Source organism: Komagataeibacter swingsii (assembly GCF_003207895.1).
Taxonomy (GTDB): Bacteria; Pseudomonadota; Alphaproteobacteria; order Acetobacterales; family Acetobacteraceae; genus Komagataeibacter; species Komagataeibacter swingsii.
In genome coordinates this window covers 1-56363 of sequence record NZ_NKUB01000013.1, presented here as the reverse complement: position 1 = coordinate 56363, position 56363 = coordinate 1, and the positions used below count along the sequence as shown (strand labels likewise).

Below are 56363 nucleotides of genomic sequence, written 5' to 3'. Positions count from 1 at the left end.
ACCAGGCGACAAACCCGATCAGACAGTGCCACAGCAGATTGCCTACCGATGACGACATGTACCATGCTACGATCAGGGCGACAGAGAGTACAACGGTCCATACCGCCGCGAATACACCAAAGGACAGCAGCGTCAGGGATTCCATGACAGGATTCTTGAACAGGCGAACGGGCGCCTCTTCCTTTATCCTACACTTTTGCTGCATAATAGGTACCTTTGAAAAATCATATTCGGCATGAATTCAGCTTCCCTGCCTGAACAGCCCTTTACAGACAACATATTTCGGCACATCGTATTGCCATTTTGCCAGATATGATATCTTTTTTATTCTTGCTCACCGCCGTTGATATCCCGCGAACATCTGACTTCTGGCATTTTATCATAATGATTGGGTCTGTCCGATTTACGCTGAATCCTATTCACTACGCAATAGAGAGAAATTTTTTCCAAACCGGCAAAAAACCCTTAATCCAGATGTTTAACAACGCAATATGACATCATGACGGCAAAGGCAGATCAGGAAACCGGAAGCGGAGCTGCGCATAGAACGCCGCCAGACGGGCCTTCTGGGCGGCAGGCGAAAATTTTTCCGCCTGCCGCAGACCGGCAGCCCGCAACGTTTCCCATGCCGGCATGCCCGCGCACAGGCCATCAAGCACCCGGATGCCGCGTGTGATATCCTGTATATCATGGGCATCAACCAGCACGGCCGCCTGTCCCGCGATTTCTTCCGTGGCCCCACCCCGTGACGTCAGTACCGGCACGCCCAGGGCCATTGCCTCGATTATAGGCAGGCCAAAACCTTCCGCCATGGATGGAAACAGCAGGGCATGGGCATCCGCAAGGGTGCGCAGCAGGGACAGGCGGCTGCACCACGGCACGCGAATGATCCGCTGTTGCGGGGTGCGTGGTGTAAAATCAGGCATGTCATCCCCATCCGGCCCCAACAGGACCAACGGGCGCCGTGTTGCGCTGCGGGCATGGGCATCCACCAGACGCTCTATGTTCTTGCGCTTTTCCACACGGCCGATACAGACAAAACAGCCCTGGGGTGCAACCTGCGGCGCATCCACCATCTGCTCACGCTCGTGCCGGGACACGCCCGCAAGCTGGTAGAGATTGAAGACCCTGTCCGCCGGTACACCCAACCTGTCCATGATCTGCTGCCGCACCGTTTCCGAAACTGTGACAACAACATCCGCACGCCTGACTAGTTCCGTAAGAAGCCGACGCAAAAAATCCGGACGGATGCCGGTCAGGTCCGGGTGGGTCAGGGGAATCAGGTCATGGATCGTCACCACATTAACCGTATTTTCAACAATGGCCGCCAGTGGATATGTCCAGAACATGATGGCAGGCGGCATCGGCGCACGCAGCCGCAACAGGTGCCTGCATATCCGGAAATGTACATGGGCAATCCTGTACAGATCAGGAACAAGGGGATATGCTTCCCCTGACTGCCGATAACCGCTACCGATCCGCCGCACGGGCACCAGTGCCCTGAGGAATCTCAGGATACGTTGTGCAGCGCCCCCTGCGCGCATTTCCGCCTGGTCAGGATTATGATCCCACAGGAACCGGGTCTGGAACCCCATGGCAACCAGGCATTCCTGCAACCCACGCGCATAGGTTGCAACCCCCGTTCCCCCGGCCCTGCCAACATTCCTGCTATCCAGCCAGACCATCGGAGCGGACGCGGCCCCGGCGGAGGAACCATTTTCCTGTCCGAACTTGAAAAACCTCATGAAGAAACAGACCGGCCATGACCCGACATGAACATCGTCATGCACGGCTGAAACCGCAAAAAATCCTCACAGGCCATGGGAAGATCGGGAATGAAAAAAGGCTGCGGTCTGGTCTGCTGCCTGCACCCCCAGCGCCACCTGGCGCGGCCAGTTGAACAGGTTCAGATGCAGGCCACGTTTCGCAGACGTGTCGCCGCCGCGTTCCTGTTTCAACAGCCGTTCAATAGCCGCGCGCCATGCCGGACCATCGGTCGGGTCGAGATAGATGGCGTTCTCGCCTGCCACTTCGTGGAAAACGGGAATATCGCTGCATGCCACCGGCACACCAAGCACGAGTGCTTCGGCAAGCGGCAGGCCAAATCCTTCCGCAAAGGACGGGAACAGCAGCCCTGCCGATCCCTGCAACAGGGTGACAACCTCGGGGTCGGACAGGTCGTTATATTCAAGGACATTGTCCCGAAGCGCCGGACAGCGTTCCAGCATGTCCAGAACATTCTCGTTTTCCCAGCCGCGCCGCCCGACCAGAATCAGGCGCGGCGTGTTGCTGCGCGAACCTGTTTCCTTCACCATCTGTCGCCATAAATTCAATAACAGCAGGTGGTTCTTACGTGGCTCGATCGTTCCAAGGCATACAAGATAGGGCCGACCGTCAGCGGGAAAACGCATGGTGCCCGCCCCCTGACCGGAAAGCCTTACATGCAATCCATGGGGTACGACGTGTACATGTTTCTGTGCCGGACGCCCCTGCATATAAGGCGCCAACGATTGCGCCACGGCCCGGGCGGGAACGATAACGCCCGCGGCAAGCCGGGCAACAGTCGCCATGCGTCGTTCATGCCGCTCCGGTTCACCGGGACGGGCATATTCCGGAAATTCAATGGGAATGAGGTCATGCACCATCGGCATGAACAGGCTGCCGTGACGGGACAGAAACTGTGCAATGGCACGCGGTCGGGTCAGGTGATGGTGGGATACGAGCAGGTAGATACTGTCCCCCCTGTACGCCGGCATGGTCCAGCATGACAGCAGGACGGTCTGCACCAGGCGCTGCGCCATGTGGGGCAGACGCGCGCGCAGTCCCGTGTCGCCATCCCACACGGGTCCCATGACATCCAGAAAATCACGGACGGCCGACGTACCGACCTGCGCGATAAGACCGGCAGGATGAAAGGCCACGAATGTCAGGCGATGCCCTTCATGCGCCAGAAGATACCGGGCATATTCATATTCCACCCGGTCAATCCCCGTCGGGATCGGATTCCGCGCCCGTGACAGCAGGCGTGAAATGTCCATGAAAATATGGGGCTGACCTGACATTGCGTGCATATCGGCTTAATGGGAGGACGGTAGCGGGACATCAAGATGCGATATCGTAAATACTTTCCCATCCTGCGCGGGCGAGGTGCGCCGGATACGCCGGAGCGTCCCCTGCACCAGAAGCGCCAGTCCCTGACGGGAAAAGAAACCACCCTCGATCAGACAACGATCAATCAGGACACGACGGAAAGCTTCAAATGTCGCGGGATCAGGAGGGGTCGGCGCGTCCCAGAAATGATCCAGTGATCCCTGATCCGTGATATCAGGAATGTCGTAAATCGCCTGTCCCAACGTGATGACCGGAACATTGTGGATCAACGCCAGCGTTCCCGTGGTACTGTTGATGGTCACGACACCCTTTGCCACACGCACCAGTTGCGCGATGTCACCCGTTTCCAGATAACGCACCCGATTGCCGATACCAAGTTGCCGGGCCATGGTCGAGACCAGCTTCCGCCAGTCCTTGACCCCGTTATCCAGGGGATGTTCCTTGACCAGCAGGAAAAGGTCTTTCGGCGCATGCCGGGCAAAGGAACCGAGCACAACCCGGATTGCCCCTTCCATGCCGTCAAAACCCGAATGCAGGCGAATCTGGGCATCCGCGTCCAGTTGCAGGGGAAACAGCATGTAGGAAATGCCGTCATCCTCGATTTCCTTCAGGATGCGTTCGGTCCGCACCTGTGCCGCATCGCGCCGGTACAGACGCTTGAGCCAGCCGACACCTTCCTTCCATGGATGCCAGGGACGATAATCGTGCCAGTTCCTGAAATACCATCGCGTCAGCAGATCAGCGGCATTATAGGCCACCGCTTCCAGCGCGCGCCGCCGGAAAGACGACGGCACCTGACCATGCGGGGGCAACGGGGGCAGCAGGCACGCCTGCTGCCGGTACCATTCGGGATTGCGGGGCAGGGAAGAATGCCCGTTGACCCCATCCAGTTCCAGCGTGACCCAGTCGGGACGGATATATCCTTCCTCGAACACGTAGACGCGAATGTTGCGTTCGATACACAGTTCCGTCGCCTTGCGATGCAATGGGCGACAGTCACCAAACAGCATCACATCGGTAATGCCATACCGGGTCAGGACATCGACCAGGAATTTCGGCCATTCATCCATGCCGCCGGTAAAGTCAATGCCGTTTGGCAGACGCCAGAACAGCTGGTCCCCGCCATTGAAATTTATTTTATAAACTGCATAGCCCGTCTTGCGGAACGCTTTTCCAATTTCATGGAAAAAAGGACCCATCAACCCCTGAAGCAGCAGAAAGCGGCGGGAAGAAGAAACATCGCTTTGCGTGAACGTATCAGGCATCACACATCAGTCTGTTCGGGCTTGACATACATGCCAATTCCTCTTGGAGCAACGAAGTCATCAGGAACATCCTGCGTACGTGGGCTGGGAGTTTACAGAAGCGTATAATCATAGAGAGAATGACGGACAAATCATATGGCAATGTCCCCATCCATCAGCAGAACAGTACCTCATTTCCAGCATGATGCCTTTTATGGCTTGTTTTTGTTCATTTTGTATAAATCACCATGAATGAAAATAAAATATATGCACATAAAGTGTAAAGGCCGGGCCTGGTTGTTTCGACAACCACCATCCGACCATTCATTACCAGACAACCACATGCAGAATTAAATCAATTACAGACTATAGTATAAATCAATCCCCTCTTGCACGTTATTGCATTCGATCAATTTCCTATCATGAATGATGGCGCTTCTATCACATATTTCCTTAATGAAGTTCATGTCATGGGAAACAATTATCAACGCGCGATCCGCCCGCTTCACAAAAAGTTCCTCCCGGCAACGTTGATAAAAACGGGCATCACCGACCATGATGACTTCGTCGATAAGATAACAGTCAAACTCGATCACAACGGACAGGGCAAAAGCCAGGCGCGCGCGCATACCGGATGAATATGTCTTGACCGGATCCAGAAGCTGTTTTCCCAGTTCCGAAAAATCATCCACGTACTTACGCGTTTTCTTGTAGTCCAGGTTATAGATCCGGCAGATAAACCGTAAGTTGTCCAACCCACTCAGGCTGCCCTGGAACGCGCCGCCAAACGCCAGGGGCCACGACACCGACATATCCATTTCAATACGACCGGAGGTTGCAAGCTCCACCCCCCCGATAATCTTGATAAGCGTTGATTTGCCGGCACCGTTGCGCCCCAGAATGCCCAGCTTTTCCCCCCGTTCTATCTGGAAACTGACACGGTCCAGGATACGACGCGTTCCCTTGTCAATATGGTAGTCCTTAACGATATCTATACAACGCAGCATGACGGATCTTTTTTCCCACGCTTCATGTCACCGGACCGACAGAATTAACGAAGATTACGTTCACGCGCACTGGCGATAAGCAGCCTGCCCATGACATAAAGGCCCAGGCACGACAGGAACACGACTGCAAGAACAACGGTATCACGTGGATATTCCGGCCAGTCGGCGATGTTGGGCTGCGCCACTTCATCCACGTAGATCATCTGCTGGTTCGCCTGCTGCTTCGCGGATTCAAGCGATGCGACATCACTTGCCAGCACGCGCTGCTCAATATCACGCTGCAGCATCAGGTCCTCGTATCCTGTAATCTTTGGCACAAGGGATTCATCGGAACCGGTAATCTGACCTGATGACTTCTTGATCTGCTCAGACAGGATCGCGGCCTGCCGCTGATAGGCGGCGATCAGCGGGCTATTCGGCGCAGAAATCTGCAACTGACTGAGCTGCATGTTGGTCGACGTCAGCATGTTCTCCAAACTGGTCACATACCCGACCATCGGAACAGACTGGCGCATGGGGTCAATCAGCGCCACAGCATTCCGGTAGTCGGCCAGCTTCTGGTTGATGTCACGCAGCTTGGTTTCGGCTGACTGCACTTCCTGATAGGTCGCATGGATCAGGTTTTCACGCTGGCGTCGATTGATTTCATTGACCAGATTCTCGCCCGCATCCAGAAGCGCACGGGCAATCTGCTGGGAATCCTGTGCACGAAATGTGCGGACGGTCAGAATGGAAATACTGGTCTCGGAATCCTGTTCGACAATAATGTGCCGTTTATAATATTTGTAAAAATGTTCGAATTTTTCCCCCATCCCGAACAGTGTATAACGGGCAAGGAAATCTGCCTCCGGTCGCGAATAGACATCCAGCAGATGATTCTGCTTGATCAGCAGTTCCGCCGCGTCGCGTGACTGCATGTAATCCTGCACCACGTACGTATTTTCGGACGTCGCACCACCTCCTCCGCCGCTTGACTGCAGGATGTTGCTTAGCGAAATGCCGGACTGCGCGGATCGTCCACGTACGACAAAATGTGCTTCGGACACATATTGTGGCGTCGCGATGAAAATCAGATACAGTACCGTCAGGAAAGTTGGCACCGCGACACAGATCATAAAGGGAAAATGGTCACGCCCCCAGTTGAACAGGCGCGTCAACACCGATACGTCTTCAGGACGGTACTGGCCATCGTCAAGGGCATGCACATCGGTGCTCATGAAGTGTGCTTCCAGAAAAAAATGAAAGGAACGGCGGCAGGACAGAAGGCAACAGACATATCACCAGATACCATTCTACGTCTCAGTCTGACCATTATTTGGCCATCCATGCCGCGGTAATCCCGGGCGCAATAATGGTACTAATCAGCCCGAAGAATTTGTAGAACTTGTTACTGGACGAATTGGCGATATAGATCAGATCTCTGTCACGCATCATAAATTTCTGTGCAAGAAAGTAATTGGCGGGATTCATCATGTCGAGTTGATAGACAATCGGCGCCGTTGGCGCGTTCCCCTCGACCGGCAGGCCCATACGGCGCAGGACATCCGTATTTTCAAAACGGAAAAGGTAGACGGCATTGGGGTCCGAACGCGAATCAACCGGCCCGCCCACACGGGAAATTGCCTCCGCCATTGTCAGCGTAGGCGTCTTGAAATGCGTTTGGGTCACGTGGTCACTGGCGCCGAAGACCGTGTAGGTACGGGGCTGGAACGTCAGTTGCACCCGGTCCCCCGCCTGCATGAGGATATTCTGGGTCGGTTCGTTTTCAATGACCTTGAGTGGCATTTCCGCAATCCGGCCATTACGGGTCAACCGGACGACGTAATCCTCATCCGTCTGGGGCTGGCGTTCATCCCCGCTGGGACGTTCCTCCCCACCCGCAAGGGCGATCACATCAAGAATACGCTCACGGTTCGGGGTAAGGGGTATGCGGCTGGGGCGCTGTACTCCCCCGTACACCATGACGGAATTGGCAATGTCGGAAGATATGCGGACCAGAACCTGAGGCGACTGGGATTTGGTCTTGAGACGGGCCTGGATCGTCTCGGCCACCTGATCCGTGGTCATGCCGGTCACGTGAATCAGTCCGGCAAAAGGAACATCAAGGTCGCCGTTGCCGTCAATGGGCAAGGGTGGAAGATTGGATGCGGTCGATGGGCTGGGCAGTGTATTGGTCCCACTGACGCTGGACGCCGTCATGGCGGCGCTGCTGGGACTGAAAAGCGCGCTGCCGATTTCATATATCGAAACCTGCAGGACGTCGCCCGGTCCGACCGTATCGTTATTGGTTTGGATCGTAGGTACGTTGCCCGTATCCAGGCTGTCTAGCGCAGGTGGCACTTCCTGCGCCAGTTGGGAAACCAGTTCCGGCGTAACCTGAACAATTCCATACCCAACGGTATTTTTTTTTGGATCGCGCTGGGCATGATTGACCTGTGCTTCCGTAGGACCGCTATCCGGCAGGGTATTGCACCCGGCCAGCAGCAGCAGCGCCCCACCAATCGCAGCAAAACGCTGCCCTGTGCGAACGCGGCGTCGAAGCCGGCCCGAATCTTTCAGAAAACAGGAAATGGTCAATGTAACACCGTGACTAGAGGTTATGGCGAATAAAGGTAATCAAAGTGTCATGAAACCCGCACATTTTCAGCATGCCATTAAAATTATGAAGAAGATGGATTGATCCGGGCACCTTTTATCAGATCACATTTCGTCTGGCCATACATAGCCTCCGCAGATATGCACGACCATGTCCGGCGCGGACCGCCATCTCTTTTCCCACAGCCCAGCAAGCCATATTGCCCTGAATAATGGCAAAAAAAATGCACCATCGTTGCAATCCGAAATAAATCATAATGTTTTCATATAGATATATTTCAGATACGAAAAATTAATCGCTGTCATGCAAGAAAATTTATAGACCTTGTCGCCTATATGTAGACCATACCACGGGATAAATATAGACCGTACGTCACTGCATTGACGAAAAAACATAAAGATATTTTAGAAACAGAAAATCCATACCCGGGTCCAGATATGCAGGACACTTACGATATGATCCATCTGCGCTTCCAAGTTCCCCTGACGAATAAACAGAATAGGGTTGCCCCCCAGCCGCCAGAGATCGCGCGCACTACGGCAGATGGGCAGCGTGAGGCATGGACGGGCAACCCCGCTGCCGTGCGCAATCCCGCTCCGCCATTGCCCGGATCAGGGTTTCCCACCGCAAACCGGACATCACGTTTTTTTGCCAGCAGAACCCAAGAGCGCGCTCTTAATCCTTGATAAGGATACTATTATATAGGTCGCACTCATTGACTAATTTTTCATATCCATGAGGGTGCTTTTTTCGCCACTGAAGCGCCGTTTCCACAATGACATCAATGGACGAATAACGGGGAGACCAACCCGTTTCCCAACGTATAAGGGTAGAATCAGCCACGAGCATACTGGGATCACCCTTCCGCCGCGGTGCCCAATCCCATGGTAACTTCCTGCCGCTTACACGTTCAACAGCCTGAACGACTTCCATATTGGTAAAACCAAGACCGTTACCAAGATTGTAAGTAACGGACCGATGATCGAGCAGTTCGATGACGCGTATATGGGCCTCTGCCAGATCCGTGACATGGATATAGTCGCGAATGCACGTACCGTCCCGTGTCGGATAATCATTCCCGAAAATCTTCAGATTCCGACGAAGACCCAGAACAGTATCAACCGCCAACGGGATAAGGTGCGTTTCAGGTGTATGTTCTTCCCCCAGGCGCCCAAGTGGGTCGGCGCCAGCGGCGTTGAAATAACGCAAGGATGCACTTCGCATGCCGTATATCTGGTCAGCCCAGACCAGCGCACGTTCAATCAGGAATTTACTTTCTCCATAAGGGGAACTGGCTTCAACCCTTGCATCATCCGGAATCAGTGAAAATCGCTCCTTGCCACCGAACAAGGCCGCGGTAGACGAAAAAACAAATCGCTTTACGCCATTTATGGCACATGCTTCTATAAGGTTAAGGGCTGTAATATAATTTTGACGAAGATAATAAAACGGCTTACACATTGATTCGTTAACAAGGGATAAGGCGGCAAAGTGAAGGACGACATCCCATTTCTCGTTTGCGAGAATCTGATTTATGGCTTCAGCATCCAGAAGATCGAATTGGAAAAAACGTATGTCATTCGGTATGGCCGCACGATAGCCCGTGCTGAGATTATCAATGACAGCAACCTCATGCCCTGCGTCCAATAAACCAGCTACAACGTGACTTCCCACATAACCGGCCCCTCCTGTGACAAGACATTTCATTTCCAACCCACCTAAAACATAAAGATACGGGGAACATATTATTTTTACTAATTAAAATCAATATTAATGTAGAGAGTGCCATGCACTGTGAGCGAGTATAGCAGCGTTTCTGGGCATGAAACATGCGAAAGACCGTTCCACACCCCGTCGGCACGGCCGCAGGACAAAACTGCGCCTGATGGAAATAGTGTCTTTTCCGCTCACGACAAGGCAATGAGAGATTTGAAAAAATGCTCTCATTGTCTAAGAGACTGTTTGAAAACAACCAATTGATAAAAAACAATAAAAGTTTTTGGGTGCTGCCTTTTTTTCAAAAAGGGGCGTTCTTTCGAAGCTTTTGCAAAAAGCTTCACCAAAAACTTCCTTTAATTTTAAAGCGCTATCATGAGCTGACTTTTCAAACAGTCTCTAATAGAAAAAACAACACCATCAACGAATTTAACTATAAAATAGCAATAAATATACGAACCCAAGTCGTAAATATAAATATAGCATAATCCGCCTCATTATTTTCTATTCAAATTGCGGTCACTCAAAACTTCAGAAGATGGCGCGATGAATTTCTGTTTGCTTGCGCATGTTCGTCCATCGATAAAATATAGGCAGGGCATGGAAAGTGGGGGACGATGAGATAGTGTCGCCTTCACTGAAAGAACACCTCGGAGCGCTTGTTCGGCAACTCGATCGTATCGAGGCGCAAGTCACCTATTGGCGCGGGCAAGATCACCGGGTCGGACACAATGGGTCGCCGGATGCATTCCGCCTTGAACCGAGTGACGCTGATCTTGTCGCGGTCGAGAGAAGCGTGGCGAAGGTTCGTGCTGAGTTGGCCAAACCGGATCGCGCGGTAACCGCTGACCCGGCAATCATCGAAAGAGCCGCAGGGGCCTTCCGCAGGCTCGCTGCAAAGATCCCCCGTTGGACCAAGGACCCCGCGCATCGGTTTGTGAAGGGGCTTTTCTACAGCGCGGGCACGGTCGCTGGTGCAAAAATTGTCTCTGATCCACACGGCCTCTACGAAGTGTTGGACCACGCGGCTTCGACGCTCTCGGTTTGGGCAGCCCATCTAAGTGCGGCATACCCTCCAATTTCCTGCTTCCCAATTGGATGGTAGCCACAGCCAAAAACGACGAAAGCCGCCTTGCGGCAGCTTTCTCGTATCCGATTGATTTTCCTTAAAAAACCTGGAGCGGGCGATGGGATTCGAACCCACGACCCCAACCTTGGCAAGGTTGTGCTCTACCCCTGAGCTACGCCCGCGCTCCGTGTCGGTGAAGCGGTGTTTACGGCAAACCCGATGGGCGCGCAAGGGGCTAAAATGCTTTTGTCGAAGTTTTTTTTCATCCCCCCATAATGCGGTTGCGGGGATTGCCGGGAATGCCAATCTATCCTCACAGCATATGAACCGACCGGCATGGGCATAAGGGCAGGCAGTGCCCCCGTCCCCCTGCCGGCCGCCAGACCAAACAGGAACACGACCAGATGGACTACATTATCGGCCAGACACCCCGCCCCGCCGGTTCCGCCCCCGCGGGCAGCCCGCCAATCGCAAGCGGCAGGCCCGATCCGGTGATGGAAGGCACGCAGAACACATTCATGCATGACGTGGTGGAAGCCAGTCGCGACATGCCGGTGCTGGTCGATTTCTGGGCGACATGGTGCAAGCCCTGCACGCAGTTGACCCCGGTGCTGGAAAAAGTTGTGCGCGCCGCCGGTGGCCGCGTGCGCCTGGTCAAGGTGGATGTGGACGCCAACCGCGCGCTGGCCCAGCAACTGACCCAGATTGGCCTGCCGCTGCAGTCCATCCCGCTGGTCGCGGCCTTCTGGCAGGGGCAGATCCTTGATCTGTTCCAGGGTGCCAAGCCGGAAAGCGAAGTCCGCCGCTTCGTGGAAAACGTGCTGAAATCCGCAGGCGGCGCCCTGCCGGCCGCCGACCTTGTGGAAACGGCCCGCAAGGAAATGGAGGAAGGCCGCGCCGAAACCGCTGCCGGTCTTTTTTCACAGGTGCTGGAAATCGAACCTGAAAATCCCGCCGCATGGGGCGGCCTTGCCCGTGCCCTGATTGAAATGGGGGACGAGGAAGGCGCCGAAACCGCCCTGAACGATGCGCCTGCGTCCCTTGCCGGCAATGCCGAGATCACGGGGGCGAAGGCCGCGCTTGAACTCAAGCGCGAAGGGCGCAAGGCGGCCGAGGAAGCCGAGGAAATCCGCGCCCGCATCGCCGCCAACCCGAAAGACTACGCCGCCCGCTTCGAACTGTCCGCGGCCCTGAACGCCGCGGGCAAGCGGGCGGAGGCCGCCGATGAACTGCTGACCATCATGAAGGCGGACCGGACGTGGAATGACGACGCCGCGCGCAAGCAGCTGATCCGCCTGTTCGAAGCCTGGGGCCAGACCGACCCTGACACGGTCGCGGCGCGTCGGCGCATGTCATCGTTGCTGTTTTCGTGACGCGGCATGACCCACGGGGGACCATCATCATCCATGATGACATCCCCCGCCGCATCCCGCAGATCGGGGACATGACGCTGGCGGACTTACCGGCGGAGCTGGGGCTGTTTCCGCTGGACGAGGCCCTGCTGCTGCCACAGGGCCGGCTGCCACTGAACGTGTTCGAGCCGCGCTATATCGCGCTGGTGGAAGACGCGCTGGCGGGCAACCGGCTGATCGGCATGATCCAGCCCCGCCCGCTGGACGGCATGGATGGCAGTCCCCTTGATGATGCCGGGGATGCCGACATGGATGATGGGTACAGCACGACCCCGCCGCTGTATAACATAGGGTGCATCGGCCGTATCACCGCCATGACCGAGCGGGCGGACGGCACATACGCCATCACGCTGACCGGGATTGCCCGCTTCCGCCTGCTGCGCGAGACGGAAATGCGCCGGGGCTACCGCGTGGCGCGCGTTGATGCCTCTTCCTTCGTGTCCGACCTGACGGACGGCGGCGATGACATTCCCTTCGACCGTGAAGGTCTGCTCAACGCCCTGCATGATTTCTGCGAAGCCCAGGGCGTGAGTACGCAGTGGGACGCGCTGCGCCAGATGGATGATGCCGCCCTGCTGGTCACGCTGCCCATGATCTGCCCGTTTGGCACCGAACCCCGCCAGATGATGCTGGAAGCCCCCACGCCCGCCGCACGGGCGCAGATCCTGCGCAATCTGCTGGACGGGGCTGGACATGAACCCGATGAGGGTGCATCCCCATCGTGACCACCAACGCCTGAATAACCGCAACCTGCATGGGATCTGCCGCCATGACCGAAAAGCCGCCCGCCCCACCGCTGGACCCCCGGCTGCTGTCCATCCTTGTCTGCCCGGTGACCAAGGGGCCGCTGGTCTATGACCGTGAGGCCGGTGAACTGATCAGCAAGCGCGCGGGCCTGGCGTTCCCGGTGCGTGACGGCATTCCCATCATGCTGCCCGATGAAGCCCGCAAGATCGACGCCTGAAATACTGACAGAAAACAAAAATTTTCGGGTGCCGCCTTTTTTAAAAAAGGCGGCGTTCTTCGAAGATTTTTGAAAACAGCTTCACCAAAAACTTCTTTATTCCGGCGATGGCACCGCCATGCCGTCGATCAGCCGCACATCATCCAGCCATGCCGCCGCCAGCAGGCGTGCGGGGGTGCCTTCGCTCACAGTGGCAAGCGGCTGCAGGTCCAGTTCCGAGCGCAATTCCACATATTCCACCGGGTCAAAACCTGCATCCGCCAGTTGGTCCGCCGCCTGTGCCAACGCCACGGGTACATCCGCGCCCGCTGCGATATCAGCGGCACAGGCCCGCATGATGCGTGGCAGGGCCGCGGCAATCTGGCGCTGCCGGGGGGGCAGGCGCCGGTTGCGCGATGACAGGGCCAGGCCGTCGGCCTCGCGCTGCGTGGGGCAGGCCACGATCTCAACCGGCAGGTCAAGATCGGTGACCATGCGGCGGACCACCTGAACCTGCTGGAAATCCTTCTCGCCAAAAAACGCGCAATCCGCCAGCGTCTGCATAAGCAGCTTGCACACCACCGTCGCGACGCCATCGAAATGACCCGCGCGTGTGCCGCCACACAGCCCCTCCGATACGCCTGACACGCTGATGCGGGTGGCGAAACCGGGCGGGTACATCTGCGATACGGTGGGGGCGTACAGCACATCCACCCCTGCATTTTCCAGCAGGCGCGCATCCGCTTCCAGCGTGCGGGGATAGGTTTCAAGGTCGGTCGCGTTGTCAAACTGGATCGGGTTGACGAAAACCGTCGCAATCACCCGGTCCGCCCGCGCCCGCGCCGCATGGACCAGTGACAGGTGACCTTCATGCAGCGCGCCCATGGTCGGCACCACGCCCACGCGCTCACCCGCCTGCTTCCATTTCCTGACATATGCACGCAATCCGGCGACGGTACTGATGGTTTCCATGCGCTGCCTTTTCCTCTCCCCTATCCGTCACTGATGCGGTGACGGGACGGGTTACATAACATCATTCCGCCCGCAGACACGATGGGGCGTGAGACCGCGCGCCAATTCATGTATGGACGTGGTGCAGGCATGGGTTTTCTGCTATGTCGGCCATTGCGTCATGCAGGAGGTTTTTTTGGCCCGTTTTCTTCCCGTTCTTGGTCTCTGTGCCATCGTGCTGTCACTGGCCGCATGCGCCACCAACACACCGGGATCGGTCAACGACCGTTCGACATGGGCACGCTGGGGTTATGCCGAAGGGGTGAAGAACGTCGCCTCCCACTGACGCCACCGCCTCCCCACCCCGCGCGTTCCCGTACAGACCTGATATTCCCCAGCTACAGGATGCCGGCGCGACCGGCTGTTTGACTGCATGACCCATATTCCCGAACCCGCATGGTTTCCCATTGCGCTGCGGCTGGACGATGTCCGGGTGCTGGTGATTGGCGGCGGCATGATCGCGGCCAACAAGGTGCGCCTGCTGCTGGCCCACCGCGCGAAGGTCGCGGTCGTGGCGGGCCGCCTCGATGCGGAAATGCAGGCATGGGCGGAAGACGGCACCATCACCCACGTCGCCAGCACGGCTGATGCCACCACCCTGCGCGCCGCCATGCCCGGCTGCCGGCTGGTCTATGCCGCGACCGATGACCGCGCGGTCAACCGCACGGCCGCAGCGTTGGCGCAGGAGATGAACATTCCCGTCTGCGCGGTGGATGACCCGCAGCCCTCCACCTTCATCACCCCGGCCCAGATCCATCGCGGGCTGGTACGCATCGCCATTTCCACCGGCGGCGCGGCCCCCGTGCTGGCCCGCCGCCTGCGCGAACAGGTGGAAAGCACCATACCCGATGGCACGGGGGAACTGGCCGTGTTCATGCAGCAGCAGCGCGAGCATGTAGGGGCGGCCTGCCCCGACATTTCCCGCCGCCGGCAGGTCTGGGAAACCTTCCTTGACGGCGCGGGCGCGCAGGCCGCCCGGCGGGGAGATGGCGCGCGCGCGCGCGCCATACTGGATGACATCATCGCCGTCACCGGCACGCGGGGCGAGGTCTGGCTGGTCGGCGCGGGACCGGGTGACCCGGACCTGCTGACGCTGCGCGCGCTGCACCTCATGCAGAATGCGGATTGCGTGCTGTATGACCAGTTGCTGTCCCCTGCCCTGCTGGACCGGGTGCGGCGCGATGCGGAACTGGTGTTCGTGGGCAAGCGGCGGAACAAACACACCATGCCGCAGGAGGAGATCAATGCCGAACTGGTCCGCCGCGCGCGCATGGGCCAGCGCGTGCTGCGGCTGAAGGGCGGCGACCCGTTCGTGTTCGGGCGCGGGGGCGAGGAAATCGAGGCCTTGATGGACTCCGCCATCCCGTTTCAGGTGGTACCCGGCATCACGGCGGCCAATGGCTGCGCCGCCTATGCCGGTATCCCGCTGACCCACCGCGACTGCGCGCAGGCCTGCATGTTCGTGACCGGACACGCCCGCGCGGACGGTACGCTGCACCTGCCATGGGACAGCATGGCGCGACCGGGGCAGACGGTGGTGATCTATATGGGGGTTTCCGCCCTGCCCGCCCTGTGCGCGCAGCTTATGGCGCACGGCCTGCCGGCGGACTGGCCCGCAGCCATTGTCGAACGCGGCACGCGCGTGGACCAGCGCGTGCTGACCGGCACGCTGGGGGCGCTTGCGCGGCAGGCGGCGGAAGCAGGGGTGGGCAGCCCCGCGCTGATCATTGTGGGGGAAGTGGTCCGGCACCGGGTGATATCCCCGGAGTGAATAACAGGCATGCACTTTATGCCTGTACATCCTTTGTTATGAATTCCCGGCCATTTCCATTGTATCAAGCGCCATGAGGCCACTGAACGGTCAGGGAGGCCATGCCAGACCTACAGGCACACAGCGCGCGGCGTATTCACGACATCATGCGTACCTTCCTTCCCCGGACCGACCACCTGCCCGCGGGCTGGGTAGGATTCAGCCTGCGCACATGGTGTTCGCTGGTGCTGGGACTGGCCACGGCCTTCTGGCTGCAACTGGATAATCCGCTGCTGGTTGGCGTCACGGTCATGATCCTGGCGCAACCCCTGCGCGGGCAGGCGCTGTCCAAGGCCTTTTACCGGCTGCTGGGCACTATGGTGGGCATGGGGGTGTCCATTGTGCTGGTGGCGGTGTGGAACCAGCAGCGCGGCCCCTTTCTGGGGGGTGTTGCGCTGTGGCTTGCGGCCTGCGCCTTCGTGGGGTCGCTGGAACGCGACTTCCGCTCCTACGCTGCCCTGCTGTCAGGTTATACGGTCGCCCTTGTGGCCGTGAACTGCATTGATACGCCCCAGAACATATTCAACATCGCGGTGTCCCGCGCCTCAGCCATTACGCTTGGGGTATTCGCCGTCGCCGTGGTCAATATCCTGTCCGGCTCGCCCGAGGCATGGCGAGGACTGGCAACCGGGCTGAAACAGCTTATCCGTCCGCTGAGCGAAACCGCGCGCGCCGCCCTGCAGCACATGTACGACCGGGGCGCACAGGCCGACATCCGGCTGGGCGCGCGCATACTCGCCCTGACCACACCCCTGTCCTATGCCCGCACGGAGCTGGAACGCGGCGGCACGCGCGCCAACGGCGCACGGCTGGCCATGGTGTCCATGCTGACCATACTGGACTGCGCGCGCGGGCTGGGGCGGCATACCGGGCATGGCAACATCGACCCGGCCGTGGAGGACGCCATTGCCCGCGTCGCCCGGCAGACCGACCTGCGCACCGACCAGGGCGGTTTCACCACGCATATACTGGATGCCGTGCGCGCCGCCCTGCCGGGTCATGCGCCCAACGCGGATGAAGCCTTCGCCATTGAACGCGCCGCCCGCATGCTGAGTGCACGCACCCGCATGCATGCCGGACAGGCGGTACTGACCGAAGGTACGGGCAACGCCCATGACAGGACCATCAATATCGCGGTGCAGCCCAACTACCTGCTGGCCCTGATCGGGGCATTGCGGGTTCTGGTCGGGTTTTCGTTCGCCGCCGGGGTGTGCGTGATGACCGGCCTGCCGGGATCGACCGTGGCGCTGGCCCAGACCGCGCTGACCCTGACTCTTGCCGCAACCAATGTGGATACGGCGCGCTTTGGCATGGGGGCGATCATCGGCCTGCCCTGCAGCGTGCTGGCGGCGGCGCTGCTGAACTTCTTCGTGCTGCTGCACGGGGCGGACATGCCGTTCCTGGCGCTGGCGCTGCTGCCCCAGACATTCCTGGCCTGCCTTTTGCTCATGCGTCCGTCCACGGCGGCCATAGGCTTCAACTATGGCGTGTTCTTCTTCGCCATACTGGGGCTGGACAATCACCAGAGCTATAATCCGACGGAATTCCTCAACCGCAACATCTTCTACCTGCTGGCGGCCCTATTGGCCTTCATCATCCTTGTGCTGCTGTTTCCGCCCTCACCCCGGCGGCAGCGGTTCTGGATGGCGTCCACCATCGTACGCGCGCTGGAACGCCAGATGGCCGGCCATGGCAAAGCCGACAGCCCGGCCCGCCTGACCCGCGCCTATGACCGGCTGGCCCAGATGCAGTTCTGGACCGACCGCCTGCCCGGCAGTTCCAGCAGCGCACGCCAGATGGAAAGCTTCACCACCTTTGCCGAGCTTGATGGCGCGCTGGCGCGGGCGCGGACCTATGCCCGGCAGGCGCAGGCGATCACCCTGCTGCGCCCCGCCGCCGAACGGGCGCTACGCGAACTGCTGCTGCACGCGCCGTGGGACGTGGTGCCCCGCATGCGCGAGGCGATGGCCGCCATCCCCGCCCCGCAGGCCCAGTTGCCAGTCCAGACACAGATCGCGGCCATCAACCTGCTGGCGGGGCTGGATGGCGTGATGCGAGCGTGGCAGGCGGCGGCGCCACGATTGCGGCATTACGGCATCATCAAGACGAGGAAGGCAGGCTGATGCGGCAGGTTGTTGATCTGGAAGGCGTGCTGATCTCGGCCTTTGTCATGAACCTTGGCCTGGCGCTGTGCACGCTGCTGGTGCTGCGCATCGTGCTGTCATGGTTCAACCTGTGGCGGTTTGTCTGGAACCCGCCGCTGGCGCAGTTCGGCCTGCTGATCTGCCTTGTTGGCCTGTATACCCTGATCTTGTGAAAGAATCCTGACGTGTTCGCATATGCAAACCGCCTTGTGCGTCTGGCCGTTACCGCTGTCATCCTGTCTGTCGCGGCCATCGTGGCCATCGTGCTGTGGGATTACTACACGGCGTCACCCTGGACACGGAACGGCCAGGTCCGTGCGCAGGTCGCCAATATCGCGCCGCGCATTTCCGGCCAGATCAACGAAGTGCGCGTGCATGACAACCAGTTCGTGCACAAGGGCGACGTGCTGTATGTCATCGACCCATTCGATTTCCGGGTAAAGCTTGATATCGCCGATGCCGCCGTGAACGAACGCCGCGCGGACCTTGAATTCAAGACATCGCAGTACGAACGCCGCCAGAAGATCTCGGGCGTTGCGGTATCGGGCGAGGAAAAGCAGCAGTTCGAGGCCGTGGCCCAGCAGGCGGAAGCCCAGTATGCAGCGGCCCTTGCGGACCTGAAACAGGCGCGCATCAACCTTGAACGCACCGAGGTGCGCAGTTCGATCAACGGCTATGTCACCAACCTGACCATGCGCGCGGGCGACTATGCCAATGCGGGGCAGGTGAACATCCAGGTCATTGATGCGGATTCATACTGGGTGGACGGGTATTTCGAGGAAACCAAAATCCATTCCATCAAGGTAGGCGAACCCGTGCGGCTGGACCTGATGGGGTTCCATGAACCGCTGTTCGGCCATGTGGAAAGCATCACGCGCGGGATCGCCAGCAACAACGCCGCCACATCCATACAGGGCCTGCCGGCAGTGGACCCGGTCTATACATGGGTGCGACTGGCGCAGCGTATCCCGGTGCGCGTGAAGATCGATAGCATCCCGCCAGACCTTGTGCTGGCCGCAGGCATGACGGCCACGGTGACCGTAGTGTCGGAAGCGGGCAACCGCCGCCATATGTCAGTGCGTGATGCGCTGCGGCATGTGGGGGATGACATGCAGCACCTTGCGGGGCATCGTTAAAGGATTGTTTTTAAAAAGAATAAAAGTTTTTGGGTGTCGCCTTTTTTCAAAAAGGCGACGTTCCCGGAAGCTTTTTGAAAAAAGCTTCACCAAAAACTTCTGTCTAGTTCCCCTTCGCCTTATCCACAGATTCGGGGGACGAATATCCGGGCAACCCTGTGGATAGAACCGTCGGGAACCGGGGATAAGGTGTGTGTTTTCCACGACTCGTGGAGAGTCGTATGAATTTTTTCTGATATCCCGCCCGTTCGATACCGCGCAGCCCCATCAGGCGCGCGGCGGCCGCGCATAGGGGTCCGTCTTCCCCATATCCGGCACCGGGACATGACCCATGCGGTGCGCACGGTACAGCAGGCCGTGGCCCAGTTTTTCAATCAGGATGCCACGGCGCTGCATGCGGTCATGGCTTATGGCATATCCGATTTCGCGCACGATCTGACCACGCAGCACCTGCAACCAGCCACGCAGGGCAAGTTTCATCCGTGTCATATCGCGCGCACTCCCGTTCACCGCCATGTCAGTCATTATTATCATGGCAGATAAGAGTTATCCGCATAACTTTCAAGGTAAGCCAGATGGCCTAAAAGGTTATTTTTATTTAATCCATGTCATGACATGACATGCATGGCCGCCCGCACCGGCCCCATCCATGACAAGGATGGCCCGAACCAGTCCTGCCATGGGGGATATCTTGCGTTACCTGTTCCTGTTCCTTGCCCTTATGTGCGGATATTGCGGCACTGCCGCCGCCCAGACCGCCCCGTCACAGGTCATCAGCACGCTGTTTGCCGACAAGCTGACCATGATGGACCTGGGCCTGATCCGCGCCGAACGCGCCATGCAGCATGAAATCGACAGCCTGCCCGACAGCTATGACAGCACGATGATGCCCGTGGCCGATTTCGACCCCCGGCGTAACACCATACTGGTGGGCATATGGTACCAGGACCATGATACCTTCAATCGCGGGCAGTGCGACAGGCTGCTGGAAACGGTCAAGAAATCCTTTGGCACCCAGCCCACGACCATCGTGGCGTCGTGGTTCCGCCACCATGGCTATACCTCGCTCCGGGATGCGGGGCAGTTCTATATCGGGCTGCGCAATATCATCTGGCTGGTGGTGACTGACGGGGATCGGGCCTGTTCCTATTCCATGGCCAACGGACAGACCACGACCAACGGATTCTGATCGCTAAATCATAAAGAAGTTTTTGGTGAAGCTTTTTGCAAAAAGCTTCGGAAAACGCCGCCTTTTTTCAAAAAGGCGGCACCCAAAAGCTTTTACCTTTCAAGTTTTCAGGCGGCTGGTCCGTCCTTTTCACGCCAGAACGTGCGCTGCAATTCAGCCGCTTCGTCTTCCAGCAGCGGGCCAATGACCGCAACCGGCCGCTGGCCCGCCGCGAATACCACACGACACGGCAGGTCGAGCGTCGGGTTTTCGGGGTGGTTGCCGGTTATCGCCTTCAGGCTGGCCTCGCCCTGGCCATAGACCACGCGGCCGATCCCGCTCCAGTACACCGCACCCGCACACATCGCACAGGGTTCGGCGGATGTGTACATTGTGTACGACGCCAGTACGTCCGGCGCATGGGCTTTTGATGCCCGCGTGGCCAGCAGGCGTTCGGCATGGGCGGTCATGTCACCGCCTTCCGCCGTGTATCCATTGCCCTGTTCCATCACCACATCGCCCTGCGCATCAACCAGCACGCAGCCGAAAGGATGGTCGCCCGCCTGGCGCGCACGCTCCGCCACGGCAAAGGACTGCCGCAGGAAATATTCGTGATCCAGATCGGGCAGGCAGGCAGGCTTGGTCATTCCATAATCCATGAATTAAAGGCGTCCCCCTGCTTGTGCCGGTTCCCGATTTCATTTTCAAATGGAAATATCCTGCATCGTTGCCCGTAATCCGGCTGCTGCTACGCCCCCCATGGATGGGATCAATCCCTGTCCTGTGGATGCGCCATTGCCATGCGGACCGTTGCCATCTCGTCATCCAGATAGGCAAGGATATCCACCCCGTCATAGGCGCCATCAAAACGGTCGGCTGCAAATTCGGCCCGGATCGCCACAAGGCGGTGCAGGCGATGCTGGAGTTGCATGACATAAGACGCGACCCAGCCCGGTTCCTCGGGTTCGAATCGGGCATCGATGTCAGCTTGGGTACAGCCGGCAGGCAGATAGGGATCGTGCATGAGGGTTCCTGGTATGTGTATGAATAAAATACACAAATATCCCGCAGGCACGCTTTGATTTCTTTATTCCCGCATTATTTCCTTGCTGTATGTATGTTTTTTTAACACAAATATCGTATGAAACATGCACACGAAGTCGCACAGAGCGCACAGACCCCGCCCGCACCCCGTCGCACACGCCCACCACGGCTGGACTGGACCGCCATTGCCCCGACCATCGCACAGCTACGCGGGCAGGGCTGCTCCACCCGCGAAACCGCGCGCAGGCTGGGCGTGAACATCAAGACACTGGAAGCCCACCTGCGCCGCCACCGCATCCGCCACGCCATACCCATGGACCGCCCCGACCAGGTCCGCCGCACCTGCCTGAACTGCGATACCGCCTTTGTCGCGGATGGCCGCTTCCTGCGCCTGTGCCCGGAATGCCGGGCCATGTTCAGCTAGGGCGCGACTCACATTTATGTGCAACCGGAACCCGGCCACCGCTTTCACACTTGGTGAGACATCAAACCAAGGCAGGGACCCACACATGGATACGCACATGTCCTCACCCCCGACAGCACCGAATGCACCCCATGCCTCGGCCCGTATCCAGTTCCGCCTGTCCCTGCATCATGACCGTGCCGCGCGCCCGTCCCGGCACCGCATGCGTTCGCTGGCCGCACTCGGCCTGGCGCTGGTCCTTGCCAGCACGGGACTAGGCGCGTGCAAGCGGCATCATGAAACCATGGGCGAGAAAATAGATCATTTCGGGGACAAGATGCAGGACACGCTCGACCCGCCCAAGGGACCGGCGGAAAGGGCCGGGCGCTCGATTGACCGCACCATCCACAACGACTGAATCCTGATCCGGTCAGGGCATGGTATCGCGCCCGATCGCGTCAAACGGCAGGTCCAGCACCGGATAGTCCTGCCAGTCCGCATAATCGAAATGCCACCATTCCTCGGCCAGCGGCAGGAAGCCGCTTGCCGCCATGATACGGGCCAGCAGGTCACGCAGGGCGCGCGCGCCCTCATCCCCACCGGCATAGGCCACATGGGCACGTGGTGTCATTTCATCAAAACCCGACGGCATGGAGACAACCCGCCCCGTCGCCAGGTCCCACAGGGTCAGGTCCACGGCGCATCCGCGATTATGGCGGGAACCGATGGCGGGATCACCGACGAATTCGTACAGGTCCCGCGGCACCGCCTGCCGGAACAGGTAGCTGACATGCCATGGGCGATAGGCATCATAAACCAGCAACCCGTAACCATGCCGCGCGGCGAGCGTGCGTGCATGAGACAGGGCCTGCGCCGCCGGGCGCTGCAAAAACGCCCGTGGCGCGGGATAGACGGGAAAGCCCAGGAAATTCCGCGCCGTGGCGTAACGGATATCCAGCGCGATCGCCGGATCGACCTGCGTCATGTCAACCAGGTCGGCGGCCCGGGGCGTGGGTGCGAACACCGGCATGCGCGCCGCCCGCGCATGGGCCAGCAGCACATCGGGTGGGTACTGCAACGGCACGCGGAACGTATCGTCATCCGGCGGCGCACCGGCAACCGGCCTGGAATGCCACTGGTGTTCATGCGGCATGACTGGCGCCTTCCATTACGTCACCGGGGCTGCATGGCGCCTTTCAGGCGGGTGGGGTATAGGACTGCACATCTTCCAGCGTATGGCTGAGCAGGATCTTGCCGCCATCAGTGGACTGCACCCATGACACGGGAATGGTGAAGGTACTTTCCGCCGGGCCATCAACCGTGATCTGGATGGTTGCATCCGTGTTGACCGCCGTCAGCGTGCCCATGCGGCCCGAACCTGTCGCGAACACATCCTGGCCCAGCATGGACTGCGTTACATCTGTCATGAATTTCCCTTCCCTGCGCGACATGAAAGCCGCGCTACCCTGTCGGCCTGAACCCCGCCATCATTATAGGATTATCCGGTTACGGGGCCGCCCCGGCAACGCGGGTCGGCAACAGGTTGCGATTGATGCCGCCATGAACATGGCGCTACCGGATTCATGCCCCGCATAACACACACCGGGGACACAAGTTGCCCTGCCCTCAGTTCACGCCAAACTGCTTGCGCTGGGACATGACCTTATTCAGCCGTTCGTTATAGCTATGGTAGGTGCCACGGGGCACGCAACCCATTTCCTCCAGATCCTCCAGCTTGATGCTGTCATTCAGCCATGAATTGACCTCATTGAACTCGACTTTCTGCGGCACTTCGCGACCGCTGAAGACCACCGGATCATCCTGCCCCTGCACATAACCGAACTTCATGAACGTCCCGCCCGCGGGCGTGTCATGCGGGGCCATTTCACCACATACGACCGATGTCGCATCCATGGAATGCACCGAGACATTGCGGAATGTCGCCCCGTGGGGGTCAGGCAGGGTGGCCGCGACATGGCGCTCCGCCTCGGCAATGACGGAAGCCGCAGCCCCATGCCGGCCGGTGCCCGCCGCATGGGCCGCCCCGGAAAGCACGCATAGGGATATGCCCAGTATGATGAACCTTTTCATGCTTCCGCCTGCCTGATCGTTCGTTCTGTCATGATCCAGTCTTTCTGATGCGCTGCCCCGTTCCATCGGTCAAGCGGGCGGCCTGTGACCGGATCACATGTAATTATATAACGTTCGATAATACCAAAATCGCGCGCCAGACAAAACCTGGCGGACACGTTATAACGAAGGGTCACCAGACGCACCGCCGTAACCGGCACATTGCACGAAGGCCCTTCCATGTCGCAGCGCCCCCTTTTCCCCTCAGGCCCCGATCCACGCAACCGCGCGGATTTCGTGCATGTCCGGGGGGCGCGCGAACATAACCTGAAGGATGTGAGCGTGGACATGCCGCGCGACCGGCTGGTGGTGTTCACCGGGGTTTCGGGATCGGGGAAGTCATCCCTCGCCTTCGGGACGCTGTATGCGGAAGCGCAGCGGCGGTACCTGGAATCCGTCTCCCCCTACGCACGCCGCCTGTTCCGGCAGATGCCGGTGCCCGACGTGACCGCGATCGAGGGGCTGCCCCCCGCCATCGCCCTGCAGCAGCAGCGCGGCACCGGCACCGGGCGGTCTTCGGTCGGCAGCATCACCACGCTGTCGAACCTGCTGCGCATGCTGTATTCCCGCGCGGGGCATTACCCGGCAGGCATGAAACGGCTGGAGGCGGAATCCTTTTCCGTCAACACCCCCATGGGGGCCTGCCCGCAATGCCATGGGCAGGGCCGGATCATGGACACCACAACCGCATTGCTGGTGCCGGACGACAGCCTGTCCATCCGCCAGCGCGCCGTGGCTGCGTGGCCCACCGCATGGCAGGGGCAGAACCTGCGCGACATCCTGATTACCAAGGGCGTGGACGTGGACTGCCCGTGGCGCGACCTGCCGCAGGAAACACGCGACTGGATCCTCTATACCGAGGAAACGCCGACCTACCCCGTCTATCCCGGCCTGGACCATGCCGCCGTGCAGCGCGCGATCCGTGACCATGTGCCGCCGTCCTATAACGGTACGTTCACCGGCGCGCGGCGCTACGTGCTGCATACCTTCGCAACATCACAGAGTGCCAACATGCGCAGGCGGGCCGAGCGCTTCCTGACCGCGGCCCCCTGCCCTACCTGCCACGGGCAGCGCCTCAACCCCGATGCGCTGCGTGTCACGCTGGCCGGGCTGAACATCGCGCAGATGACGCGGCAGACCCTGTCCACCATCGCCCATACCCTCGCCCCACTGGCCGCCGGCACGCAGGTGCCCGATGACACGCCACAGGCGGGCGACGCCACCGCCATTGCCGCCCGCCGCATGGCCGCCGACCTGATCGGCCGCATTGGCGTGCTGGAACATCTGGGGCTGGGCTACCTGCAGGCCGATCGTTCGGTGACCACCCTGTCACCGGGGGAATACCAGCGGCTGCGGCTGGGGACACAGATCCGCTCCAACCTGTTTGGCGTGGTCTATGTGCTCGACGAACCCTCCAGCGGGCTGCACCCGGCGGATGCCCATAACCTGCTGGATGCGCTGGAAGGGCTGAAGGCGGCGGGAAATTCGCTGTTCATCGTTGAACACAACCTGTACCTGATCCGCCGCGCGGACTGGATTGTCGATGTCGGCCCCGACGCGGGCACGCGCGGGGGCGAGGTGCTGTACAGCGGCCCGCCAGACGGGCTGCGCGACGTGAAGCTGTCGCGCACCGCACCCTACCTGTTCGCCAGTGACGCACCCATCGCGGGCACGCCGCGTGCGCCGAAAGGATGGCTGAAGCTGGCTGGGATTACGTGGAACAACCTGCATGACCTGAATGTCGAGATCCCGCTGGGCACGTTCGTGACCGTCACCGGCCTGTCCGGGTCGGGCAAGTCCAGCCTGGTCAGCCAGGCCCTGCCCACGATTGTGGCGCACGCACTGGGACAGACGCTGGCACAGGATATGGATGGCGAAAGCATCGAGGACATGCCCATCGGCATACCGCAGGGACATGTCACCACGGGGGCCAGCCAGATCAGACGGCTGGTGATGATCGACCAGAAGCCGATCGGCCGCACGCCGCGTTCCAACCTTGCGACCTATACCGGCCTGTTCGACACGATACGGCAGATGTATGCCGCAACCGACCTTGCGAAATCACGCGGTTACGATGCGGGCCGCTTTTCCTTCAACCTGCCCAAGGGCCGCTGCCCCACCTGCGAGGGGGCCGGGTCGGTCATGGTGGAACTATTGTTCCTGCCCAGTGTCTATTCCCCCTGCCCCACCTGCCACGGCACGCGCTACCAGCCGGATGTGCTGGAAGTCACGATACGGGGCAAGTCCATTGCCGATGTCCTGAACATGACGGTGGATGACGCGGCCACATTCTTTGCCGACACGCCATCACTGGCCAACGCGCTGGGCACGTTGCAACAGGGCGGCCTTGGCTACCTGCGGCTGGGGCAACCCGCGACCGAGCTTTCGGGGGGCGAGGCGCAGCGCATCAAGCTGGCGACCGAACTGCAGAAGCAGCGTCGGGGCCACACGCTGTATATCCTTGATGAACCGACAACCGGCCTGCACCCGGCGGATGTGGACCGGCTGCAGACCCACCTGCAATCACTGGTCGATGCCGGGCATACCGTGGTGGTGGCCGAACATGACATGCGGGTCGCGGCGCGCGGGGACTGGGTGATCGACATGGGACCGGGCGCAGGGGATGCGGGGGGCCGGATCGTCGCGGCTGGCACGCCCCGCGCTGTCGCGCGCATGCCCGGCAGCCCGACCGCGCCGTTCCTGCTGCCGCTGACCGGCTGAAAACAGACAGACGTTTTTGGTGAAGCTTTTTTCAAAAGCTTCGAAGAACGCCGCCTTTTTGAAAAAAGGCGGCGCCCAAAAACTTTCATGACTTCATCTTTCAGGCTGGCAGCGCTGCCCACATTGCGGCGACACCGGCGAAAACCAGCACGGCTGCCACCAGCGTCATGAGGCTCCAGCTCCGCAGTCCTTCGCGCACGCTCACGCCGCACATGCGGGTCACGATCCAGAACCCCGCGTCATTGACATGCGACAGCGCCATGCCGCCCGCCCCCATGGCCAGCGCCACAAGCGCCAGATGCGTCTGGTCCAGGTGCAGCCGCCCGATCATGGGGCCAAGGATGCCCGCCGTGGTCATCAGCGCCACCGTGGTCGGCCCCTGCGCCACGCGCAGGATCATGGTCAGGACAAAGGCCAGCACCAGCAGCGGCAGGCCGCTTGCCGCCAGCAGGCTGCCCAGCGCATCACCCACGCCGCTGCCCACCAGCACCTGCGCGAACGCGCCGCCCGCCCCGGTAATCAGGATGATGATGGCCGTACCCGGCAGGGCGGCGGCCACCACTTCGGACACGGTGGCCAGCGCCAGCCCGCGTCGCAGTCCCAGCAGCCACGCGCACAGCATGACATCCAGCCCCAGCGCCACAAAGGGAATGCCCGCAAAGACCAGCACCGCGCGCAGGCGGCCCGGCGCCATGAGTTCCCCCGCCAGCGTGCCAGCCACCATCAGCACGACCGGCACGGCAATGACCGCGACGATTTCGCCCATGCCGACCGGACGTTTCTGGCCAGCCTGCATGAACAGGCGGGCGGGTCCATCCGCCGCGCCATGCCCCTGCGCCGCGTCACGCGCCTCATCCACCACGGCGCGGATATCGGGCGCGCAGCCGAAGGGCTGCGCCATGATCGGGCGCGTCAGCACATAGGTCAGCCCCGTCACCACCGCCGCCAGCGGCAGGCCAAGCAGCAGCATGTGCCCCGCCCCCACGCCAAGGGCCGCCGCCACCGCCACGGCACCGGGATGGGGCGGCAGCAGCGCATGCACCGTCAGCATGGTCACCGCCATGGGAATGCCAAACACCGCAGGCGGCCGCCCCGTCTGCCGCGCCATGCCATAGACCAGCGGCATGAGCATGATGACGCCGACCTCGAAAAACACCGGAATGCCAACCCCGAAGGCGGAAATGACCAGCGCCAGTGGCACATGGGCCACCCCCACCCGGCGCACCAGCCCCCGCGCCACCACGGCGGCCCCGCCAGACAGGTCGATCATGCGCCCGATCATGGCCCCGAGGGCCACGATAATGGCGATATGGCCCATGGTGCGGCCCATGCTGCCCTGAACCGCGTCGGCCAGCTTCGCCACCGGCATGCCGGTCAGCAACGCCACCCCCACCGCGACGACCAGCAGGGCTATGAACGGATGCAGCCTCAGCCACAGGATCAGCAACAGCAGGACGGCAATGGAACCAATGCCGACCAGAATCAGCGCAAGCGAAGTCATGCAGGGAATCCCGGGCGTAAGGGCGGCCAGTCTCGGGTGGCCAGACGGATCTTATCGGGCATCGCGACACGGCCCGCAACGCCGCCACGCACGAAAAGCATATCCTGCGGCAAAAATGGCAGGAAACCGGAATTTTTCAGGTAATTGCCATGCCCCTGCCAGACTGGGGGAATTTTCATGCTTGACAGGTCCCGATCCTGTCTGCATTACGCCCCACCGGTCACGAACCGCAGTCGCTTTTTTGGGGCCAGGCCGCCCCGGGACGCATGCCATGACAATCATGATCAATACGCCGTTGCCCTCCGCACGCAGCGTTCACGCGCGTCGTGCCATGGACCATACGAAAAGCATCATGCGCGAGATGTGGATCGTGCCCATGGTCGTCATGGGCAGTGTCCTGTGCGGCGGGGTGGGTACCCTGCTGTCGCACTTGACGGGACACTGACAGGGCATGCCCGCCCCGGAACACAGGTTCAGGGGCCGGGTCCAGGCGAACGCTAGCGGGAAGCCGGATGTCCGCTGCCCGCGCGGTGGCGTTCGGCCTTGTGCGGCGCGGGTTCCGCCAGCCAGTGGATACGGGCGTTGCGCAGTTCGAAATTGCGCTGTCCCTGCACCCCCATATCCCCGAACGGGTCATAGACCACGCCACTGACCTCGGCCTGGCACTGCGCGTTCTTGCCGGTATCGCCACAGATCTGCTGGGCCTTGTGGAACGAGGACTCCTCCATCGTCGGGCCGTCAAGCGGCACCGCGCCGTTCCAGTCCACCTGCCCTGGCAGGTCGGCAATACGGAAGGCCGCGCAATCCGCCCCGCCTGAATTGGCGGAGGTGATGTAACACCCCTCGACCCGCACCAGCTTGCCCACATACTGGGCCGCCTGCGTCTGGAACGCCGCCACGTCCAGTGTCGCCACCGGGGCCGGGGCGGCTTCATGGCGTGCCTTCGCATCCCGTGCCGTGGCGGGGCCGGGGGCCGTTGCTGCCGCGATAATGGCCAGCCCGCCCGCCAGCACGCCAAGATGAAAACGTCGCCTCACGTCCTGTTTTCCTTTTCATGTGGGTCAGCCCGTGCTGACGATCCGAAAAGGATAGAGTGTCTGCCATACACACCGCCATTGTCACCACGGCACGGCGTGCGGGCTGCCATGCATGCACGACCGGCTTGCATCCCCCTGCCATGCGCAGGCTTGTGCCACTGGGGGTGATTACTGCTGACCCGTTTCCCGCCCCCATAAGGTCTGGCGGGTCACGCGCGCCTAGAACGGAGACGCCTTCTGCCCCGCGCCCTGGCCCAGATTGGCGAAATGCTGGGTTTCGGCACAGCCACGGAAACGGTCCAGAACGGGAATGCTGCCCGCCAGGTTGACGCTCAGCGTCGTGCGGTTGCCAAATTTCACCACCGCCATGTGCGACGTCGCCATGGCGTCCAGCAGGTGGGCCAGGTCATCGGCACGGATGTCAGCGGCAAGGGTCGTGGCGTCATTGGCCTGCATGTGGAACACGCGGGTATAGGTCCCCACGCTTACCGTCATGTCGCCCTTTTCCCCATTGGCCAGCGTCCAGTGGTCATCCGCGCTGCGCACCTGTAGCGAATCGGCATCGGCGCGGAACATCAGGATCTCGCTTTCCGACCCGGCGATGCACAGGTCGGTATGCACGCCCGCATCGGGCGTATGATGAATGGCGACCCAGCCACCGGCGCGTTCATCCACCAGCATCTGCGACGGGCTGGGGCTGCTGTTTTCATCTTCCGGCTGCATGGCCACGGGCATGGCGCGGGGCCGGTCATCGTAGGACTGCGCCACCGCCATGCCCGGCAGGGAGACCAGCGCCATGCAGCCCAGAAGAAAGTTCAGTTTCCTGTTCACCTTGCGACAATCCCATTGCAACAAAGACCGACGAATCGGGGTGGTGGACAAACTCAGCATCACTGTGACGTGATATAGACATATATTGTCATAATTCAGGCCATGGAAAGATATTTCCACATGCCTGTTTCCATGACGGGAAAGCATGGACGCCATGTCGCCGGATCGTGGCCGGTCTGCGACAAAATGTGTCCGCCCCTCAACGCGATGCGTGCCATGCCGGCGGCAGAAATAATACTAAAGAAGATTTTCATTTTACCCGCCACAGGGGCGACCTGTGTGGTCGGCATTGGCCAGTTGGGGATCACGCCGTTATCATGGTGGCCGTTGATGACGTTTTATGCACACTGGAAGGAAATAGCCGGGATGCGCCTGCTACCTGCTGCCATCCTGGCAATCGGGACCCTCTGCGCCACATCATATGCGCGCGCCGCCGACCCGGACTGGATATTCGCCAATAACGGGCCGGGCGGCCAGCCCATGATCATGTCCCATCAGGGCACGCTGGATATCATGTTCTACCGTGCGGCCAGCGGTACGGTGGGCATTGCCGTCCACCAGCGCCACGGCCGTTACCGCAACCCCAAAGGGGTGGAGACGGCGATGGTGATGATCGGCAAATTCACCCTTGCGCTACAGGTCTTCGGCGATACGCGGAAGTGGGATACCGCCGGTGGCGACCTGCAGCCCGACACCGTGCCCAACCTGGTCGGCGCCCTGAAGGAGGCCGCAACGGGGGCGCTGATCCCGTTCGGGCGCGAACCGGTGCCGTTTTCGGTAAAGGGGGCGATGGCCGCCCTTGATGACCTGGCGCAATATGCCGCCCGCCATGGGGAAAGCCTGCCGCCGCCACTGCAACCCGCCCCGCCCCCCCATGCGGCGGCCCCGGCGGTGGATATCGAGAAGCTGGCCCATCACCCGTACGATACCCAGCACGGTCGCAGGCTGGTGCTGCCGCAATATGATATCGCGGCCAACTGCGACCGCGCCCATATCGAGATGCAGGATACGGATGGGGAATGCATTGGCGCCGAACAGAAAAGCCAGGCGGCCCTGACCGCGCACTGGACCGGATACGACAGCGACCTGCGCGCCGCCTGCCTGTCGCTGGTCAGCGATCCGGGGCGGCTGGAGAAATACCAGGCGCTGCTCATGTGCCTGTCGCGTTACCAGGATGACCGGCGGCAGTGGCAGCTTGTCTCCGGCTCCAGCGGCAGCGACGACATCATGCCCGCCAAGAACCCGGCGCAGACGGGCGATGCATCCCCCGCACCCGCCGCCAGGCCCTGAAAATCAGCCGGTGGAATTACGGCGTGTCAGCGCGAACATGAAAAAGGCCACGCCACTGAGCAGCAGCCCGAACAGGATGACCAGCGGCTGGATGTAGAGCACCACCAGCACAAGGAACAGCACCAGCAGGGCGCTGTATTTCAGCTTGCGGTCCTCACTGGAAAACAGGTCGATCAACCCTTCCGAAATCTGGTGCAGGGCCGATGCGCCATCCGTGCCTTCGCGCGGGGCGACCACCAGCCCCCGCTGTTCCAGCCGCCGCAGGAAAACACGCGCCTGGTCCTGTGCCGGGGTGGGTGCCGCATCATGGTCCACAACGGCCGGCAGGCAGGCCGCCACGACATCAACGACATGACTATCCACAGAAACCTGATCGTTCATTTTTAGCAGTTCCCCCAGCCATGCAGCGTGTGGCGCGCCGGGCCATCCACGCTGTTATCCACATAACTTACTGGTTTATCCCCAAAAGGGGGATTATTGCCCACCGGCATGATTATGGCCCACACGGGCGCATGCGATACGCCTGCCATCGCGCAGGGAAGGATCGACCGTCATCTCCCCACGCGGCACCGGGCCATCGGCAATCCGGCGGCCCGTGCCCATGTGGCCCGACCATGTGGCATAGGACAGCGTGCGGTACGTATCCGCCGCGCAGTTGTACATGACGGCAAACCGGACCGAGGCAAAGGGCAGCCCGTGGCGGATCATGTCCTCGTCAAAATCCTGGATGAAGGTGGCGGAGGAATGCGTGCCATGGACCTGGATGGATGCAAGGTCGATATATTCATTCACCTTGTTCTGGTACGGCGGCAGCTTCTGAAGTTCCGCCTCGCCATGCGGGACCGGGGATGCAGGCAGGTCCTGCGCCTGTGTCGCCCATGCACCGTTTGCCACCCCGCCCCGGGCAATACCCGCAGCCACAAGCGCCGCCACAACCCTGTATCGCATCTTCTCCCTTTCAGGCGCACGAAACGCGCGCATATGCACCAGACCCGGATTCACTGCCCTGTTTTGCAGGATCGGACCCATAGCGGCAAGATAAACAGCAGATAACAGGGTTTCATATCGAACCCATAATGACAGGAATGCTCCATGCACGCTTTTTTTTCGCGCGCGGGCTGCCGTTTTCCCGCAGCCGGGCTGCTGCTGGCGATGGCGGTTGCCACCGTGGCGCATGCGGACCCCGCCGGCCCGGTGACATTGGACCGCGCGCCGTTTGGCACCACGCCGGACGGGCGGGAGGTCGAACGCTTCACCTTGGCCAACAGGCACGGCATGCGCGTGCAGGTCATGACCTATGGCGCGACCATCACCGCCATTGATGCACCGGATGATAGCGGCCATATCGCCGATATCGTGCTGGGTTTCCCGACGCTGGAGGGATACACGCGTGACAGCGCCCGGGGCGGCCTGTTTTTCGGGGCGACGGTCGGGCGCGTAGCCAACCGCATCGCCAATGGCGCCTTCGTGCTGGACGGGCATACCTACCACATCCCCCGGACCGAGGGGACCAATGCCCTGCATGGCGGCCGCAGGGGGTTCGACAAGCATGTATGGACGGTGGAAAACACCAGCATTGCCGCCGGCAGCGCCAGCGTGACCCTGAAGCTTGTCAGCCCGGACGGGGATGAAGGATTCCCCGGCACGCTGACCACGCATGTCACCTTCAGCCTGAACGATGGCAATGAACTGTCCCTGCACTACACCGCGACAACGGACCGGCCCACGGTGGTCAACCTGACGAACCACAGCTACTTCAACCTGAATGGGGAAGGCAGCGGGTCGATCGAAAACGAAGTCCTGCAGGTCAATGCCGAAGCCTTCACCCCGGTCGATGCGAAATCCCTGCCGCTGGGCACGGTCGCACCCGTTGCGGGCACGCCGCTGGACTTCCGCACGCCCCGCCGCATCGGGGACCGCCTGCGCGATACGGACCCGCAGATGATGTACCCGCGTGGTTATGACCAGAACTGGATCGTCAACGCCCGGCTATCGCGCGCGCCGGTGCCCGCCGCCCATCTGTGGGACCCGGCATCGGGACGGGTGCTGGATGTGCTGACCACGCAGCCGGGGCTGCAGGTCTATACATCCAATTCGCTTGATGGGCGTTACGCCGGGCCGTCGGGCCGGGCCTACCGGCAGACGGACGCCGTGGCGCTGGAGACCCAACACTACCCCGACAGCCCCAACCATCCCGGTTTTCCCAGTATCACGCTGAGACCGGGGCAGACATATGATGAAACCACCCTTTACCGCATGGGCGTGCAACCCACGTCACGCCAGCACCATTAAGGAACTGCCAGGAAATGGATACCTGATGGAAAAACAGGCATCTTCGGGCACCGCCTTTTTCCGCGAAGGGGGCACCTCCCCAGGCTTTCTGAAAAACGTTTCATCAGAAACGTCGCCATGGATGCATGGCGTTCCCGGGCGGGGACGGGAAATACCGTTGATTCCCGGGGGAATATCCTTAAATACATCACCATAGCGTGATTGAAGGACATAAGAGCCAGATGAAAAAGATTGCCGTTCTGCTTCTGCTCGCCGGGCTGGCGGCATGCCAGTCCAATCGTTCGCCCAGTGATCCAAGCGAAAGCGGTGGTGTCGGTGGCATGACCGGATCACCGGGACAGGATGCGCCCAGCGATGGCCCCGGCGGAACGGGCGGGCCGGGCATGGGCAACTAGCCCGTACGGCGCGGGCGTGGGGGTATTCAGTCGCGCCCGCCGCTGAGGTTGATGACACCAAGCCCCAGCAGGCCAAGGCCGGCCAGCCCTTCAGCCACCATCCATGATATCGGGCCGATCCCCTCAGCCGTCATGCCGCGCACCAGAACGCCCACGCTGCCAATCATCAGGAGCAGGGACACAATGGTAACCCATTTTACAATCTTGCCGCGATTCATCAATCTCTTCGCTGTCTGTCGATCCGGTCACCGGCAGGCCCGGCACCCTGTCCTTCTAACACCCTGAACGGGCAATCGTCCAAACACAGCATGCGCAGCCGCAATGCGCCTGCCGCGTATCAGGGGCCATTCATGCGGATGTGATCCGCGCCGGTGCATCTTTCATAACGCCATGACGTTGCTGAATTCATGGACCCCATGGCGTATGCACCGCGTGTGCCCACGACGGGGGGCGTCCCACACCGGCAAGGAGCAAGGTCATGCAGGCAGTCCGCACCCCTTCCGTCCCGCCACGCGACTGGTCCGCGCGGATGCGGCACCTTGTCCGGGCATGCACCGCCTATCCATACGCCTTCGTGCACCTGTGGGATGGGGACTGACCGCGACGCGGTTCATTCATGCCGCAGCTCGGATGCGGCAAACCATTCGTCATTGCCCGTGCTGTCACTGCGCACGCGGATCTGGCCGTTTTCAATAATTTCGACAACGGTGCCCTTCATGCCGCGCAGTTCCGGCCTGACCGCCGCATCGTCCCTGACCACCACAATATCGCCTGCCTTGAAATCCACGTCCGGTTCTCCCTTTCCCCATTACGGTGGTCCTGTCCGGGGGTACCGGGCCACCGTGGCCCATGTCCCACCCGTAGGCGCCAATCATGCCAGCGATGGCAGGTATCACAAACCGTTGTCCGGCAATGTCATACCACATCCGCACAAAGGGCAGGTTGCGGCAGGGGAAAGATGACCCGACATGAAAAGGCAAGCCGATACAAGACACAGGAATGCCCAATGTCATCTGAACATCACCTACCATCCGCCACGGACCTGCAACGTGAACTCGAACAGGTCCGTCGCGATTACGCCATTGCGCTGAAGGACCGGCCCGAACACGCCCGTGCGCTTGAACAGCGCGCCAGAAAGCTGGAAGCCGAACTCGCACGCCAGAAATAACCAGGCCGGACGGATCGGGGGGCGGCACATCCGGCCCCGGCAGGGGCACGGTATCGCCTGTCCCCTTGTCAAGATAACCGCATGACAGGCTGCCATGCGGCGGCGGGCATGGATCGTGGCGCGGTCCCATCCCATGTAAACAGGAACGGGCACGCCGTGTGCCCCTACAGAACAAGAATTAGGATGCTATCATGAGCAAAGTGGCAACCAGTGGTCCCGATGCACAGGGCAAGTACAGCCTGGAAGTCAACATCGGTGGCCTGACCGGCACGCTGAGCGGCTTTTCCTCCGCCATGGAAGCCGAGGATTATGGCGTTTCCCTGCTGCGCCGCGTCAAGGAACTGGCCAAGGCCGACAACCTGAAGACGGCCTGAATCATTCCCTGAAACCGCAGGCGACGGAGGGCGTGCGCTATTGCCGCCTCCGTTACCTGTGGCGATGGCGGCCAGGAATGGTCGTCTTTATACCTTTTTTCTTTATACAGTTGGAAACCTGACAGGATCAGGACGTGAGGCTGTATATGGAAAAAAGGATATTCTTTCCCATGAAACGACTGACCCGGTCACTGTCGGTACTGGTATTGGCCAGTCCGCTTGTCGCCTGCGTGGATGGCCCCGGATATGGCGGCTATTATGGCGGGTACGATTATGGCCCCACGGGGGGCTATTATAGTGGATACGGCGATTATTACGGCGGCGTGCCCGAGTATATGGGGCGCGGCGGGGGCTGGGACCGCGGCGGCAACTGGGGCCGCGATGGCGGCCATCACGACAGGCCGGGTGGCGACAGGCCCGGCGGTGACTTTCACGGTGGTGGCAGGCCGGATGGCGGTTTCCATGGTGGTGGTGACCATGGCGGCGGGGGTGGACGCGGGCCGGGCGGTGGCGGCGGCGGCCACGGTGGCGGTGGTGGGCACGGTGGCGGCCCGGGCCGGCATTGATGTGTGTGGCCGGTCCTGTTTACGGACCGGCCTTTTTTATCCGTGCTGGCCCGTGCTGGACAGCAGGTTCATGACCAGTACGCCACATATGATAAGCGTCATGCCCGCAATCGCCGCCAGGTCCAGCTTCTGCCCCAGCACCACGCGGCAGACCAGCGTGATAAGCACCGTGCCGATACCCGACCAGATGGCATAGGCCACGCCGGTGGGAATGGCGCGCAACGCCAGCGACAGCGCATAGAACGCCACGCCATATCCGGCCACGGTTACGCATGACGGCCCCAGCCGCGTGAAGCCGTTGGACAATGTCAGGCAGAAAGTCGCGGTGACCTCCGCCACGATCGCAACCAGCAGGCAGACATAGGCCACGCTCCTATCCGCGCCGACGGGCCGCCCCGCCACGCGGGGGCAAGCCCGTCAGCCGGGGACGGGGCGCACGGGCCGGAAGCGGCGTTTCGTCGCGAATCGCCACGGCATCATGCCCACGGGCACGCAGCGCATCCGCGAATCGCTGGACATGGGTCCATTGCGCACCCGCATACAGTTCACGGCCGTCCAGCATGACACGATGTCGTCTCAAACCTGTCCCTCATCCCATCCCTATCTGACCATAAAGATGGGGACGGCGGACAGGAAACGCAACGGCATGGAAAAATTGTCTCATCCCGACAGGAAACCTTCGCTTTCGTGAAACGATTCATGTATAGGAAGGATAGGAGATATGACACATGAGCAACTCTGCACGTATGATCGCCCATCTGCTGATCACGGTCCGGTTGAGCACGCGCAATCGTCCTTCCGCTCCTGTTCCCGCGGCATCGCGCGATTGAACCCGCCACGCCGGGACAGCCCGCCGCGCAGCCTGCCAGACATGTTTTGTCATGTTATGACATGACGAAGGATCATGCCTTTTTCCGCGTCAGGCGGGTGGCAAAGGCGGGCAGTTCGTCATGATGCAGCAGGAACACGTTATTGGACCGCGCCAGTTGCCGGGCCGGGTTCGTGTAATCCGCGTTGGAGACCACGGCCGCGATATCGGCATGGTAATGCATCCGGGCCGCTGAAACCTGCTGCACGGCTTCATTGCCCACCGCATTGCGGTACAGCTTGCACTGCACCACCAGGCGTATCCCGCCCCGTGTGGCGATGACATCCGCGCCCTGGTCCCCGCCGGGTGGGGTGGCCTGCGCATCCCAGCCACATGCGCGCAGGCGTCCGGCGCAATACCGTTCATAGGCAATCGGGTCCATGTCCGGCGCATAGCCGCTGCCGGCCTGCCCTGCCTCGCCCGACAGCTTCTGGCTGGCCACATGTTCGATCCGCGCCTGCACGCGATCCGCGATGATGGGCCACGCCCACTGCAGGCGGGCCTTGCGCAGCGCGGGCTGCACGATGGTCCTGATGAATTCCGCCTGTTCCCGTCGCCACCTGGTCGTGCGTTCGACGCCATAGCTGTTCTGCTGCACCAGTTGCCTGCGCCGGATACGCAGGGCATCGGCATGGCGGGCCACCAGCCGCCTGCACACGCGCCATGCCTGCCGCCTGCGCGCAGACCGCCAGCCATACCGTACCAGCGGCCACAGCATCATCGCCCCGATTGCCGCCATGACAAGGCGCAGCAGGCCGGATGGCCGCGACGACCCCCAGCCCGGCACTGGCTGCGGAACGGCAGCAGGGAAATACAGCGCGCCCTCCCCCTTGCGGACCGGCAGGCGCCGCAGCAGCACCGCATCGCCATGGTGGCCCAGCATCTGCCAGTTTCCCGTCCCGTCCACCCGCCTGCAATGCAGTTGGGCCAGCATGTGTTCCGGCACGACCGTGGATGACAGGCCCGCCACCCTGTGCAGCGCGCCCGGCTGCGTGCAGCCCACGGTTGCGGGGGGCACGTGACGGGTCATCTCTCCCGCCATGGCGGCCAGGGGGGCCAGCAGCAGCCCGCATCCCAACCACGGCATGATCCCTGCGCGCATCCCCGTGTTCCCACCCCGTGTTCATAACCTGTTCCACAACCCTAAAGCATGAGAACAAAATAGGAAAGTGGAGAAACCCCAATCCTTTCCACCATGGTTTTTCCCGTCTGCCATGCCTATCATGCGGGGATGCGAATCTGTTTTATCGGCGACAGCTACGTAACGGGAACCGGCGATGAAACCTGTCAGGGATGGGTGGGACGCCTGTCCGCCACGGAACGGCAGGCAGGCCATGACATCACGCCCTACAATCTGGGCGTCCGCGGGCAGACCAGCCGTGACATCGCCATGCGGTGGCATGCCGAAACCCGGCCCCGGCTGGCGGGACGCCACGACGGGGGCATCGTGCTGTCCTTTGGCGTCAATGACTGCACGGCCACCACGCATGGGCAGCCCCGCGTGCCGCACGATGAAACCATCGCCACGACCCAACGGATCGTGCAGCAGGCCCGGCAGGCATGGCCGGTGATGATGATCGGCCCGCCGCCGGTCGGCCGGGCCTGCCCCGATGGGCGCACGCGGGCGCTCTCGCACGCCATGGCGGCATTATGCGCACGGTTGTCCGTGCCCTTCCTGCCGGTATGGGAACCGCTGCTGGCCCATCCCGCGTGGTGCGCTGAAATCGCGCGCGGCGATGGCGCCCACCCGGCCGGTGGCGGCTATGCCGCACTGGCGCGGATTGTCCATGGCTGGACAGCGTGGCGGGAATGGATGGGGCCACTACCCTAAATCCACATGCCGGTTTATCCGTTTCCCTTGGCATGGCGCGACGGCAGGGCCACATTCGCCACATGACCGCCATATCCCGTTCTGAACAAAGGCATACAGACATGAAAAAGATCATTACCTGTGCCCTGCTGGGCGTGCTGGCAGCCGGCGCCGCCCCCATGGCACACGCCGAGGTGCCGGAGGGGGAACTGGACTCGCTCTACATCCGCCCCGAAGTAAAGCTGCCCGCGCCCGCGCTGACATTCCCCAACTATCCGATCGTTGACGACTGCACGACGGAATTCGGCGACGACGTCACCAATGCCTGCGTCACGCGCGAAAAGGAGCGTGCGCTGGTCCTGCAACCCGCATGGGACGAGTACCAGGACAGCGACAAGATCACCTGCCAGGAGGACGTGACGCATATCCGTCACATCCAGCTGTACAAGAACCTGGCCTACTGCCTGGACAAGCGCCGCTATGACGCATGGCTGAAGACGCACCCCAGCGGGAAATAAGGGATTTTTCCCATCCGATACGCGGATAGAAAGTAATAAAAGTTTTCGGGCGCCGCCTTTTTCCAAAAAGGCGGCGTTCTTCGAAGCTTTTAGCAGGGCCTGTTGGGGATTAGCGTGAATTGATGACTGCGGCCACGAGATAGATCATGGCTGAGAATGACCTGTCTGTCTTGTCGCTGCGCATGGCGATGCGCTTGAACTCCTTGAGTTTGCAGAAGAAGTTCTCGACAAGATGGCGCGCTTTGAACAGGGCTTTATCGAACGGGCGTCTGTCGAGGCGGTTTTTGCGCTGGGGAATGACCACACAGGCGCCTTGCGCGCGTATGCTGTCCACAATCCAGTGCACATCAAATGCCTTGTCGGCAAGAATGCCCCGAAATCGGCCGGTTCAAGAAGGGGCGCAACCCCAACCGTGTCGTAATGCTGGCCGGGGATAAGGGTGAAGCGGACCAGGTTACCCAAGGCGTCGGTCATGGCGATGATCTTGGTCGACCATCCCGTCACACTGCGTCCGATCGCCTGATTTCGGGTCCCCCTTTTGCGCCTTGGCCATGACGGTGAACCCGCACCACCGTGCCGTCGATCATCGCGTATTCCATGTCGGCGTCGTCCGAGACGGCCTCGAAAATTCGTTGGAAAACCCCGGCTTTCATCTAGTCGCTGTAGCGCGAGTAGACCGAGTTCCAATGTCCGAAATATGTCGGCAGATCCCGCCATAGACTGCTGGTCCGCGCAATCCACAAGACCGCCTCGATGAAAAGGCGATTATCCTTCCCGCTGCGGCCCCGATCCGTCTTCTTGCCAAGGCACAGTGGTTCCATTTTCGCCCATTGGGCATCCGTCAGTATGAAGCGATCCATACAGACCTTGAATCACATCCAGATGCCTCAGAAAAGCATAATTCCCAACAGGCCCTGAAAAAAACTTCACCAAAGACATCATGGATTTTCAAAATATTTTATGGGTGCCCCCGGTAAAGCAGCCCGTGAAGATTTGTGGGCTGTTCCATAAGCGGGTTTTCCAGACAGTTTCCGGATAGGGCTGCAAGCCTGCCCCGTGGCCACAGGGCCGGGCCGTATCATGAAAAACTATTCATGTTATAACGCATGGATTTATCGCGGCATTCTTGTCATTCGGGATGGATGACACGATCGCGTGATACCACCCGCCCGCATGGCGGCAGCCCGATGCTCCGCTGCCTGCGTGCCTGACGTCATGGGTGGCTTCCTGCGTCGTTTCCGGTGGCTGTATGCCCCGCGTGCGGCGGATTTCGGCTTTGCGCTCCGCACCACCATCGCGGCCCTGCTGGCGCTGGTCCTTGCCCTGTGGATGGAAATGGACGACCCGCAATGGGCGGCCATGACCACATGGATCGTGGCGCAGAATTCGCGCGGCCAGAGCATGTCCAAGGCGCGGTGGCGGTTGCTGGGCACGGTGTGTGGCGCCGTGGTGGGCGTGGCGCTGATCGCGGCCCTGCCACAGTCGTCGTGGCTGTTTTTTCCGGTGCTGGCGGTCTGGGTGGGAATATGCTGCGGGCTTGCGACCTTCCTGCGCAATTTCCATTCCTATGCGCTGGTGCTCATGGCGTTCACCAGTGGCCTGATTGCCCTGAATGCGGCGGATGATCCGCGTGATGTGTTCGCCATCGCCATGTCGCGTTCAACCTACATCTTTCTTGGCATCCTGTGTGAAAGCGGGCTAGCGTCGGTGTTCGCGCCCAATCTGGTCGATGTCGCGCACAGGGAGATCACGCGCCGCGTCGCGGCTGGCGTGGGACAGGCGGCGCAGGCCCTGACGGGCATGATGGCGGGACGGGATTCCGGGTTCCTGCGCTCGCGCACGCTGCTGGGGTCCGTCTTTTCCATTTCAGACCAGATCGAGTTCAGTGAGGTGGAAATGCAGCACCGCACCCATGCCGGCGACCACGCGCGTGCGGCGCTGGCGGCGGTCGCGGTGGTGATGTCGCGCGGGCTGGGGCTGGCCGCGCGCATACGCGAGGCAGGTGGCGTGCCGCCCGGTTTCATCACGCCGCTGGCTACGGCAAAAACATTGTTTGCCGATCTTCAGGCGCGGATGGACGGTCCCGATCCCGTCGCCGCCGTGCCGGGCCTGCGCGCGCGCATCCGCATGCTGGGGGCGGAATGCCGCCAGCAGCTGGTCAATGACATCATTGCCGTCAGCGGCCCCGTGCGCGTGGATGAAGCCGGGTCGCAGGCGCTGCTGGACGGGTATATCCTCAATGCCTCGCTCGGGGTGCTGCTGGTCCGGCTGGATGCGGCGCTGGCGCATCTGGCGGCGACGCAGGTGGCCCCGGCCCATGACCATTTCCACTTTTCCACCCCGCCATGGCGCGACCGGACGGATGCCTGGCATAACGGCGTGCGTTCAGCGGGCGCGGTCCTGGTGGGCGGGTTGGTGTGGGAAGTGACGGGCTGGCCCGACGGGCCGACTTTCGCCATGTTCGTGGTGGTGACCTGCAGCCGTTTTGCCGCGAATGAAAACCCGGTGCAGGACAGCCTCGGCTTCCTGCGCGGCGCGGTCTGGGCGGTGGTGGTGGCGGCTGTCCTGACCTTTGTCGTGCTGCCCCGGCAGGCGGTGTGGGAAACGCTGGTTGCGTCCCTGTTCGTGCCCATGATGGTGGGCGGGCTTGCACTGCGTGATGCCCGCACGGTGGGCACGGCCGCGCCCTATAACAATTTCCTGCCCTTCATGGTCTATCCCGGCAACCAGTCGCGGCTGGACGAACTGACCTTTTTCAATACCAACAGCGCGGTCGTCCTGGGGATATGGTGCAGCGTGCTGGTGTTCCGGCTGGTGTTGCCGTTTGACCAGGACACGGAACGCTGGCGCATGCGCCGCCAGATGGTGGCTGACCTGCGCCGCATCGCCCGCGCGCCCGCCCTTCCCGATACTGGTGCATGGGTGAATGTGCTGACCGCGCGTTTCGCACGCCTGGTCCGCCATTCCGCCTCCATGTCGGATATCCAGACCAACGCCTATCTGGATGGCGTGCTGGCGGCCATGACCGTGGGGCTGAACCTGATCCGGCTGCGGCGCATGCTGGAGCGTGGCAGCCTGCCGCCCGATGCCCGGCAGGCGGTGGAACGCACGATTGCGGGCTTCGCCACATGGCGGGGCCAGCCGCCTGCCGGTCTGGCCCACATGACGGCAAACGCGCTGGCCTGCGTGCGGGCGCGTGTGGCGACGGAAGCGAACCTGTCGCGTCGCCTCGACCTGGGGTGGAGTGTCGCCTATCTGGAAATACTGGTGCGCGAGCTTGTGGCCCATGCCCGGTTTTTTGATATTACCCACCGTTTCCACGTCCCGCCCGATTCGCGCACCCGACCGGGCCGGGCATGAACCCGCACCAGCACCAGCACCAGCCCGAAGGAGCCATCCATGACCATCAAACGCCTGCAACCTGAGGAACGCCTGACCGGCGCCGTCGTGCACGGGCATACCGTGTATCTGGCCGGGCAGGTGGCCGATGATCCCACCCTTGATGCCGAAGGCCAGACAGCCGACATCCTGCGCCAGGTCGACGCCCTGCTGGCGGAAGCGGGGACCAGCAAGGCGCGCCTGCTGTCGGTGCAGGTTTTCCTCAGCGACATGGGCGACATGGCCGCGATGAACCGCGCATGGGACGCATGGCTGGACCCGGCCGCCAAACCCGCCCGCGCAACGGTGGAAGCCCGTCTGGCCGATCCGTGCTGGAAGGTCGAAATCACCGGGATTGCAGCCCTGCCCTGACCTGCGGGCGGCCCAGAAGGCCGGTTTTCATGCAACCGTCGGGATGGGCGGGCTGTTCAGAGTCGTGAACGTGATCCCATGGACCCGCCCACGACAGGGAGCAGACCACCATGCCAGATGATAACAGCCATACTTCATCCCGCCGCCAGATCCTGACAGGGGTGGCGGCGGCCGGCCTTGTCACCGCCGCTGGCGCCAGCCGGTCCCGCGCCGCGGAAATGGCGGCCCCCACACCCGCGCTGGTGGACCCGGAAAACGCCTATCCCCGCCCGCCTTTTCCCCAGCAGTCACAGCCCTGGCCCGGCCTTGCAGGCAAGATGACGCCACGGCCCGACCATGGGGAAACCAGCTATCGTGGTTCCGGCAGGCTGGCGGGGCGCAAGGCGTTGATTACCGGCGGCGATTCTGGCATCGGTCGCGCAGCCGCCATCGCCTATGCGCGTGAGGGGGCGGATGTCGCGATTGCCTACCTGCCAGCCGAGGAACCCGACGCGCGCGAAGTCATCGCCCTGATCCGCGCGGCCGGGCGCAAGGCCGTGGCCCTGCCCGGTGACCTGCGGAACCGCAAATACTGCGATACCCTGGTGCAGCGCGCGCACCGGGAACTGGGCGGGCTGGACATACTGGTCAGCAATGCCGGTCGCCAGCGCCATCAGGACAGTATCCTTGATATCAGCGACGAACAGTTTGACGAGACCTTCCGCACCAATATCTACGCGCTGTTTTACCTGAGCAAGGCGGCCATCCCGCTCATGCCGCGCGGGGGCGCGATCATCGCCACGGCGTCGGTCAATGCGTTCAGCCCGTCGGAAATCCTGCTGGATTATTCCGCGACCAAGGGGGCGATCGTCGCCTTCGTCAAGTCGCTGGCCAAGCAGATGGTCCACCGTGGCATCCGCGTCAATGCGGTGGCCCCCGGCCCGTTCTGGACCGCGCTGCAGGTGAGTGGCGGCCAGACGGAGGAAAACATACACAATTTTGGCGCCGAGACCCCGATGGGCCGCGCGGGGCAGCCGGTGGAACTGGCCCCGGTCTATGTCCTGCTGGCCGCGTCGGAGGCCAGCTACATCACGGGCCAAGTCTATGGCGCCGCCGGCGGGACGGGCGTGGGCTAGCGCGTACTGCCCTTGCAACCCCGGCGTGGCAATGGCACATGGCATGGATGCGTATCATTATGTCCGGCCTGCTGATGCTGCTGGGGGTTGCAGCCTGTTATTACGCCTTTGGCATGATTACCGATGCCGGGCGTTTCATTTCCGATTCCCATCCCTGGTAGCCACGGGCGGCATTCCCCGAAGCTTTTCGCAAAAAGCCTCACCCGAAACGACCCTGGATTGCAGGCGGTTTCCCCGGCTGGCCTTGCAAACAGCTTCCCGTCCACCGGATGCGGGACCGGCCCCTTCGCCCGATCATGTTTTGTGTTGCGCCCTGTCAGGGATCATGCACCCAATCAGGCATTCGCTGCGTTATCCATGACTTCAGCAACAGAACATTTTCGCAGGCCCAGCCTGTGATGGAGGTCGACATGATCCGTTTTCCCGCCCTGCCCGCCCTTGTCGCCGCCAGCATCGTGGTGGCGTCACCCGCCCTTGCGGCCACCGTGCGTCTGGAAGGGCATTTCACCCCTGAACATGGCACGACCAGCCAGCCCGATGGCACCGTGCAGGCGACGCTGAATACGCGCACGAACCTTGTGAAATATACCCTGACCTGGACGGGGCTGAGCGGCCCGGTGGTCGCCGCCCATTTCCATGGTCCCGCCCCGGCTGGCGAGGAAGCCGGCGTGCTGGTGCCCATTCCCAGCCCCTATAAATCCGGCCAGCACGGGTCCGTCCTGCTGTCGGCCGAACAGGCGCAGGCCCTTCAGGATGGTCAGGTTTACGTCAACCTGCACACTGCCGCCCAGCCCAATGGCGAGGCCCGCGCCCAGCTTGCGCCCGTTCGCCCCGGCGGGGGAAAATAAACCGCAACCCATTGGGATCATGTCCATGATATAGTTTGCATGGCTGCTATTTGTGCGGCACAGTGCAATGGTGACATGGAAATTATGTCCGTTACGTAAGGACCCGGGGCGACCCTGCCCGCCAGAAGTCATGGAGTTCGCTTTTGCGCCTAGTATCTCTGGCCGCCGTGGCGGCTGTGTCCCTGTCCGGTATCGTGCCTTTCACCTGTGCCCATGCGGTGGATGCGCTGGGTGAACATACGGCGACGGTCGCCTTTACCCTGTCAGCCGCCGATCTGGGGGCGGGCATGTCATGGGGGAAAGGGGTCCTGACGTTTGAAGGACACGACTATCCTTTCCGCATCCGTGGCGGCTCGGGCGCGGCCATCGGCTTTTCCAAAACCCGTGCCACTGGCACCGTCTATAACCTGTACCGCATCCAGGATATCGAAGGCACATACTGGTCCGTCCAGGGCGAGGCGACGGTTGGCGCGGGGAAGGGCGGCGCCGTCATGGAAAACAACAACGGGATCTATATCAAGTTCACGTCGCGCAGCAGCGGCGCGCGACTGGCGTTTTCCGTCGAACGCCTGACCATAAGCCTGACGCCCGACGCAAAGACCGCATCCGCCCCCCCGTCTCCGGCGACCATCCCTGCTTCACATGAATAGGCAGGTCGCCCCCTGATCGTGCATGGTAGGCGCCATCATGAAAACGGATGGAGCCACCAGCATGACGGAAGACACCCATACATTTGGCGATGGCCGACTCGCGGCTAGCGTGCGTGCCCACGGGGCGGAACTGTGCGCCCTGCGCGCGGGCGGGCGTGACCTGCTATGGGGCGGGGGGGACCCGTGGCGTCGGCATTCACCCGTGCTGTTTCCCATTGTGGGGCGGCTGGTGGATGATACGGCGTGGGTGGACGGGCAGGCGTACCGCATGACCCAGCACGGGTTTGCCCGGGACTGCACCTTCCGCTGGCTGGAACGTGACGAGACGGGCTGCCGCCTTGAACTGTGCGACACCGACGCCACGCGCCGGATCTATCCCTTCGCCTTCAGCCTTGTCATCGAATACCGCATCGAACAGGGCAGGCTGCGGGTCGGGTACTGCGTGACCAATCCCGACGCGAGCCGTGTCCTGCCCGCGTCGCTGGGGGCGCATCCCGCCTTCATATGGCCGCTGGCCGCCGATATGCCCAAGGACCGGCATATCATTGAATTCGACCAGCCGGAGCCTGAGGGCGTGCGCCGCCTGAAGGATGGCCTGCTGCTGCCCGAATCCTTCTCCACCCCGGTTGCCGGGCGGGTACTGCATCTTGACGACTCCCTGTTCGCGGCGGACGCGCTGATTTTCGACCGGCCCGCCAGCACGGGACTGGCCTATCGCATCCCCGGTGGCCCGGGCCTGCGCCTGACATGGGAAGGCTTCCCGCAACTGGGCATATGGATGAAGCCCGGCGCGGGTTTCCTGTGTATCGAACCGTGGCATGGCATGGCCAGCCCGGTCGGGTTCAGGGGTGATTTTTCCACGCGCCCGGGCGTGTTCCACCTGCAGCCCGGACAGGAATGGCGGGCGTCGTGGCAGGTTGGCTGCATCTGAGCCGGCAAGGCTTCCGGCAGGTGTCTTTTCCATGCAACACCCGCCGGAATAAGCCTTGCGAAAAAAGCATGGATCGCCCTGAAAAACTGCGAAAATATCGTATTTCCAACCCCCCGGTTGCGTCGTAGCGTGCGCGCAGGAGCAGCATGCGGCAGTCTCGCCCGCTAGGCTCACGGGAAACGCCTCGATGCGTAGTTTTTCTCCTGTCCCCGCCGTGGGATTTTCCCCTTCTTCCCATCCCCTTCCGATCCGGTCCATGCGTCAGCGCGTCGTGGGCTGGGTGGCGGCCGCCTACCGCAGGCAGGGGATGATGCTGCTCGCGACGCTGCCCAGTGTCGCCGTGCCATCGGGCTGCCATGCGGGGATGGAGGGATCGCCCTCCCTGCAGGCGCTGCGGGGCTGGGACCGTACCTGACAGTCCCGACCCGCAGGCAGGCTGGTCCTGTCGCATGATCATATGGCGGCGCATTCCGGTGCGCCGCCATATTCATTGGACGACACATGACAGGAGCGTAAAATACACCTGACCGGCAGCCACATGGGGAGCAGCGAAAGGACATGGGTAAACATATGCCACGATGTGCGGCATGGCTTGCGGCAGCCATGCTGGCGCAGATGGGAACAGCCCATGCAGCCACGACCGCGTTCAACAAGCTGCCTGATTACGAGAAATTCGGCATTACGGTCACCAGCGCCTATCACGTGCGCCAGTGCGGGGTGACGGTCACGATCAATCAGTCCCGCTTTATCGACAGTGCCAGCGCGCTGGAAAACGAAGGGATACTGGATAATGTCACGCCGGCGATCATCAGCAGGCAGCCTGCCTATTATATCGGGCAAGCCATGCATGAAATCGTGCCGACCATCATTTACCATACCTTCCTGCGATACACGGATGCGGTGAGCTGCCACTTCGTCTTCCATGCGAAAGGCGGCAGCGGCGGCGAGGATGAGGCGCTGTATGGCATTGAGGAAAGCGCCGCCCCCGCGTTCCTGAGCTTTGTCGTGAACAGCCATACCCATACGCAGGTGGACTGGTACAAGGCCAGTTTTGATGAAATCCGCGAAGTAGCCTCCAAATTCGAGGAAGACCCGGCCTATGCCGCCCCCCTGACACCGGAGGAAGGGGGGGCGCCGCAACCCGCGCCCGCAGACCCGGACGGCATCCAGGACGTGACAGACCGCCTGCAATGAACGAAAGAGGGGGCATGACTTCCATGCCCGAATTTTCTCCCGTTTTCAGGGAGCAGTTGCACGACCTGTTCCGCTGGCGGCGTGACGTGCGCCATTTCCGCCGTGACCCGTTGCCCGAACCCGTGCTGGATGGCCTGCTGCGCACCGCCTGCCTTGCCCCGTCGGTGGGATTGAGTGAACCATGGCGCTTCGTAAGGGTGGATGACCCGCACCGCCGCGCGGCGGTGCGCTCGGATTTTGCCCGCTGCAACGCCCGTGCCCTGTCGGACCGCGCGGGCGTGGATGCCCAGCGTTATGCCCGGCTGAAACTGGCGGGACTGGATGATGCGCCGCATCATGTGGCGGTCCTGTCCCACCCCGAACCCGCACAGGGGCGTGGCCTGGGGCGGGGGACCATGCCACAGACCACCACATGGTCCACGGTCATGGCCATCCATACGTTCTGGCTGGCGGCCACGGCGGCGGGAATCGGGGTGGGCTGGGTTTCCATCATCGACCCCGAACGGATCAAGGCCATGCTGGATGTGGACCCCGCGCTGGAGCTGGTGGCCTATCTGTGCGTGGGCTACCCGGCCCGGCCTGCCAGCACGCCGGAACTGGAACGGCGCGGATGGGAACGGCGCGCGCCCGAACGCCGGGAGTGGATCAGGCGCTAGGGCCGCCGGGTTCGATCCGGCCGGGCGTGCCGGTTGCCCGTTGCCCGTGGCGCGGGATATGTCCGGTGCTGCATCCCCGGGCGGCACGGATCATGACCAGCGTTGCCCGGTCAGGGCACCGGATGCCGGTCTGGCGTAAAGGGCGGGGAACAGGACAGGAAAAAAAACGGGTGGCAGATATTCGCTAAAGCCGGTTTTGCTGCCGTCCTGTTTCACCCATTGTGCCTGCCGGGTTCCAGGCCGGTCATATTCAGGTGATGCGCTTCCACCCACCTGTTGGCATCCCGGGCCGGTCCTGCCGGCATGCGGGGTGCATGGCCCGTGCCCGTTTCCCGGCGATGGAGGACTGAACGCTGCTGCATCATTTTGAATACCTGTTCCAGCATTATGGATATGGGGTGATCACCTTCATCGTCATGCTGGAAAGCATGGGGCTGCCGCTGCCGGCTGAAACGCTGATCATTTCAGCTTCCATCTACTGCGCCGCGACCCATAAGCTGGATATCCAGTGGGTGGCGCTTGCGGCGGTGGCGGGTGCCGTGATCGGGGATAATATCGGCTACCTGATCGGGCGCCGGGTCGGCCTGCCACTGCTGCAGAAATATGGTGCCCGGATCAAGCTGACCCCGGACCGGCTGCTGCTGGGGCGCTTCCTGTTCCGTCACCATGGCAGCGGCATCGTGTTTTTCGGGCGGTTCATCGCCCTGCTGCGGGTATTCGTCGCCCTGCTGGCGGGGGCGAACCATATGCCGTGGCCGCGCTTCATGGTGTTCAATGCGCTGGGTGGCCTGTGCTGGGCGGGGGGGTATGCCACGGGTGCGTATTACCTTGGCCGCAAGGTGACGCAGGTATCCGGCCCGGCCAGTATCGCAATGGGGCTGGCAGTGGCTGCCGGACTGGTGGCCAGCGCCCTTTTCCTGCGTCGTAATGAAGAACGCCTGACCCAGCAGGCCCTGCGTGAAGCCCGTGCGGATGCGGCCGTGCAGGCCAGGGATGCGGATGCACCCGGGGCGCCGGTGGCGTAACCAGGTCGCCATCGGCTACCCCCGCGCGGGCAGGATTTATTGTAGCGTCGGCCTGTCCGTGGGCGTGGCCTGCCCGGCGGGCGGGGCGGGCAGGTGGGGGCCAGGCAGGCGTTCGCGCAGCATGGCATGTTCTTCTGGCGGCAGCAGGTCGGCCAGTGTCGTGTCATCCAGCACTTTCATGAATGCCCCCAGCGCCAGCGACAGCACCCCGCGCAGGCGGCACATGTCCGACAGGATGCAGCCGGTGCCGTTTGCGGCATCGACGTTTGGTTCGCAATGGACAAGGCGCATGTCATCCTCGGTCTGGCGCACGACATCGCCAATCCGGATGTCCCTGGGGTCATGGGCCAGCAACAGCCCCCCACCCCGACCTCGTCGTGCATCAATCAGCCCAAGGCGCGACAGCCGGTGAATGACCTTGACAAGGTGATTTTCGGATATGTCGTACGCGTTGGCGATCTCATGGATCGACACGCGTCTGTCCGCATGGATTCCCATGTATAGCAGGGTGCGTAAGGCATAATCGGTGTGCAGGGTCAGGCGCATGTGGCTACCTAACATAGGGGCAATCGACAGAAACAGACCCATATAAACGGTATTCCGGATGCCGTTTATATGTCAAAACATGCTCTGGCCCTTGGTTTTAGTAAGCCCATGCCAAATAAAAGCGACGGAAACAGTCCTATACTATCACGTAAATGTGATTGTAATGGGGCATGAACGCCTTCACCTCGCCCCAAATCAACGGGTGCGAGTGCCCTCAGGCGCCAATCCATGCCTGCAACGCCCGCCGGGGCGCCATGTTCGTGGCCGTCGTAACGGCCATGGCAACCTGTCAGTGGCCGCCCGATTCCGCCTGTGACCCTGTAGGGGTGGCGGGGGGTTCCATCATCCGGTCCATCATCGCGAGCATCAGGCCCGACACGACAAAGGCCAGATGGATACCCACGCTCCAGGCCAGTGTCCGGCTGGAGATTTCATTAACCCGTATGAAATCCGCCAGTACATGGATTGCGGACATGGCCACGATGGAGGCCATGAGCTTTATCTTGATGTCCCCGAACGTGACGTGCCCGATCCAGTCGGGAAAATCCCGGTGGCTGCGCACATCCAGCTTGGAAACAAAATTCTCATATCCCGCGAACATCACGATCAGCAGCAGGTTCGCCAGCAGCACCAGGTCAATCATGTCGAGGATGCCAACAAACACATCATCGAATTCCAGCGTGTAGCTGTGCCTGACCAGCGTCCACACGGTCTGGAAGAATTTGACCAGTATGACCAGCAACCCCGCCGTCAGCCCGAGATACAGCGGCGCGCACAACCACCGTGCACGGAAGAACAGTCGTTCCAGGCCGCTTTCCAGCCATGGCGTTCCCTGTGAGGGAACCGGAGACGACGCCTGCGGCGTTGGATCGTGCATGGGGCCTATATAATCTCATCCTACCCGAATGGGTAGGTCTATATTGCATACCCTGATTTTTTTATCGGGCTTTTTCCCCGGTTCTGGCCGGTGATGACGATTATGTGTTCAGGCATGACCCTGCCGCCATCATGGGACGGGACCTGCGGCGCAGGACCGGGGACAGGATGGAATGCATGACGGGTACCAGCGCGGCACCCAAAAACTTTTATCAGCGGGGTCCATGCAAAACGGGACGGCCAGTAAGCCGTCCCGTTCGCGTTCTTACGCCCTAGCCAGCGCCGCGCGCAGCTTTTCATCCAGCACGTCAAGGAAGGGCTGGGTATCAAGCCATTTGGTGTCCTTGCCGACCAGCAGGGCAAGGTCCTTGGTCATCTGGCCACCCTCGACCGTTTCCACACAGACGCGTTCCAGCGTATGGGCGAAGTGGGTCACGTCGGGCGTGTCATCAAACTTGCCGCGATAGGCCAGGCCCCGCGTCCATGCGAAGATCGAGGCGATGGGATTGGTGCTGGTGGGCCGCCCCTTCTGGTATTCGCGGAAATGGCGGGTCACGGTGCCATGGGCGGCCTCGGCCTCCACCACGTCGCCTGTCGGGTTGAGCAGCACCGAGGTCATGAGGCCAAGGCTGCCGAAGCCCTGTGCCACGATGTCGCTTTCCACGTCGCCGTCATAGTTCTTGCACGCCCAGACATAGCCCCCCTTCCACTTCAGCGCGCAGGCCACCATGTCATCGATCAGGCGGTGTTCGTAGGTCAGGCCAAGCTTTTCGAACTCGGCCTTGAATTCCCGTTCGTACACTTCCTGGAACACATCCTTGAACATGCCGTCATAGGCCTTGAGGATGGTGTTCTTGGTGGACAGGTAGACCGGCAGCTTGCGGTCGCGCCCATAGGCCAGCGACGCGCGCGCGAACCCTTCGATCGAGGCGCGGGTGTTGTGCATGCCCAGCGCCACGCCCGGTCCCTTGAAGTCATGCACGTCCAGCACCTGTTCGGGGCCGCCATCGGCGGGGGTGTAGCGCAGGGTGACCTTGCCAGGGCCGGGAATGCGGGTTTCGGCGGCGCGGTAGATGTCACCATAGGCATGGCGGCCGATCACGATGGGCTGGGTCCAGTGCGGGACAAGGCGCGGCACGTTGGAACAGATGATCGGTTCGCGGAAGATCGTGCCATCAAGGATGTTGCGGATGGTGCCGTTGGGCGAACGCCACATCTTCTTGAGGCCGAATTCCGCCACCCGTGCCTCATCGGGGGTGATGGTGGCGCATTTCACGCCCACGCCATAGCGGCGCACGGCCTCGGCGGCTTCCACCGTCACGCGGTCATCGGTCTCGTCACGATGGCGGATGCCCAGGTCGTAATATTTCAGGTCGATATCCAGATACGGCAGGATCAGCCGTTCGCGGATGAAGTGCCAGATAATGCGGGTCATCTCGTCGCCATCCATTTCGACAACGGGATTTTTGACCTTTATTTTTGCCATGGTACGTTTGTCTGCCTTTAAATGATTACTGTTTTTGCGTGTTTTTTCTTTCTGGCGCCCGTTCGCGCGCGGGCCTCCCGGCGGTCGCATTATTAGGCGTGCCGACAGGGGATAAAAAGCATTGCCGCATGTGGGTTCATTCACAAACGTGCCATCATCGTGCCGCCACCCCGCTCGGTGGGGCTACCCGTGGGCGGGGGCGTATGACATGAAACGGTCATGACCGCCCGCTTCTTCCATGGCCCGGCCCGCAGGCAGGCCGCATTCCAGCGCCTGTGGCCCGACATGCTGCTTGGCCTCATGGCCATCCTTGCGCTGCTGCCCGCCTGCACGGCGTTGCAGGGGATCGTGCGGTCGGTCGTGCTGTGGGTGGTGGTGGCGCTGGTGTTCAACAGCAGGCGGGTGCTGCTGGCATGCCTGCTGCCGGTGGTCGTGCTGCTGCCTGCGGCGCTGTATTACATCAGCATGAGTGGTGTGCCGCCGGGATACCCGCTGTGGCTGATCCTGTTCTACTGCTCCTTTCCCGTTGTGGTGGGGTATGTGTGGCCGGTGCTGCCCTATCTGGGGCTATGGACGCTGGTGTGGGTGGTGCTGGCCGGATGCTACCTGTCGCGGCCGCGTGGGGCGGTCGTGGGCTGGCGGGTCCGCACGCGCATGGCCTGTGTTGCCGTGCTGCTGGGGTGGATCGTTATACCGACCGTGCAGTTGTGGGGGCGCCTGCCCCCTTCGCGCGATGGGACCGAAAACCCGATGGTGCCCATCCATTCGCGTTTTGACCGGGCATGGCCGTGGAGCATGGCGACCGGCTATGTCGCCGCCCGGCGTGAAACCCGGCGCGTGACCGACATGGCGCGGCGGATCAGCCATGAGCCGATCCATTTCAATCCCCCGCCGCCCGCCACGCCCCAGGTGATCGTGCTGGTGATCGGCGAAAGCGCACGGCGGGACCATCACCATATTTATGGATACGGCCCCGCAACCACACCGGAAATGGAGCAGGCGCCGGGGCTGGTGCGCTTTGATGACATGGTCACCCCCTTTGATTACACGGTGGGCGCCGTACCGGTCATTCTGTCCGGTTATGACCGCCTGCGGCCCGGGGCTGCGCCGGGGCGTGACCTGGTATCCGTATTCAACGCGGCGGGGTTCGATACGTGGTGGATCAGCAACCACCCGCGCCTGGGGCCATATGACAGCGTGATTGGCGCGTATTCGGAACAGGCGCGCCATATCGCCTACACCACCGTGCATGACGGGCTGATGAGCAGCCCGGTGCTGGACGAACGCATGCTGCCGGTCGTAGACCATGCCATTACGGATGCGCACGGGCGCGCCTTTATCGTGCTGCACCTGTTCGGCAGCCATGAAAACGCGGCCGATCGTTTTCCACGCGGTTTTGCCAGCCTTGGCACGGCTTATGACAACAGCATTGCCTATACCGACCACATGCTGGCCCATGTCCGTGCCACGCTGGCGGCGCATGGGGGGGAAGCCGCCCTGTTCTACGTATCCGACCATGGGGTGCGGATTGCGGAATGTTCAGGCGGCATTCCCGTGCATGGGGATGTGCGCGCCGCGTATGAAATACCGTTCTACCTGTGGACATCCGCCGCGTGGCAGGCGGCCCACCCGCAGGCGGTACAGGCCGCGCGGGACAACGCGCATGTCCCGCTGACGCTTGCGGCCCTGCCGCCCAGCGTGCTGGATGCGGCGGGGCTGCATTACGGGGCGGCGGATGAAGCCCTGTCGGTACTGTCAGCCCATCCCGCCCGCATGGCGCGGATCGTGCATGGGGACGGCACGGCCAACCAGAATGTCGATTATGACCACAGCCATGATGATGGCCGGTGCCATATCGCACGGGATTGAAGACAGAATTTTCTGGTGAAGCTTTTATGGTTTTTTACGCGGCCGTCAGCGATGGCGGTACATCTCATACAAGGCCACGGCCGCCGCGTTGGATACATTCAGGCTTTCCATGTCGCTGCTCATGGCAAGACCCGCGATCTCGTCACAATGTTCCCGCGTCAGGCGACGCAGGCCCGCGCCTTCCGCCCCCAGCACCAGGGCCACGCGGCGCTGGCTGAAGGACGCGCCATCCAGTATGCCGCCGCCTGCGTCCAGTCCCACCACCCACAGGCCACGGGCCTTGAGCGCATCCAGCACGCGCGACAGGTTGACCACCCGGATCAGGGGAACGATTTCCAGTGCGCCGGATGCCGCCCGCGCCAGCGTGCCCGTCTCGTCCGGGGCATTGCGGTCCTGCATGACAACCGCCACCGCGCCGAACGCCGCGGCCGAACGCAGGATGGCCCCCACATTACGTGGGTCCGTCACCTGATCCAGCACCAGCACGGGGCCGGGCCGTTCCAGAACGGTATCAAGGTCGGGCGGGGTCAGCACATCCACCAGCAGCGCCATGCCCTGATGCACCGCATCAGGACCGCACAGCGTATCAAGGCGGGCACGTTCGGTGCGTACCGGCTGGATGGGGAAACCGCCTTCCAGCCGGGCAGCAAGGGCTTCCTGTGCTTCAGCCGTGACCAGAAGCTGGCGCAGCTTGCGCGCCGGATTTTCCAGTGCCGCCTGCACCGCATGCTGCCCATACAGCCAGCATGTGCCACGCGGGGCCGAAGCCGCACCCCGCCCGCCCCGACCACCCCGGTCGGATGCGGGACGGGCGGACGGGGCGGATGAGGCGGCTGACGCGCCGCGACGACGGGGAGTGCGCATGTTCATGACCGTTCTTTAAGCCCAACCGCAGCCTGCGTCATGCCCCCAAACCGGGCATGGGTGAAGTTTTTCACACTTCCTATTGACACCCCCCACCAATCCCCGTAATTACCGCGCCAACCCGGAGGGATGCCCGAGTGGCTAAAGGGGGCGGACTGTAAATCCGCTGGTGTACGCCTACGTTGGTTCGAATCCAACTCCCTCCACCATTCTCCTTCATCAATAGACAACATGCTGTATCAAAGCGCTGGTTTTCCGGCGCTTGCCATGTTTTCTCCATCCCTAGATGTTTAGGGCCTGTTAGGCCTTGATATAGTCTGCTGTAGCCGCGATGAGGATGACAGAGAGGAAAGATGCGGCTGTCTTTTCGTATCGGGTCGCGACAGCCCGCCACTCCTTGAGCCTTGCCCACAGGTTTTCGACCAGGTGTCGGTGCCTGTAAGCCCATTTGGGACAGGCGACTTCTGGATCATTTTTCCTTGGCGGGATAACAGGACGAGATCCCCGGTCTCAGAGATATTCACGGAATTTATGCGAAGCATATCCGCGATCACAAACAACATAGGTCGGTGGGTGTGGCAGGTCGTCGAGCAGGGCATAAGCGGATGGCAGTTCATGTGCCTGTCCGGGCGACAGTGTGAAGGACAATGCCTTACCATGTCCATCCGCAGCTACACAGACCTTGGTGCCAAAGCCTCCACGTGAGCGGCCAAGCGCCTCACGGTCTCTGCAGCGCTCACTGTATCCCCTTTTTTGGCGGCCCCGGCCGCCTTGTGATGGGCACGGATCGTCGTGCCATCGAGAAAGACCATGCCCAATGCCGGCTCCGAGCCTCTGACCTTTTCAAAGAGGCGCTGCCACACACCAAGCTTCGACCAGCGAATAAACAACTGTGCGGCAATCCACCAGGGACCAAACTCAGGCGGAAGGGCGCGCCATTTCGCGCCATTCTGATGGCGCCAGAAAATCGCGGAGATCGTCCGTCGAAGGTTTTTCGGTGGGGTCTTGCCCTTCGGACGGACTTCCTCGATCAAAGGCTCCCAGACGGACCAGGCGGCATCAGAAAAGACAGACTGCATCATGCTCATCATAAACAGCTATGCAGTCCGTTCTGTTATTCAAGACCTAACAGGCCCTAGCACTACAGTTGTGTTTTGATGTGAGAGGCGTAGGCTTTTGCCTGATGTATTCGTCTGAAGCGTGACCAGTGCAGGATATGGTTGAGGGAGATCTGACGC

62 protein-coding genes, 2 tRNA genes and 2 pseudogenes (1 of these 66 running past the window's edge) are annotated in these 56363 nt (G+C 61.5%); 33 read left to right on the top strand and 33 right to left on the bottom strand.

Annotated elements, in window-relative coordinates:
- The 9 genes from CFR76_RS11230 to CFR76_RS11185 form a co-directional block, all read right to left on the bottom strand.
- Positions 1–145, bottom strand: partial view of a sterol desaturase family protein gene (locus CFR76_RS11230; RefSeq protein ID WP_244191895.1) — the beginning only. 431 nt of this gene lie to the left of the window's left edge; 145 of the gene's 576 nt are visible here — the first part of the coding sequence; its start codon is at positions 143–145; the stop codon falls past the left edge of the window.
- Between the two features lie 352 nt (positions 146–497).
- On the bottom strand, positions 498–1745 hold the full coding sequence (locus CFR76_RS11225) for a glycosyltransferase family 4 protein (RefSeq protein WP_244191894.1): 1248 nt from the start codon (positions 1743–1745) through the stop codon (positions 498–500).
- Between the two features lie 66 nt (positions 1746–1811).
- A complete protein-coding gene (locus CFR76_RS11220; protein ID WP_110557112.1) occupies positions 1812–3038 on the bottom strand; it encodes a glycosyltransferase family 4 protein in 1227 nt (408 codons plus the stop codon).
- Positions 3039–3077: 39 nt separating this feature from the next.
- Positions 3078–4376 (bottom strand): capsule biosynthesis protein, encoded by a 1299-nt coding sequence (locus tag CFR76_RS11215; RefSeq protein ID WP_110557111.1) that lies wholly within the window; start codon positions 4374–4376, stop codon positions 3078–3080.
- A gap of 338 nt (positions 4377–4714) precedes the next feature.
- On the bottom strand, positions 4715–5362 hold the full coding sequence (locus CFR76_RS11210) for an ABC transporter ATP-binding protein (RefSeq protein ID WP_110557110.1): 648 nt from the start codon (positions 5360–5362) through the stop codon (positions 4715–4717).
- 44 nt (positions 5363–5406) lie between these two features.
- Positions 5407–6522 (bottom strand): capsule biosynthesis protein, encoded by a 1116-nt coding sequence (locus CFR76_RS11205; RefSeq protein ID WP_244191899.1) that lies wholly within the window; start codon positions 6520–6522, stop codon positions 5407–5409.
- Positions 6523–6673: 151 nt separating this feature from the next.
- Positions 6674–7702: a polysaccharide biosynthesis/export family protein gene (locus CFR76_RS11200; RefSeq protein WP_244191893.1), complete on the bottom strand. Its 1029-nt coding sequence runs from the start codon at positions 7700–7702 to the stop codon at positions 6674–6676.
- A gap of 931 nt (positions 7703–8633) precedes the next feature.
- Positions 8634–9665 (bottom strand): UDP-glucose 4-epimerase GalE, encoded by a 1032-nt coding sequence (gene galE / locus CFR76_RS11195; RefSeq protein ID WP_110557108.1) that lies wholly within the window; start codon positions 9663–9665, stop codon positions 8634–8636.
- A gap of 1185 nt (positions 9666–10850) precedes the next feature.
- Positions 10851–10925, bottom strand: a tRNA-Gly gene (locus tag CFR76_RS11185).
- A gap of 222 nt (positions 10926–11147) precedes the next feature.
- On the opposite strand from CFR76_RS11185, the gene CFR76_RS11180 reads away from it, so the two are divergent.
- The 3 genes from CFR76_RS11180 to CFR76_RS11170 are packed head-to-tail and all read left to right on the top strand — an operon-like array spanning position 11148 to position 13119.
- Positions 11148–12116 (top strand): thioredoxin family protein, encoded by a 969-nt coding sequence (locus CFR76_RS11180; RefSeq protein WP_110557106.1) that lies wholly within the window; start codon positions 11148–11150, stop codon positions 12114–12116.
- A complete protein-coding gene (locus CFR76_RS11175; RefSeq protein WP_110557105.1) occupies positions 12113–12880 on the top strand; it encodes an LON peptidase substrate-binding domain-containing protein in 768 nt (255 codons plus the stop codon). Before CFR76_RS11180 ends, CFR76_RS11175 begins: the two co-directional genes overlap by 4 nt.
- A 44-nt stretch (positions 12881–12924) precedes the next feature.
- The gene (locus CFR76_RS11170) at positions 12925–13119 is read left to right on the top strand and encodes a Trm112 family protein (protein ID WP_025437369.1); all 195 of its coding nucleotides are present in this window, start codon (positions 12925–12927) and stop codon (positions 13117–13119) included.
- Between the two features lie 96 nt (positions 13120–13215).
- Here the strand turns inward: CFR76_RS11170 and panC are convergent, their stop codons facing one another.
- A complete protein-coding gene (gene panC, locus CFR76_RS11165; protein WP_110557104.1) occupies positions 13216–14070 on the bottom strand; it encodes a pantoate--beta-alanine ligase in 855 nt (284 codons plus the stop codon).
- A gap of 175 nt (positions 14071–14245) precedes the next feature.
- On the opposite strand from panC, the gene CFR76_RS18080 reads away from it, so the two are divergent.
- The 5 genes from CFR76_RS18080 to CFR76_RS11140 all read left to right on the top strand — a co-directional run bounded on the left by CFR76_RS18080 (position 14246) and on the right by CFR76_RS11140 (position 19199).
- Entirely contained in the window at positions 14246–14395 is a 150-nt protein-coding gene (locus tag CFR76_RS18080; protein ID WP_167331454.1) for a hypothetical protein, read from the top strand.
- A gap of 87 nt (positions 14396–14482) precedes the next feature.
- The gene (gene cysG / locus CFR76_RS11155; RefSeq protein WP_110557103.1) at positions 14483–15880 is read left to right on the top strand and encodes a siroheme synthase CysG; all 1398 of its coding nucleotides are present in this window, start codon (positions 14483–14485) and stop codon (positions 15878–15880) included.
- 101 nt (positions 15881–15981) lie between these two features.
- On the top strand, positions 15982–18042 hold the full coding sequence (locus CFR76_RS11150) for an FUSC family protein (RefSeq protein WP_110557102.1): 2061 nt from the start codon (positions 15982–15984) through the stop codon (positions 18040–18042).
- Positions 18042–18236: a DUF1656 domain-containing protein gene (locus CFR76_RS11145; protein ID WP_010508642.1), complete on the top strand. Its 195-nt coding sequence runs from the start codon at positions 18042–18044 to the stop codon at positions 18234–18236. The genes CFR76_RS11150 and CFR76_RS11145 overlap by 1 nt, the downstream gene beginning before the upstream one ends.
- Positions 18237–18248: 12 nt before the next feature.
- Positions 18249–19199: an efflux RND transporter periplasmic adaptor subunit gene (locus CFR76_RS11140; RefSeq protein ID WP_110557101.1), complete on the top strand. Its 951-nt coding sequence runs from the start codon at positions 18249–18251 to the stop codon at positions 19197–19199.
- A gap of 267 nt (positions 19200–19466) precedes the next feature.
- On the opposite strand, the gene CFR76_RS11135 is transcribed toward CFR76_RS11140, so the two are convergent.
- The gene (locus CFR76_RS11135; RefSeq protein ID WP_110557130.1) at positions 19467–19688 is read right to left on the bottom strand and encodes a hypothetical protein; all 222 of its coding nucleotides are present in this window, start codon (positions 19686–19688) and stop codon (positions 19467–19469) included.
- A 169-nt stretch (positions 19689–19857) separates the two neighbouring features.
- Here CFR76_RS11135 and CFR76_RS11130 point away from each other — a divergent pair, with 169 nt between their 5' ends.
- The gene (locus CFR76_RS11130; RefSeq protein ID WP_244191892.1) at positions 19858–20388 is read left to right on the top strand and encodes a hypothetical protein; all 531 of its coding nucleotides are present in this window, start codon (positions 19858–19860) and stop codon (positions 20386–20388) included.
- A 107-nt stretch (positions 20389–20495) separates the two neighbouring features.
- Here the strand turns inward: CFR76_RS11130 and CFR76_RS11125 are convergent, their stop codons facing one another.
- Positions 20496–21014: a nucleoside deaminase gene (locus CFR76_RS11125; RefSeq protein ID WP_110557099.1), complete on the bottom strand. Its 519-nt coding sequence runs from the start codon at positions 21012–21014 to the stop codon at positions 20496–20498.
- Between the two features lie 122 nt (positions 21015–21136).
- Positions 21137–21391 carry a hypothetical protein gene (locus CFR76_RS11120; protein ID WP_110557098.1) on the bottom strand — a complete coding sequence of 85 codons (255 nt, stop codon included), beginning with the start codon at positions 21389–21391 and terminating at the stop codon, positions 21137–21139.
- A gap of 117 nt (positions 21392–21508) precedes the next feature.
- Here CFR76_RS11120 and CFR76_RS11115 point away from each other — a divergent pair, with 117 nt between their 5' ends.
- The gene (locus CFR76_RS11115; RefSeq protein WP_110557097.1) at positions 21509–21835 is read left to right on the top strand and encodes a helix-turn-helix domain-containing protein; all 327 of its coding nucleotides are present in this window, start codon (positions 21509–21511) and stop codon (positions 21833–21835) included.
- 97 nt (positions 21836–21932) lie between these two features.
- The gene (locus CFR76_RS11110) at positions 21933–22232 is read left to right on the top strand and encodes a hypothetical protein (protein WP_244191891.1); all 300 of its coding nucleotides are present in this window, start codon (positions 21933–21935) and stop codon (positions 22230–22232) included.
- A 12-nt stretch (positions 22233–22244) separates the two neighbouring features.
- On the opposite strand, the gene CFR76_RS11105 is transcribed toward CFR76_RS11110, so the two are convergent.
- From CFR76_RS11105 to CFR76_RS11095, 3 genes are all read right to left on the bottom strand, one after another.
- Positions 22245–22967 (bottom strand): M15 family metallopeptidase, encoded by a 723-nt coding sequence (locus CFR76_RS11105; protein ID WP_110557095.1) that lies wholly within the window; start codon positions 22965–22967, stop codon positions 22245–22247.
- 43 nt (positions 22968–23010) lie between these two features.
- Positions 23011–23241 carry a DUF2171 domain-containing protein gene (locus tag CFR76_RS11100; protein WP_025437356.1) on the bottom strand — a complete coding sequence of 77 codons (231 nt, stop codon included), beginning with the start codon at positions 23239–23241 and terminating at the stop codon, positions 23011–23013.
- 199 nt (positions 23242–23440) lie between these two features.
- The gene (locus tag CFR76_RS11095; protein ID WP_244191890.1) at positions 23441–23905 is read right to left on the bottom strand and encodes a hypothetical protein; all 465 of its coding nucleotides are present in this window, start codon (positions 23903–23905) and stop codon (positions 23441–23443) included.
- A gap of 219 nt (positions 23906–24124) precedes the next feature.
- On the opposite strand from CFR76_RS11095, the gene CFR76_RS11090 reads away from it, so the two are divergent.
- Positions 24125–26665: an excinuclease ABC subunit UvrA gene (locus CFR76_RS11090; protein WP_110557093.1), complete on the top strand. Its 2541-nt coding sequence runs from the start codon at positions 24125–24127 to the stop codon at positions 26663–26665.
- 100 nt (positions 26666–26765) lie between these two features.
- Here the strand turns inward: CFR76_RS11090 and CFR76_RS11085 are convergent, their stop codons facing one another.
- Entirely contained in the window at positions 26766–28166 is a 1401-nt protein-coding gene (locus CFR76_RS11085; RefSeq protein WP_110557092.1) for a GntP family permease, read from the bottom strand.
- A 271-nt stretch (positions 28167–28437) separates the two neighbouring features.
- On the opposite strand from CFR76_RS11085, the gene CFR76_RS18075 reads away from it, so the two are divergent.
- Positions 28438–28611 carry a hypothetical protein gene (locus CFR76_RS18075; RefSeq protein ID WP_167402113.1) on the top strand — a complete coding sequence of 58 codons (174 nt, stop codon included), beginning with the start codon at positions 28438–28440 and terminating at the stop codon, positions 28609–28611.
- 52 nt (positions 28612–28663) lie between these two features.
- On the opposite strand, the gene CFR76_RS11075 is transcribed toward CFR76_RS18075, so the two are convergent.
- From CFR76_RS11075 to CFR76_RS11065, 3 genes are all read right to left on the bottom strand, one after another.
- Positions 28664–29203, bottom strand: coding sequence for a hypothetical protein (locus CFR76_RS11075; protein WP_244191889.1), 540 nt, complete (start codon positions 29201–29203; stop codon positions 28664–28666).
- Between the two features lie 219 nt (positions 29204–29422).
- Positions 29423–30034: a hypothetical protein gene (locus tag CFR76_RS11070; protein WP_244191888.1), complete on the bottom strand. Its 612-nt coding sequence runs from the start codon at positions 30032–30034 to the stop codon at positions 29423–29425.
- A 95-nt stretch (positions 30035–30129) separates the two neighbouring features.
- The gene (locus tag CFR76_RS11065) at positions 30130–30342 is read right to left on the bottom strand and encodes a hypothetical protein (protein ID WP_146222664.1); all 213 of its coding nucleotides are present in this window, start codon (positions 30340–30342) and stop codon (positions 30130–30132) included.
- A gap of 22 nt (positions 30343–30364) precedes the next feature.
- On the opposite strand from CFR76_RS11065, the gene CFR76_RS11060 reads away from it, so the two are divergent.
- Positions 30365–31324 carry a hypothetical protein gene (locus tag CFR76_RS11060; RefSeq protein ID WP_244191887.1) on the top strand — a complete coding sequence of 320 codons (960 nt, stop codon included), beginning with the start codon at positions 30365–30367 and terminating at the stop codon, positions 31322–31324.
- Positions 31325–31327: 3 nt separating this feature from the next.
- Here the strand turns inward: CFR76_RS11060 and CFR76_RS11055 are convergent, their stop codons facing one another.
- Positions 31328–31705, bottom strand: a complete 378-nt coding sequence (locus CFR76_RS11055; protein ID WP_110557087.1) for a hypothetical protein — start codon at positions 31703–31705, stop codon at positions 31328–31330.
- A 93-nt stretch (positions 31706–31798) separates the two neighbouring features.
- Positions 31799–32272, bottom strand: coding sequence for a surface-adhesin E family protein (locus CFR76_RS11050; RefSeq protein WP_244191886.1), 474 nt, complete (start codon positions 32270–32272; stop codon positions 31799–31801).
- 144 nt (positions 32273–32416) lie between these two features.
- Between CFR76_RS11050 and CFR76_RS11045 the strand changes: the two genes are divergently transcribed.
- Together CFR76_RS11045 and CFR76_RS18070 are read left to right on the top strand one after the other, a co-directional pair.
- Positions 32417–33616, top strand: coding sequence for an aldose epimerase family protein (locus CFR76_RS11045; RefSeq protein ID WP_110557085.1), 1200 nt, complete (start codon positions 32417–32419; stop codon positions 33614–33616).
- 221 nt (positions 33617–33837) lie between these two features.
- Positions 33838–34011 carry a hypothetical protein gene (locus CFR76_RS18070; protein WP_167402112.1) on the top strand — a complete coding sequence of 58 codons (174 nt, stop codon included), beginning with the start codon at positions 33838–33840 and terminating at the stop codon, positions 34009–34011.
- 26 nt (positions 34012–34037) lie between these two features.
- Here CFR76_RS18070 and CFR76_RS11040 read toward each other — a convergent pair whose 3' ends face one another.
- Together CFR76_RS11040 and CFR76_RS18065 are read right to left on the bottom strand one after the other, a co-directional pair.
- Positions 34038–34193, bottom strand: a complete 156-nt coding sequence (locus CFR76_RS11040; protein WP_227001026.1) for a hypothetical protein — start codon at positions 34191–34193, stop codon at positions 34038–34040.
- 428 nt (positions 34194–34621) lie between these two features.
- Positions 34622–34798 (bottom strand): hypothetical protein, encoded by a 177-nt coding sequence (locus tag CFR76_RS18065; RefSeq protein WP_167402111.1) that lies wholly within the window; start codon positions 34796–34798, stop codon positions 34622–34624.
- Between the two features lie 219 nt (positions 34799–35017).
- Between CFR76_RS18065 and CFR76_RS18060 the strand changes: the two genes are divergently transcribed.
- From CFR76_RS18060 to CFR76_RS18055, 3 genes are all read left to right on the top strand, one after another.
- On the top strand, positions 35018–35179 hold the full coding sequence (locus CFR76_RS18060) for a hypothetical protein (RefSeq protein WP_167402110.1): 162 nt from the start codon (positions 35018–35020) through the stop codon (positions 35177–35179).
- Positions 35180–35370: 191 nt separating this feature from the next.
- Positions 35371–35553: a hypothetical protein gene (locus CFR76_RS11035; protein WP_025437346.1), complete on the top strand. Its 183-nt coding sequence runs from the start codon at positions 35371–35373 to the stop codon at positions 35551–35553.
- A gap of 170 nt (positions 35554–35723) precedes the next feature.
- Positions 35724–36119, top strand: a complete 396-nt coding sequence (locus CFR76_RS18055) for a hypothetical protein (protein WP_167402109.1) — start codon at positions 35724–35726, stop codon at positions 36117–36119.
- Between the two features lie 36 nt (positions 36120–36155).
- Here CFR76_RS18055 and CFR76_RS11025 read toward each other — a convergent pair whose 3' ends face one another.
- The 3 genes from CFR76_RS11025 to CFR76_RS11015 all read right to left on the bottom strand — a co-directional run bounded on the left by CFR76_RS11025 (position 36156) and on the right by CFR76_RS11015 (position 38089).
- A complete protein-coding gene (locus CFR76_RS11025; RefSeq protein WP_110557128.1) occupies positions 36156–36488 on the bottom strand; it encodes a DMT family transporter in 333 nt (110 codons plus the stop codon).
- A 4-nt stretch (positions 36489–36492) separates the two neighbouring features.
- Entirely contained in the window at positions 36493–36681 is a 189-nt protein-coding gene (locus tag CFR76_RS11020) for a hypothetical protein (protein ID WP_110557084.1), read from the bottom strand.
- Positions 36682–37021: 340 nt separating this feature from the next.
- Entirely contained in the window at positions 37022–38089 is a 1068-nt protein-coding gene (locus CFR76_RS11015) for a restriction endonuclease (RefSeq protein ID WP_110557083.1), read from the bottom strand.
- A gap of 129 nt (positions 38090–38218) precedes the next feature.
- Here CFR76_RS11015 and CFR76_RS11010 point away from each other — a divergent pair, with 129 nt between their 5' ends.
- Both CFR76_RS11010 and CFR76_RS11005 read left to right on the top strand, forming a co-directional pair.
- The gene (locus tag CFR76_RS11010) at positions 38219–38818 is read left to right on the top strand and encodes a GDSL-type esterase/lipase family protein (protein ID WP_110557082.1); all 600 of its coding nucleotides are present in this window, start codon (positions 38219–38221) and stop codon (positions 38816–38818) included.
- Positions 38819–38919: 101 nt separating this feature from the next.
- Positions 38920–39315 (top strand): hypothetical protein, encoded by a 396-nt coding sequence (locus CFR76_RS11005; protein WP_110557127.1) that lies wholly within the window; start codon positions 38920–38922, stop codon positions 39313–39315.
- A gap of 109 nt (positions 39316–39424) precedes the next feature.
- Here CFR76_RS11005 and CFR76_RS11000 read toward each other — a convergent pair.
- A pseudogene (locus CFR76_RS11000) lies at positions 39425–40175 on the bottom strand (IS5 family transposase).
- Between the two features lie 295 nt (positions 40176–40470).
- On the opposite strand from CFR76_RS11000, the gene CFR76_RS10995 reads away from it, so the two are divergent.
- From CFR76_RS10995 to CFR76_RS10950, 10 genes are all read left to right on the top strand, one after another.
- Positions 40471–42675, top strand: a complete 2205-nt coding sequence (locus CFR76_RS10995) for an FUSC family protein (RefSeq protein WP_244191884.1) — start codon at positions 40471–40473, stop codon at positions 42673–42675.
- 39 nt (positions 42676–42714) lie between these two features.
- Positions 42715–43065 carry a RidA family protein gene (locus tag CFR76_RS10990; protein WP_110557080.1) on the top strand — a complete coding sequence of 117 codons (351 nt, stop codon included), beginning with the start codon at positions 42715–42717 and terminating at the stop codon, positions 43063–43065.
- Positions 43066–43175: 110 nt separating this feature from the next.
- Positions 43176–44180, top strand: coding sequence for an SDR family oxidoreductase (locus tag CFR76_RS10985; RefSeq protein WP_279628927.1), 1005 nt, complete (start codon positions 43176–43178; stop codon positions 44178–44180).
- Between the two features lie 410 nt (positions 44181–44590).
- On the top strand, positions 44591–45028 hold the full coding sequence (locus CFR76_RS10980; RefSeq protein ID WP_110557125.1) for a CHRD domain-containing protein: 438 nt from the start codon (positions 44591–44593) through the stop codon (positions 45026–45028).
- Positions 45029–45171: 143 nt separating this feature from the next.
- Complete coding sequence (locus CFR76_RS10975) at positions 45172–45678, top strand: hypothetical protein (RefSeq protein ID WP_244191883.1); 507 nt, start codon at positions 45172–45174, stop codon at positions 45676–45678.
- A 61-nt stretch (positions 45679–45739) separates the two neighbouring features.
- On the top strand, positions 45740–46609 hold the full coding sequence (locus tag CFR76_RS10970) for an aldose 1-epimerase family protein (protein WP_110557123.1): 870 nt from the start codon (positions 45740–45742) through the stop codon (positions 46607–46609).
- A 187-nt stretch (positions 46610–46796) separates the two neighbouring features.
- A complete protein-coding gene (locus tag CFR76_RS10965; RefSeq protein ID WP_025437334.1) occupies positions 46797–47024 on the top strand; it encodes a hypothetical protein in 228 nt (75 codons plus the stop codon).
- Between the two features lie 155 nt (positions 47025–47179).
- Positions 47180–47803: a hypothetical protein gene (locus tag CFR76_RS10960; protein ID WP_110557079.1), complete on the top strand. Its 624-nt coding sequence runs from the start codon at positions 47180–47182 to the stop codon at positions 47801–47803.
- A gap of 14 nt (positions 47804–47817) precedes the next feature.
- Positions 47818–48459 (top strand): 5,6-dimethylbenzimidazole synthase, encoded by a 642-nt coding sequence (gene bluB / locus CFR76_RS10955; RefSeq protein WP_208623977.1) that lies wholly within the window; start codon positions 47818–47820, stop codon positions 48457–48459.
- Positions 48460–48875: 416 nt separating this feature from the next.
- Positions 48876–49484, top strand: coding sequence for a DedA family protein (locus CFR76_RS10950; protein ID WP_244191898.1), 609 nt, complete (start codon positions 48876–48878; stop codon positions 49482–49484).
- 36 nt (positions 49485–49520) lie between these two features.
- On the opposite strand, the gene CFR76_RS10945 is transcribed toward CFR76_RS10950, so the two are convergent.
- From CFR76_RS10945 to CFR76_RS10935, 3 genes are all read right to left on the bottom strand, one after another.
- On the bottom strand, positions 49521–50030 hold the full coding sequence (locus tag CFR76_RS10945; RefSeq protein WP_110557076.1) for an Rrf2 family transcriptional regulator: 510 nt from the start codon (positions 50028–50030) through the stop codon (positions 49521–49523).
- 289 nt (positions 50031–50319) lie between these two features.
- Entirely contained in the window at positions 50320–50907 is a 588-nt protein-coding gene (locus CFR76_RS10940) for a TIGR00645 family protein (RefSeq protein WP_110557075.1), read from the bottom strand.
- Between the two features lie 264 nt (positions 50908–51171).
- Positions 51172–52392 carry an NADP-dependent isocitrate dehydrogenase gene (locus tag CFR76_RS10935; RefSeq protein ID WP_110557074.1) on the bottom strand — a complete coding sequence of 407 codons (1221 nt, stop codon included), beginning with the start codon at positions 52390–52392 and terminating at the stop codon, positions 51172–51174.
- A gap of 219 nt (positions 52393–52611) precedes the next feature.
- Between CFR76_RS10935 and CFR76_RS10930 the strand changes: the two genes are divergently transcribed.
- Entirely contained in the window at positions 52612–54261 is a 1650-nt protein-coding gene (locus tag CFR76_RS10930; protein ID WP_110557073.1) for a phosphoethanolamine transferase, read from the top strand.
- Between the two features lie 45 nt (positions 54262–54306).
- Here CFR76_RS10930 and rlmB read toward each other — a convergent pair whose 3' ends face one another.
- Positions 54307–55131, bottom strand: a complete 825-nt coding sequence (rlmB, locus tag CFR76_RS10925) for a 23S rRNA (guanosine(2251)-2'-O)-methyltransferase RlmB (protein ID WP_110557072.1) — start codon at positions 55129–55131, stop codon at positions 54307–54309.
- A 117-nt stretch (positions 55132–55248) separates the two neighbouring features.
- Here rlmB and CFR76_RS10920 point away from each other — a divergent pair.
- A tRNA-Tyr gene (locus CFR76_RS10920) sits at positions 55249–55334 on the top strand.
- 91 nt (positions 55335–55425) lie between these two features.
- Here the strand turns inward: CFR76_RS10920 and CFR76_RS10915 are convergent.
- Positions 55426–56204: pseudogene (locus CFR76_RS10915) on the bottom strand (IS5 family transposase).
- Between the last annotated feature and the right edge of the window lie 159 nt (positions 56205–56363).

Coding starts and splice junctions, on each gene's coding strand:
- CFR76_RS11225 (WP_244191894.1), bottom strand. CDS start 1,745: ATGAGGTTTTTCAAGTTCGGACAGGAAAATGGTTCCTCCGCCGGGGCC.
- CFR76_RS11220 (WP_110557112.1), bottom strand. CDS start 3,038: ATGGACATTTCACGCCTGCTGTCACGGGCGCGGAATCCGATCCCGACG.
- CFR76_RS11215 (WP_110557111.1), bottom strand. CDS start 4,376: ATGCCTGATACGTTCACGCAAAGCGATGTTTCTTCTTCCCGCCGCTTT.
- CFR76_RS11210 (WP_110557110.1), bottom strand. CDS start 5,362: ATGCTGCGTTGTATAGATATCGTTAAGGACTACCATATTGACAAGGGA.
- galE (WP_110557108.1), bottom strand. CDS start 9,665: ATGAAATGTCTTGTCACAGGAGGGGCCGGTTATGTGGGAAGTCACGTT.
- CFR76_RS11180 (WP_110557106.1), top strand. CDS start 11,148: ATGGACTACATTATCGGCCAGACACCCCGCCCCGCCGGTTCCGCCCCC.
- CFR76_RS11170 (WP_025437369.1), top strand. CDS start 12,925: ATGACCGAAAAGCCGCCCGCCCCACCGCTGGACCCCCGGCTGCTGTCC.
- panC (WP_110557104.1), bottom strand. CDS start 14,070: ATGGAAACCATCAGTACCGTCGCCGGATTGCGTGCATATGTCAGGAAA.
- cysG (WP_110557103.1), top strand. CDS start 14,483: ATGACCCATATTCCCGAACCCGCATGGTTTCCCATTGCGCTGCGGCTG.
- CFR76_RS11150 (WP_110557102.1), top strand. CDS start 15,982: ATGCCAGACCTACAGGCACACAGCGCGCGGCGTATTCACGACATCATG.
- CFR76_RS11145 (WP_010508642.1), top strand. CDS start 18,042: ATGCGGCAGGTTGTTGATCTGGAAGGCGTGCTGATCTCGGCCTTTGTC.
- CFR76_RS11135 (WP_110557130.1), bottom strand. CDS start 19,688: ATGACACGGATGAAACTTGCCCTGCGTGGCTGGTTGCAGGTGCTGCGT.
- CFR76_RS11130 (WP_244191892.1), top strand. CDS start 19,858: ATGGCCCGAACCAGTCCTGCCATGGGGGATATCTTGCGTTACCTGTTC.
- CFR76_RS11125 (WP_110557099.1), bottom strand. CDS start 21,014: ATGACCAAGCCTGCCTGCCTGCCCGATCTGGATCACGAATATTTCCTG.
- CFR76_RS11120 (WP_110557098.1), bottom strand. CDS start 21,391: ATGCACGATCCCTATCTGCCTGCCGGCTGTACCCAAGCTGACATCGAT.
- CFR76_RS11115 (WP_110557097.1), top strand. CDS start 21,509: ATGAAACATGCACACGAAGTCGCACAGAGCGCACAGACCCCGCCCGCA.
- CFR76_RS11110 (WP_244191891.1), top strand. CDS start 21,933: ATGTCCTCACCCCCGACAGCACCGAATGCACCCCATGCCTCGGCCCGT.
- CFR76_RS11105 (WP_110557095.1), bottom strand. CDS start 22,967: ATGCCGCATGAACACCAGTGGCATTCCAGGCCGGTTGCCGGTGCGCCG.
- CFR76_RS11100 (WP_025437356.1), bottom strand. CDS start 23,241: ATGACAGATGTAACGCAGTCCATGCTGGGCCAGGATGTGTTCGCGACA.
- CFR76_RS11095 (WP_244191890.1), bottom strand. CDS start 23,905: ATGAAAAGGTTCATCATACTGGGCATATCCCTATGCGTGCTTTCCGGG.
- CFR76_RS11090 (WP_110557093.1), top strand. CDS start 24,125: ATGTCGCAGCGCCCCCTTTTCCCCTCAGGCCCCGATCCACGCAACCGC.
- CFR76_RS11085 (WP_110557092.1), bottom strand. CDS start 28,166: ATGACTTCGCTTGCGCTGATTCTGGTCGGCATTGGTTCCATTGCCGTC.
- CFR76_RS18075 (WP_167402113.1), top strand. CDS start 28,438: ATGACAATCATGATCAATACGCCGTTGCCCTCCGCACGCAGCGTTCAC.
- CFR76_RS11060 (WP_244191887.1), top strand. CDS start 30,365: ATGACGTTTTATGCACACTGGAAGGAAATAGCCGGGATGCGCCTGCTA.
- CFR76_RS11055 (WP_110557087.1), bottom strand. CDS start 31,705: ATGAACGATCAGGTTTCTGTGGATAGTCATGTCGTTGATGTCGTGGCG.
- CFR76_RS11050 (WP_244191886.1), bottom strand. CDS start 32,272: ATGCGATACAGGGTTGTGGCGGCGCTTGTGGCTGCGGGTATTGCCCGG.
- CFR76_RS11045 (WP_110557085.1), top strand. CDS start 32,417: ATGCACGCTTTTTTTTCGCGCGCGGGCTGCCGTTTTCCCGCAGCCGGG.
- CFR76_RS18070 (WP_167402112.1), top strand. CDS start 33,838: ATGAAAAAGATTGCCGTTCTGCTTCTGCTCGCCGGGCTGGCGGCATGC.
- CFR76_RS18060 (WP_167402110.1), top strand. CDS start 35,018: ATGTCATCTGAACATCACCTACCATCCGCCACGGACCTGCAACGTGAA.
- CFR76_RS11035 (WP_025437346.1), top strand. CDS start 35,371: ATGAGCAAAGTGGCAACCAGTGGTCCCGATGCACAGGGCAAGTACAGC.
- CFR76_RS18055 (WP_167402109.1), top strand. CDS start 35,724: ATGAAACGACTGACCCGGTCACTGTCGGTACTGGTATTGGCCAGTCCG.
- CFR76_RS11020 (WP_110557084.1), bottom strand. CDS start 36,681: ATGCTGGACGGCCGTGAACTGTATGCGGGTGCGCAATGGACCCATGTC.
- CFR76_RS11015 (WP_110557083.1), bottom strand. CDS start 38,089: ATGCGCGCAGGGATCATGCCGTGGTTGGGATGCGGGCTGCTGCTGGCC.
- CFR76_RS11010 (WP_110557082.1), top strand. CDS start 38,219: ATGCGAATCTGTTTTATCGGCGACAGCTACGTAACGGGAACCGGCGAT.
- CFR76_RS11005 (WP_110557127.1), top strand. CDS start 38,920: ATGAAAAAGATCATTACCTGTGCCCTGCTGGGCGTGCTGGCAGCCGGC.
- CFR76_RS10990 (WP_110557080.1), top strand. CDS start 42,715: ATGACCATCAAACGCCTGCAACCTGAGGAACGCCTGACCGGCGCCGTC.
- CFR76_RS10985 (WP_279628927.1), top strand. CDS start 43,176: ATGCCAGATGATAACAGCCATACTTCATCCCGCCGCCAGATCCTGACA.
- CFR76_RS10980 (WP_110557125.1), top strand. CDS start 44,591: ATGATCCGTTTTCCCGCCCTGCCCGCCCTTGTCGCCGCCAGCATCGTG.
- CFR76_RS10970 (WP_110557123.1), top strand. CDS start 45,740: ATGACGGAAGACACCCATACATTTGGCGATGGCCGACTCGCGGCTAGC.
- CFR76_RS10965 (WP_025437334.1), top strand. CDS start 46,797: ATGCGTAGTTTTTCTCCTGTCCCCGCCGTGGGATTTTCCCCTTCTTCC.
- CFR76_RS10960 (WP_110557079.1), top strand. CDS start 47,180: ATGCCACGATGTGCGGCATGGCTTGCGGCAGCCATGCTGGCGCAGATG.
- bluB (WP_208623977.1), top strand. CDS start 47,818: ATGACTTCCATGCCCGAATTTTCTCCCGTTTTCAGGGAGCAGTTGCAC.
- CFR76_RS10950 (WP_244191898.1), top strand. CDS start 48,876: ATGCTGGAAAGCATGGGGCTGCCGCTGCCGGCTGAAACGCTGATCATT.
- CFR76_RS10945 (WP_110557076.1), bottom strand. CDS start 50,030: ATGCGCCTGACCCTGCACACCGATTATGCCTTACGCACCCTGCTATAC.
- CFR76_RS10940 (WP_110557075.1), bottom strand. CDS start 50,907: ATGCACGATCCAACGCCGCAGGCGTCGTCTCCGGTTCCCTCACAGGGA.
- CFR76_RS10935 (WP_110557074.1), bottom strand. CDS start 52,392: ATGGCAAAAATAAAGGTCAAAAATCCCGTTGTCGAAATGGATGGCGAC.
- CFR76_RS10930 (WP_110557073.1), top strand. CDS start 52,612: ATGACCGCCCGCTTCTTCCATGGCCCGGCCCGCAGGCAGGCCGCATTC.
- rlmB (WP_110557072.1), bottom strand. CDS start 55,131: ATGAACATGCGCACTCCCCGTCGTCGCGGCGCGTCAGCCGCCTCATCC.